This window comes from Flavobacterium ginsenosidimutans (assembly GCF_037478105.1).
GTDB lineage: Bacteria > Bacteroidota > Bacteroidia > Flavobacteriales > Flavobacteriaceae > Flavobacterium > Flavobacterium ginsenosidimutans.
Genome location: NZ_CP147988.1, coordinates 1,326,444 through 1,384,114, shown reverse-complemented (window position 1 = coordinate 1,384,114; position 57,671 = coordinate 1,326,444). Strand labels below are relative to the sequence as shown.

Here is a 57,671-nt window from a genome sequence, read left to right as displayed (position 1 = left end):
GAATAGAAGATAAAAACGAACCTATTCCGCTTTTAGATCTTAAATTGACTGAAAAAGAGATTGCAAACGGGAAGACTATTCTAGATAACATTATTGATCCGAATAAGAGAACCATTGCAATTTTCACCTATGCAACAGGCGAGAAATGTTATAATCCAGTTTGGTGGGAAGAATTTTATACTACTTTGAAAAAAGAATTCCCAAATGACAATATTTTTGAAGTTTTGCCAGTAGAGAACGTATCTCAAATCAATTTTGAAGCGCCAACTTTTTACAGTAAAGATGTTAGAGAAATTGGTTCTGTTTTAGCAAATGTTGATGTTTTTGTTGGTGCAGATAGCGGAATCATGCATTTATCGAGTGCTTCAAAAGCTCCAACTGCAGGTTTATTTTCGGTTTCTAATTTGAAAAAATATGAGCCTTATGGAAACGGAAGTGTAGGTTTAGATACCAATGTTTTGGGAATTCCAGATTTTATAAAAGCCATAAAAGAAATTCTAAAAAAGTAGAATTCAAAATAAAGTAAAAAAGAAAATCCTGTTCGAAAGAACAGGATTTTTTTATAAGTATTCTAAAGTAAAAAAACTTAGAATCTCAGTATTTTAGAACCTTAGAGTCTTAGGTTACGGATTCTTCTTCTTAAAAAGACCATTAATTAAATCACTTGCCTTTTTAGTTGCTTCTTGAGTTTTTTGCTCTTTTTCTGTTTTAGCAGCTTGAGTTGTATCTTTCGCTTTAGTATTTTTATTGATTAAATCTGTAAGCGCTGAAGTTCCTTTTTGAGTCAGTTTTTCTTTTTGCTGATTAACCAATTGTGTAGTCAAACTGCTTACAGCAGTTTTCATATCAGTACTGATTTTAGGATTTGAAAAGTTACCAGTCAAAGCGGCGTTAATTGGAATGTTTTCCAATTTTGCAGCATCAGCAGGAGATAATTTCGCTATTAAATTGTTTGCTTCAGTTCCTAAGTATTTTGCAGGAACATCAAACTTAATCGTGTAATTCATAGTTTGATCAAAACCATGAGTTCCGCCAACTGTAGCTTTAATATCCTGATATTTAATATCGAATGGTTTTACATTTACTTTTCCGTTGTCAAAAGTTAATGCCATTTTCAAATCGTTCAAATTCAATTTGTTTAAATCAAGAAACTTCACATTTGAAGTAAGAGAATTTAAAACGGTTGAGTTTTTAGCATTTACTGTAGTCGATAATAATTGACCTAATAAATCTCCTGAAATTGATTTTAAATCTGGAGTCAGTTCTTTAGCATCCAAATTACCATTCAATTTAATAGTCGAATTTAATTTTCCATTAATGATTCCAGCAATTGGAGCGATTTTTTTCATCATATCCAATTGAGTAAAAGTCTGTGCAATATCAACTTGATTGAAACCTAAATTCATATCAAAAGTTGGCACTTTTTCTTTCGTAGAAACAGCTCCGTTAAGACCAATTGATCCTCCAAAAATATTTGTTTTAAAGTTTTGAAGAGTTGCTTTCTCGTCTTTAATAATCAATGTTCCAGCAACATCTTGAAGTTTTAAATTATCGTATAAAACTGTTGTCGCTTTTGCGTTTAATGTGCAATTTAAGAAAGCTGGAATTTTCATCGCCTCAGATGGTTTTGCTTCTGTTTTAGTAGTTGCAGGTTCGCCAGAAGTCATAAAATCATCAACAGCCAATTGTTTTGAGCTCATGTTGAAATTTCCTTTTAGTTCTTGTTTCTTAAACATAAAACCATAGAAATTTTCTAAAACTCCATTAATGCTGATATCACTTTTTCCAGTTGTAGCATCAAATTGTTTTAAGTTGATTTTGCTCGGATTAAATTCTACCAATGCCGTGCTGATGTTCATTGATTTATTGTTTTCGTCAGTATATTTAAATCCAGACAAACTCATTGTACCAGCATTTTTGATATTTTGGTATTGACTTTTTTCTACAGAAGCCATATCAAAATTTGTTGTAACGTCAGCTTTTAAGATACCAGCCAAAGGTTTATCCATTTTAATAGGGTATGCTTTTGAAAGATTAGCCAAGTTGATAGTTCCTTTTAAAGCCGCATCGATTATCGGATTTACAGTTATGTTTTTGATATTCGCTTTAGCGCTAAAAATATCTTGATCAATTCTGAAAGATAACTTATCTAGATTTACATAAGTATCATTTAAGATTCCAGTTTCATTAATGATTTTTGTATCAATTACAATATTTTGAACCGATTTTGGAAGGTTCGGATATTGGAAAGAAGAATTGTTTGATGCAATTGCGATATTGAATTTAGGAACCGTTGTGTCTGTCAATTCACCTTTTGCAAAACCATTTACTGTAAAATCTCCAGTCGTTTTTACACCTTCTAAACTAGAAGCGTAAGCAGAAGGAATCAAACCTAAGAAATTGGTAAACGATGAAGTAGGGGTTTTAAACTTTAAATCGTAAATCTGAGCTTTTTCAGTCATTTGGATAAATCCGTCAAACTCTAAAGGTAGTTGATTGATTAAAGCTTTGTTTTCTTTGAAAGTATATTTGCTTTTTTCTAAATCGATTCCTAGAACTGCGTCTAAAGTTAGTTTTACATTTTTCATGTAATTCATTTTATCCATGTCTAATGAAACTTTCGCAGTAGATTTTGTAGTTAAATCTAATTTCGAATTGGTAAAATCTCCAGTTCCTTCGTGGTTTAAACTGTCAATTACCATTTTAATTTTGGAACCTTGATCGATATATCTAAAAGTAAAATTCTCAATTTTATAGTTTTGAATTTTCAAAGCAAGAGGTTTACTTGCTTCGTCTTTTGTTTCTTCTTTTTTGTCTTTTAAAGCAATATCAAAGTTTCCAACGCCATCTTTATTGAAAATAATGTTTATTAATCCGTTTGTAGAACTAATTCCTTGAATGCTTAAAGGTTCTTCTTTTCCTTTGAAAAGTTCTTTAACGCTCATTTTTAAATTTAATTCGCCTAAAGAAACCAAAGTGTCACCTTCAAAAGGAGCTTTATTGATGATAACTAATTTTTCAATTCCAACCGTTGCGTTCGGGAAATTTTTGAATAAACTTAAATCAGCATCCGCAAAACTTACCTTAGCATCAACACTTTCGTTGATAGCCTCGACAATCTTGGCTTTAATTTGATCTTTAAATAAAAACGGAATGGCAAATAATGCAGCAACAAATACCACTAGGACTATGGCACTTATTTTTAAAACTTTTTTTAGCATATAAATAGATTTGAGGGTTTAACTTATTAAAATCAACTCCTGCAAAAATAGTTTTTTTTACTAGAGTACAGCGATAAAATTTTCATAAAAATGTAAGAATTTATTTAAATATGTTAAATAAAAAAATCCGTTGAGAAATACTTTCAAAACGGATTTTTAACTGCATTTATTTTATTATTTCTGAATAAATGAAACTATTTTATCAATTAGAGCTTCTGAAATAGGAAGTGTTTCATTATTGTAGCTTGCTAAATTAGCATCGTTACCGCCTTCAATGATTTTCATTATATGATTCATCTTGTCAATAATCTGTATTTCAGCATTTGCATTTGCCTGTTTTAAATTCTCGGCATCTTTTACAGAAATCTGAATATCATTATTTCCTTGTAAGATTAAAACTGGAATAGTCAGTTTTTTTATTTCGGTCTGCGGATTGTATTTGAACCACGAAATCAAATAAGGCTGAACGCTTGGTCTGAAAAGAGAATTCAGCATTGGATCAACTTTTTTTACTTCAAATCCATTTTTTAAACTATCGATAATTGGGAAAGTCATATCATTAAGCTGTTTCATTGACTTTGCACCAATTTGGTTTTTTAGAATTTGATCTGCTGGTTCGCCCGCGCCTGCAATCGAAACAAATTTGTCTGCTTTTGCACTAGCAACCATTCCAATTAAAGAACCTTCGCTATGACCAATTATAATTACTTTCGAAAATCGTTTGTCTAGTTTTAAATAATTAATCCAGCTTTTTGCATCTTGAATATAATTTTCAAAAACCAAACTGCTTTCAGATCCGCCTGCTGTTTTACTTTCTCCGATGGCTCTTTTGTCATATCGTAAAGATGCAATTCCGTTTTTTGCCAAAGCTTCAGCCAGCATTTTTAACGAATTGTTTTTCATCATCGGATTATTTCCGTTTCGGTCAGTTGGACCAGATCCTGCAATGATTAAAGCGACAGGATATTTTTTGGTTAAATCTGGAGTCGTCAGCGTACCAAAAATCTGATCATTATTTATTTTTAAAATCGCTGGAGACTCCTTAAAAGTGATCTCTTTTTTGGTTTGGGCAGTTAAAAAGCTCCAAAACAAAACCGTTAAAAAAAGAATTGCTTTATTCATCTTTTAATTCAATTAGTATATATTGATTCCGTAAGGCAATATTGCTTGTACTCCTTTTTGTTTTTGAAATTTCTTTACCTGCTCGATAAGAAGGTAGTTTTCTTCTCCGATTTCTTCCTTAATGAAAGCTTCTTTAGATCTTGCAAAAGGCAGATTTGAAAGAAGATCGTTTAGTGTTTTTTCGTATTCAGGATAATTCTGAGTACTGTAATTTTTTACTTTAGCGATTTTTGCCGCTTCAGCAATTGCATCATTCAGTCCGCCGATTTTATCAACCAAACCAATTTTTAAAGCTTCAGTTCCAGACCAAACTCTACCTTGCGCAATAGAATCAACTTGTGCAAAAGTCATTTTTCGGCCTTCAGCAACGTGAGTTACAAAAGTGTTGTATATTTTTTCAACTCCTTCTAAAGTAAACGCTTTGAACTTTTCGTCAACTGGTAAAAACGGGCTGTAGTTTGCTGAGTTTTCGTGAGTTTTAACCTGCTCTGAATTGATTCCTAATTTATTAGCTAATGGACTAAAGTTTGGCAACATTCCGAAAACCCCAATAGATCCTGTAATGGTATTGTTTTCAGCAAAGATTTTATTAGCGTTACAAGCAATATAATAACCGCCAGAAGCTGCATAATTACCCATAGAAACCACAACTGGTTTAACTTTTTTTGTAATCTCGATTTCTCTCCAAATCAAATCAGAAGTTAGAGCGCTTCCGCCTGGACTGTCAATTCTAAGAACAATAGCTTTAACATCATCATTTTTTCTAGCTTCCTGAAGAGAACGTCTCATTGAACCTTCTCCAATTGTATTTACATCACCTTCGCCGCTTCCAATTTCGCCTTGAGCGTAAATAATAGCAATTTGGTCTGTTGCAGTATTGGCTAAAGCTGTTGTTACATTGTTTTGAGTATAATCTAGAATCGAAATTTTATTGTAATCTTCGTCTTTGTCTACTTTCAGCGCTTTTCTAATGGCATCATGATAAACATCTTCGTAAGCAATAATATCAACTAAATGCTGCTGTTTAGCCATTTCAGGAGTTCTTGCCAAAAGTCCGTTTGCAATTTCATTTAATTTAGGCAACGGGATATTTCTGCTTTTAGAAATATCAGCAGAAACGGTAGCCCAAATAGAATTTAAAAGTGCCGTTATCTGTTCTCTGTTAGCATCACTCATTTTATTTTCTAAGAAAGGTTCAACCGCGCTTTTGTATTTTCCGTGTCGAATAACTTCCATGTGAATTCCAGATTTATCTTGAAAATCTTTGAAAAACATAATTTCAGAAGAAAGGCCTTTAAAATCTAAATCTCCAGCTGGATTCAAATAAATAGTATTGGCAACAGAATTTAGATAATATTCTTTCTGCGAATAAGTATTGGCGTAAGCCCAAACAAATTTTCCTGATTTTTTAAAGCTTTCAAGAGCATTTCTTAAGTCTTTATATTGTGCTAAACCAAGAGAAGATTCATCATTTAGAATCGAAATTCCTTTGATGTTATCGTCTGTTTTTGCGGCTTCAATAGCATTAATTACATCCGTTAAGCCAATTCCTTTTTGCTCAGAAAAGCGAGTTACCCAAGGATCTTTATATTTCCCAGCGTAATCATTTTTAATTTCTTTTAAATTTAATTCAATGACCGAATCAGATTTAACAGAAACGCTATCGTCTCCGCCAAAAACAACTCCGATAAAGATTACTCCAAAAAAGAAGAGCATGATAAAAACAAAAATACCAATTACAGTGGCAATTACATTTCCTAAAAACTTCATATGTATATTTTTTTTATAAGTAGTAAAAAAGGGCAAAACGTTACAAACTAAACATCTAAATTAATGATTGTATTTGAGACGTCGTTTCACAAATATATTGGTTAATTCTAAAATAGTTTTAGTTAATTTGCAATAATTATGAAATTACAGCATCAAGTCGTTTTATCGATAGGCAGCAACCAAGGCAGCAGACTAGAAAACATTCAAAATTGTATCGATTTGATACATCAAAATGTTGGGACTGTTATTCAGGTTTCAAAACTTTACGAGACTCCTGCATGGGGTTTTGAAAGTGATGCTTTTTATAATTGTGCACTTCTTTTGCATACTGCTTCATCTGCACAAAAAGTATTAAATCAGGTTTTAAAAGTTGAAAAAGAATTAGGAAGAATTCGCTTAAATCAAGAAGGATATCAATCTAGGATTATCGATGTTGATTTGATTGCTTTTGATGATGAAATAATTGACTCAGAAAAACTTCAGATTCCGCACCCCTTAATGCAGAATAGAAATTTTGTTTTGTTGCCAATGCAAGACTTAAAGCTCAATTGGGAACATCCTATTTTAAAGAAAACAATTCCTGAGCTAATTGCAATTACTCCTGATGAAAGCGTATGTACAGTCGTTCAAGATTTAGAAAATCCGCTTGGTGAAATTCGGTTAAATCAGTTTAATTATATTTCTTTTGAAGGAAATATTGGTGCTGGAAAAACAACTTTGGTGCATAAAATTGCAGAAGATTTTAATGCAAAAACTGTTTTGGAAAGATTTGCTGATAATCCGTTTTTGCCAAAGTTTTATAAAGATCAAAACCGATATGCGTTTCCTTTGGAAATGTCTTTTTTAGCCGATCGTTATCAGCAATTAGCTGATGATTTGGCTCAATTTGACTTGTTTAAAGATTTTATAGTTGCCGATTATCATATTTTTAAATCATTGATTTTTGCAAAAATAACCCTCGCAGAAGATGAATATCGTTTGTATAGAAATCTATTTGACATCATTTATAAAGAAATGCCAAAACCTGATTTGTATATTTATTTGTATCAAAATACAGATCGTCTTCTTCAAAACATAAAAAAACGAGGACGTACGTACGAACAAAACATTGAAGCGGCTTATTTAGATAAAATCAATAATGGTTATTTAGAATATATAAAATCGCAAACCGATTTGAATGTGCTGATTATAGATGTTTCTAATCGTGATTTTGTAAAAAAACACGAAGACTATATTTTTATATTAAATGAGATTAAGAAGAAAACAAATTCTTAAAATTTATATTATCCCGAGTTGCTTTCTAAGTTTTACTGATAATTTTTCCTGAACAAGACGATAAGACTGCTGAATGTATTTTTCCCATTCTGATTTTTTCATTCTTGTAATATCATCAATTAAAACCCATTTGTATTTTGCGACATAAGGCGCTGGCTTAAATCCAGGTTTATTACTTATTTCTTCAAATTCTTCATCCAAAACTTTAAATGAAGCTGATGTAGGATTTTGATCAAGTCCTACAACGCAATACATTTTAGTGCCAACTGAAAATACAAGGTCATGTTCCCATTTAATATCTTCAGTTGTACCCGCTAATTTTTGACAAATTTCTCGAATGGGTTCTATATTCATTTTATCTTTTTAATGTAAAATGACCTCTTAAAACGGGCATTGAATCATCTACTTTTAAGGCATACCAATAATCGGAAGCAGGAAGAGCAACTTGGTTTAAAGTGCCATCCCAGGTCATTTTTGATCTGCTTAATTGTGCTACAAGTTTTCCGTAACGATCAAAAATGGTTACCACTGCCTGAGGATAATTTTCCATTCCAGTTACTTCCCAGACATCATTGAAAGTGTCATTGTTTGGTGTAAAGAATGGAGGGAAAACAAGTACAACAAACTGTTTAACGGTTCCACCGCAACCGCTTTTTTCTCGTGCATAAGCAGTTTGCAATCCGCCTGGAACATTATAAAAAACAGTAGAATCTTGAAAATTGACACCGTCTACAGAATATTCAAAATAATCTTCTGCTTTTACAGGATAAATAATGGCTCTCGTTCCTTCAACATCCACGCGTTCAATCTGAGGAACTTTGTGTTCTTCAACTATGATTGTTTTTGTACTCGTGCAATTTTCAGGAGACGGACTTGTAACATCGACAGTGTATTTGCCTCCTTTATTTACCGTAATGGTTTGAGTAGTCTCTCCATTATTTGACCATTTATAAAGCATTCCTGAAACACCTGCATCTAATGTAATGATTTGAAACTGGCACAAAGGCAAGGTTTCATCTGTAACAGCTGGAGGGGTATAAATTACAATGTTTACAGGAGTTCTAGTTGGATTTATACAACCATTATTTGAAGCTTCGGCATAATAAGTGGTGTTTGCTGTAATTGGAGGAGTTGTAAGACTTTCACCAGTTAGAACAGTTGTTCCTCCAGTTGCTGTAGTGTACCAATTAATTATTCCGATATTAGAACTCGCTTTAATAGTTAAATATCCAGGTCCGCAATTTGAATAAGTTTCTTGTTCTGCAATCGGTACTGAAGGTGTTGTGTTTACCGTTGCAATTACAGATTTTCGGTTCGATTCGCAGCCAGCGTCTACGTAATACGTTGTCGTGGTATTTATTGTTGGAGTGGTATAGGTAGTGCCTGTTCCTAATAAATTTCCTCCAGTTGCGGCGTCATACCAGCTAATTGTTCCTGTATTTGCTGTTGCGTTAAGAATAAAACTTCCAGAATCACAAACAGAAGCTGGTGTAACAGGTGTTACTACAGGAATTGTAATTTTAGTACTTGTTGCTATTTCTAAAGGAGATTCGCCAGGCATTCCACCATATTCAACAACGTATCCTTTTGGTTGGTAAGGATCGCCTGAAGTTAAAGACCCAGTATTTGATAAGTCATTCCAAGAACCTTTTATTCCAACTCCTGGCTGTGTAATGTGAGCATAATTTTCATCACCTAAATTATTAGGTTCTCCAGAGTTCCAAAACGCATAATTTGGAGTTGAACCGCTTTGGTTTCCATTCCAAAAAATAGTTCCAGCTTCAGGACCTGTAACCCATTTCCAAACTCCTTCAGTTTCAGCATCGCTTCCGCCAATCCATCCTGTTCCAGAAGCCTGTTCGCCAATTAATTTTGCTTCATCGGCTGATAAAACAGTAGCCAAATATCCTTGAAGTCCATAATAGGTACGTGCGGCTGCTAGATCTCGAGCTGCAGTCCATGTGATACCAATATTTGGAACGTATTCATAATAATGCTGTGTGGACGGTAAATAATTTGCCTTGCCCATTGTTATAGAAAATGTCTTTATTCCAGAAGCCGTAGCAGAGGAATTTGTAAAAACAACATCTTTAATAGCAGCAACAAAATCAGAATATAAAACATCAGCTCCTGTAGGATTTGATAATGTCAGTTTTCCTGCAACTGCATCCCAACTTGTAGTAATATTTGAGTGCGATGTAGGATTTGAAAGTTCAAGATTGTCAAAACCTTGTGAATATCCCGAAGAAATTTGAATGTAAATTGCTTCAGTTCCTGTTTCTAAGGGATCGTTTGTTATTGTAATATCTGTTACAATTTTTATAGTTGTTTGAGGGCAGTACACTTGATCTCCTGTAGCTTTAATCACTGGAGGATCAATAAAAGCATTTGTTCTTAAGTTTTGTTTTTTGCCAGATTTAAGAGTATCGTTTGGAATTATCGTGATACTCTTATTTATAATGTTTTTATTGCTTGCGTATGATTGGTTCAATCCTAATGCAAACAATAAAAAGGAGAATTTTATTAAGTAATTATTTTTCATATTATAAAAGTATCACTTTTATAATAATAAAAAAATATATTTACATTTCTAACATTTTAAGTTTAGAAAATATTTTAAAATCACATTTTTTTAGTAAAAAGACTGTTTAATTTTTATTTGGCCAATTTATCTTTTGAAATAAATCCCAAACAACAATTCCGGCGCTTACAGAAATATTAAGAGAATGCTTGGTTCCAAGTTGTGGAATTTCTATACATCCATCACAAATAGCAACAGCCTCTTGCGATACGCCAAAAACTTCATTTCCAAAAACTAAAGCATATTTCTGATCTTTTTCAATTTTGAAATCCTGAAGAAAAACCGAGCTTTCAACTTGTTCTATAGCCATTGTCAGAACATTTTCTTTCTTTAAGTTCTCAATAACTTCTAGAACATTTTCGTGATGTTCCCAAGCAACAGTTTCAGTTGCGCCAAGAGCGGTTTTATGAATTTCTTTATTTGGAGGTGTTGCGGTGATTCCGCACAAAATGATCTTTTCAATCAAAAACGCATCAGCAGTTCTAAAAACAGAACCAATATTGTGCAGACTTCGAATATCGTCTAAAACTAATATTAAAGGTGTTTTCTCCGATTTTTTAAAATCTTCAATCGATTTACGGTCTAGTTCGCTGTTTTCGAGTTTTCTCATTGTTTTTGAATTCAAGTCATAAAAAAAGCTTCCAAAGATAAGGAAGCTTTTTCATTATTTTAAATGTTTTTCAGATTAGCTTTTTACTGGATCTGGTAAAACTGTACCTTTAATAGTAAGGATTTTTGTTGGTTGTCCTTCTGCGTTAGAAGTAACAGTTACGGTTTTTGTAAAAGCACCAACTCTGTCAGTAGCATATTTTACACCAATAACACCTTTAGCTCCTGGAGCAATTGGTTCTTTTGGAGTAGTTGGAACAGTACATCCACAAGATCCTTGAGTGTTTGTAATGATTAATGGTTTTGTACCATTGTTAACAAAAACGAACTCACGTTTTCCATCAGCATTGTGAGCGATAGTTCCGTAATCAATAGTTTCTGTTTCAAAAAGCATTCCTGCTCCTTCAACTTTTGCAACTTTAGCAGCTTTAGCTTTTTTAGTTGTTTGCGCATTAGTAGCCGTAATACCAGCTACAGCTAACATAGCGAATAAAATTATTTTTTTCATCTTTAAGGGTCTTTTTTTAAATGATAAACAAAGCTATGTAAAATTCTTAAACCACAACCTAAAAATATCTTAAAATATTTTAATTTTTGAAGCTTTCGATATGCCACTAAAAAATCATAAATTCGCTGTCTTAATTTTTCATTTTAAAATATAATAATTTGGCAGCTAAAGAGAAAGTGGTGAAAGAAACACCTTTAATGAAACAGTACAACGAGATCAAGGCTAAATATCCTGATGCATGTCTGCTTTTCAGAGTAGGAGATTTTTATGAAACCTTTGGAGAAGACGCCATTAGAGCTTCTAAAATTTTAGGTATAACATTAACTAAAAGAGGAGCGGGGTCTGATACAGAAACAGCGTTAGCTGGGTTTCCACATCATTCTGTAAATACTTATCTGCCAAAGTTGGTAAAAGCCGGACTTCGTGTTGCGATCTGCGATCAGCTGGAAGATCCGAAAATGACGAAAACAATCGTAAAAAGAGGGGTAACGGAGCTTGTAACGCCTGGAGTTTCTTTGAATGATGAGGTTTTGCAGTCAAAATCTAATAACTTCTTGGCATCTGTTTATTTTGCTAATAAAAATATCGGAATTTCATTTTTAGATGTCTCTACAGGAGAGTTCTTAACGGCTCAAGGAAATGCAGAATACATTGATAAATTATTGCAGAACTTTAATCCAAGTGAGGTTTTAGTTCCAAAGAACAACAAAAGTGATTTCAAAACTGCTTTTGGAGAAGATTTTCATAGTTTTTACTTAGAAGATTGGATTTACAAAGAAGATTATGCTTTAGAAACTTTGACAAAGCATTTCCAGACAAATTCTTTAAAAGGATTTGGTATTGAAGAGTTGAGAGAAGGAATTATAGCTTCTGGAGCAATTTTGTACTATTTGTCAGAGACGCAGCATAATCGTGTTCAGCATATTACGGCAATTCAGCGTATCGCAGAAGATGCTTATGTTTGGATGGATCGTTTTACGATTCGAAACCTAGAATTGTATCACAGCTATAATCCGAATGCAGTAACACTTTTGGATGTTATTGATAAAACGCTTTCTCCAATGGGAGGGCGTTTGTTAAAGCGTTGGTTGGCATTGCCTTTAAAAGATGCGAATAAAATAAAAAGTCGCCATGAAGTTGTGGGGTATTTAAAATCGAATCCTGAAATTCTGCATAACATTCAATATCAAATTAAGCAGATTTCAGATTTAGAACGTTTGATTTCTAAAATTGCGGCAGGAAAAGTGTCGCCGAGAGAAATTGTTTATTTGAAAGAATCTCTGGATGCAATTATTCCAATAAAAACATTAGCTCTTGAAAGTCCGCAAGAAGCTGTAAAAGTAATTGGAGACAGCTTGCATGCTTGTGATCTGCTTCGTGAAAAAATTAAAACAACTTTAAATCAAGATGCTCCTGTTGCTATTTCGAAAGGAAATGCGATAGCATCAGGAATAAATGAAGAACTGGACGAACTACGTGCGATTTCAACTTCAGGAAAAGAATTTTTAGAAGGAATTGAAAAAAGAGAATCAGAAAGAACTGGGATTTCTTCGTTGAAAATTTCTTTTAATAACGTTTTTGGGTATTATATTGAAGTTAGAAATACGCATAAGGATAAAGTTCCAGAAGAATGGATTCGTAAACAAACTTTGGTAAATGCTGAACGCTATATTACCGAAGAATTAAAAGAATACGAAACCAAAATTTTAGGAGCAGAAGAAAAAATCTATAAAATAGAAAGTGAACTTTTCGAGCAATTAGTTGCATGGATTGGAACTTATATCAAACCAGTTCAAATGAATGCCTATTTAGTTGCGCAATTAGATTGTTTGTGTTCGTTTACGCAAATGGCCGTCGAAAATCAATATGTACAGCCTGAAATCGATGATACATTTGAATTAGATATTAAAAATGGAAGACATCCAGTAATTGAAAAACAATTGCCTGTTGGAACTCCATATATTGCAAATGATGTTTTCTTAGATAGAGAAGCACAGCAAATTATTATGATTACCGGACCTAATATGTCGGGTAAATCGGCGATTCTAAGGCAAACAGCTTTAATTGTACTTTTGGCTCAAATGGGAAGTTTTGTTCCTGCTGATAGCGTTAGAATGGGAATTGTCGATAAGATTTTTACCAGAGTTGGAGCTTCTGACAATATCTCGATGGGTGAATCTACTTTTATGGTCGAAATGAACGAAACAGCTTCTATCTTGAATAATATTTCAGACAGAAGTTTGGTGTTGTTAGATGAGATTGGAAGAGGAACGAGTACCTATGACGGAATCTCGATTGCTTGGGCAATTGCTGAATTCTTGCACGAACATCCAGGAAGAGCTAAAACGCTTTTCGCAACGCATTATCATGAGTTGAATGAAATGACGGAATCGATGCCAAGAATCCAAAATTTCAATGTTGCAGTAAAAGAATTAAAAGATACCGTTCTTTTTGTTAGAAAGCTGGTAAAAGGAGGAAGTGCACATAGTTTCGGAATTCATGTAGCAAAAATGGCTGGGATGCCACAATTGGTTATTTCGAAAGCGCAGAAACTTTTAAAGAAATTAGAAAAGAATCATTCAAGTGATGCTTTAAACGGAATAAAATCGGCAAATGATGAAATGCAAATGAGTTTCTTTAATTTGGATGATCCTTTGTTGGAAGAGATAAAAGAAGAGATTTTGAATCTCGATATTAATGCAATTACGCCAGTAGAAGCGTTGATGAAACTGAATGAGATCAAAAGAATGCTGGTTAAAAAATAAAATATAAAAATTTTCAATTTTAAAGTTTAGGTTATCAGAATGTTATAAAATAAGTGGATTTTTTTTTAGAAAAACGCTTGTGTAATTGAATAAATGTCCTAAATTTGCACTCGCAATACGAAACAAATCAAGTGTTGCAGTTCTTAAACAGAATTTGAAAATGCGAAAATAGCTCAGTTGGTAGAGCGCGACCTTGCCAAGGTCGAGGTCGCGGGTTCGAGCCCCGTTTTTCGCTCAAAAACCATACAATGCTCGGATGGTGAAATTGGTAGACACGCTGGACTTAAAATCCAGTGAACAGCAATGTTCGTGCGGGTTCAAGTCCCGCTCTGAGTACTAAAGCCTCTTCTTTTGAAGAGGCTTTTTTTATTTGCAGACTTGCAATAAATAAATTTACGCAGTAAATTTATTAGAATCTTAGAATCTTAGAATCTTAGAATCTTAGAATCTTAGAATCTTAGAATCTTAGAATCTCAGAATCTTAGAATCTCAGAATCTTAGAATCTTAGAATCTTAGAATCTCAGAATCTTAGAATCTTAGAATCTTAGAATCTCAGAATCTCAGAATCTCAGAATCTCAGAATCTAGAAAAATCAACAATCTAAAATCTAAAATTCAAATATGGGTGCTTTTGTAATTAGCAGGCGATTTAATGATGAATATAAATTTACGTTTACTTCGCGTAGAGGTAAAGTTATTTTTACGAGTTTGAGTTATGAATTGAGATTTGAGTGTGAAGAAGATATTGAGAAATTTAAAGCAAATATTGATCTTGCAAAGTTTTTGAAATTTAAAGGCTCTGGTGGGAAGTATTTTTTTAAATTAATGCTTGGAGAGGTTCATTTTGCTACAAGTCGTAAATACAGTACAGAATTGCTTTTGCAGAAAGGAATAAAAGAAATTGTCACTTATTCTTCTAGGTCGGAAATTTTGGATTTCTCTTCGAATGAATTGATTTTTGAAGATGAGGAATCTGAAGAAGAAGTAGAGGAGGAGGTTGAATAAAAAAAAGCGTTTACAATTGTAAACGCTTTTTTTTATTTGAAGTAGATCAATGATTTGAATTGATCAAAAAAAAAACCATCTTAAAAGATGGCTTTAAAATCGTTAGAACTTAGGTTCTAATTATTTTTTTACTTCTTCTACTTTAGCAGCAGCTGAATCAACTTTAGCAGCAGCAGAATCAACAGTTGTAGCAGCAGAATCAACTACAGCAGCAGCTGAATCAACAGCAACAGCAGCAGAATCTACAGCAGGAGCTTCAGCAGCAGCGTCAGCTTTTTTACAAGATACAACAGTTAAAACAGCAACAACAGCTAAACTTAAAAATACTTTTTTCATCTTACTTTATTATAAAAGGTTAATTATTAATTCGTGGCAAAGATATAAATTTTTTAATATGTAAAATATTTTTTCACTTTTTTTTTAAAATATTTTCCTTACTCACGATTATCTTAGTTATCAAATAATATGCCAAAATAACAAATATAAATCATATTATTGTATGTTTTGTGTAATTTATTTTTTGTTGAAAATTCTATCGTTGTTTTGAGTCTTTTAAATAGGTTTGTTATAGTTTATTTTGTTTTTTACAGAATATTCTATAGCGCTAAATGTCTTAAAAATATATTTTAATCAGTTTAATTGCCATAAAAATGTCTTTCAATGCTAGAAATTTGCTTTATAGGGCTTTATTAACGATTTTCATAATTGTTTCTGTAGCGCCTTTGTTGTTTTGAATGAAGGACTTACATATTTCGCTTTTTTCATTAAAGAAAGAGTTATCAGATAAAAGATGGTCAAAAGCGCCTTTTAATTCTTTAAAATTTGAAATGATCGTACATCCTTTTAATTCAACAAGTGAAACTGCTTCTGCAAAATTCGAATAGTTTGGTCCAATTACGATTGGAATTCCAAATGTTGCTGGTTCCAAAATATTGTGTATACCAGGATTTCCAAATCCGCCGCCTACATACGCAATAGTTCCGTAACTGTAAATTTTAGTTAGTAAACCAACTGTATCTATGATGAAAACATTATAAGATGCTAAATCTTTGTTTTCTTTTTCTGAAAATAAAACAGTTGATTTGGTTATTTTTGACTGAAGATCTGAAATCTGATCAGGTTTGATGTTGTGCGGAGCAATTATGAATTTTACATTTTCTGGAGCTTGATTAATGTATTCGCTTATTAAAGCTTCATCTTTTGGCCACGAACTTCCTATAACTATAACTGGCTGATTATTTTTGAAATTCTGTATAAAATCCAACGAATTATCACGTTCTAAAATTGCATTAACGCGATCAAATCTAGTATCGCCTGAGACAATTACATTATTAAATCCTAAACTTTCTACTTTTTGTTTCGATTTTTCGTTTTGAACAAAGAAATAGGTGAAGGCTTTTAGCGCTTTTCTATAAAATCCGCCGTACCATTTAAAAAACATTTGGTTGTCTCTAAAAATTCCTGATATCAAATAAGTTGGAATTTTGTTGGTTTCAAGTTCTTTTAAGTAATTCAGCCAAAATTCATATTTAATAAAAAATGCTAATTCAGGATGAACTAATTGCATGAATTTTTTAGCGTTCTTTTTGGTATCTAAAGGCAGATAAATTGTAACATCTGCAACTGTGTTATTTTTACGCACTTCGTATCCAGATGGTGAAAAAAAGGTTACAATAATCTTATGCGAAGGGTGTTTTTCTTTGATTTTTTCTATCACAGGAAGGCCTTGCTCATACTCTCCTAACGAGGCAGAATGAAACCATATTGTCTTGTCTGTTGGTTTTATTTTATCTTCTAAAGTTGAAAATACGTTTTTTCGGCCTTCAACAAAAAGCTTAATTTTCGGACTAAATAAGGCTACGATTCTTAAGAAAAATCCTGCGATGTATAGGGTTAAATTGTATAAAAAAAGCATGTAATAATTTTTGCAGCTAAATTACATTTCTTTCGACTATTTTCATTGGTTTGAAGCTATTAATAACTATTTTTGTTCCTCCTTTTAGAGATTTCTGTTTAAACAGTGTCTTTAAATTTTTAAATACATTCAAACAATGAAAAAAATTCAAATGGTTGACTTAAAAAGTCAATATGAAAAAATAAAATCTACTGTAGATGCTTCAATTCAAGAAGTTTTAGACACAAATACTTACATTAACGGACCTTTAGTTCATCAGTTTCAAAAGAATCTTGAGGATTATTTAGGTGCAAAACATGTTATTCCGTGTGCAAATGGTACAGATGCTTTGCAGATTGCCATGATGGGACTTGGTCTTCAGCCTGGAGACGAGGTTATCACTGCCGATTTTACTTTTGCTGCTACTGTTGAGGTTATTGCTTTGTTACAATTAACTCCAGTTTTAGTTGATGTTGATTTGCATAATATGAATATTGACATTGATGCAGTTAAAAAAGCAATCACTCCAAAAACAAAAGCAATTGTTCCTGTGCATTTATTTGGACGCGCTGCAAATATGGATGCGATTATGGAAATTGCAGCCGAGCATAATTTATATGTAATTGAAGATAATGCTCAGGCAATTGGGGCAGATTATATTTCAAAAGCTGGTTCTAAGACTAAAGTTGGAACAATTGGCCACGTTGCGGCGACTTCTTTCTTCCCGTCAAAAAACTTAGGATGTTATGGTGACGGAGGAGCAATTTTTACAAATGATGATAAATTGGCTCACATCATCCGCGGAATCGTAAATCACGGAATGTATGAGCGTTACCACCACGATGTTGTAGGTGTAAATTCACGTTTAGACAGTATTCAAGCAGGAGTTTTAAATGCAAAACTGCCTCTTTTAGATGAATATAATGCAGCTCGCCGTTTAGCAGCAACAAAATACAATGCGGCTTTCGCTGGAAATGCACATATCATAACTCCAGATTTTGATGCAAACGAAAATGATCACGTTTTTCATCAATATGTATTAAGAATCATTGATGCAGATCGTAATGCTTTAATGCAGCATTTATTGGATAAAGGAATTCCTTGTGCAATTTATTATCCAATTCCGCTTCACTCTCAAAAAGCATATTTAGATCCTCGTTATAAAGAAGAACAATTTCCTGTAACAAATCAGTTAGTTCAAGAAGTAATTGCTTTGCCAATGCACACAGAACTTGATGACGAGCAAATTAAATTTATTACCGACAGCGTAATTGAATTTTTAAAATAAGAAAGCTTAATTATTAGCCAAAATTTAACCACAAACAAACCACAAAATGAAAGTATTAGTAACAGGAGGGTTAGGGTTTATCGGATCTCACACCGTAGTCGAATTGCAAAATGAAGGCTTCGAAGTAGTGATTATAGATAATCTTTCAAACTCTTCAGAAGATGTTTTAAAAGGAATTACAGCGATTACAGGAAAAACACCTTTATTCGAAAAATTAGATTTAAGAGAAAAAGCTGCAGTGCAGGGTTTCTTTAAAAAACACAATGACGTTACAGGAGTTATTCATTTTGCGGCTTCAAAAGCGGTAGGAGAAAGTGTTGAACAGCCTTTGTTGTATTACGAAAACAATATTAGCAGTTTAATCTATCTATTGCAGGAATTACAGCAAAAACCAGAAGCAAGTTTTATTTTCAGTTCTTCTTGTACGGTTTACGGTCAAGCCGAAAAAATGCCAATTACAGAAGATGCACCAGTCCAAACGGCAATGTCTCCTTACGGAAATACAAAGCAGATTGGCGAAGAAATTATTACAGATACAGCTAAAGTGACTAATATCAGCGCTATTTTATTGCGTTATTTTAATCCAGTTGGAGCGCACGAATCGGTAGAAATTGGAGAATTGCCTTTAGGAGTTCCTCAAAATTTAGTGCCTTTTATTACACAAACAGGAGTAGGATTACGTCAAGAATTATCTGTTTTTGGTAATGATTACCCAACGCCAGACGGAACTGCAGTTCGCGATTATATTCACGTTGTTGATCTTGCAAAAGCGCACGTAATTGCTTTGCAGCGTTTATTAAATAAAAAGAATTTGGCAAAAGTTGAAACTTTTAATTTAGGAACTGGAAAAGGAAGTTCTGTTCTTGAAGTGATTCATAGTTTTGAAAAAGTCAGCGATAAAAAACTGCCTTATGTAATTAAGCCACGTCGTGAAGGCGATATTACTGAAGCTTACGCGAATACTGATAAGGCAAATAATGTCTTAGGATGGAAGGCTGAACTTAGTTTAGACGAAGCAATGGCTAGCGCCTGGAAATGGGAACAAAAAGTGAGGAATAAATAAATTCTTTATCAGTTAAAACTATAAAATTTTAAGATCCCAAATTATAGCAGTATAGTTTGGGATTTTTTTTAGCGTATTAATTATCATGAAACAAAGTTTAGATTATAAATTAATATTTGCCTTAGCGGCTGTTGGAATTATTTGGGGAACTACCTTTTTAGGGATTAGAGTTGCGGTTGAAACCATTCCGCCTTGGTTTGTAACTTCAATTCGTCAGGGATTGGCAGGAATAATTATGATGATTATTTTATTATTCAAAAAAGAACTGAAATGGATTGGGTGGGAAAATTTAAAACATCAGCTTGTTCCTTCTATTTTGATGATTGTAATTGCAAATGGTTTTACAACTGTTGCTGAGCAGACTGTACCAAGCGGACTGGCTTCGGTAATTAGTGCTATGTCTCCAATACTTATTTTTCTAGGCAGTATTTTATTTAAATTACAAAAACCAAGTTTAAGAGGATTTGTTGGCGTTATAATAGGATTTTCGGGGGTCGTTTTTATATTTAAAGACGGGCTACGATCTTTTTTAGATGCCGATTACAGAATCGGAATGATGTTTATGGGATTTGCGATTTCTGCCTGGGCTGCAGGAACAATTTATACCAAACTTCATGGGAATAAATCTAAAAACATAGTTCTTAATTTATTTTACCAGTTTACAATGGCTTCGTGCATTCAGATTGTTTTGGCATTTATTTTTTCGCCCAATATTGATGTGAATTTATGGAGTTCTAAAAGTATTTTAGCAGCATTGTATCTGTCTATTTTTGGATCTGTAATTGCTTTTTTTAGCTATAATTATGCTCTGAAACACGTTACGCCGGTTCAGGTTTCTATTTTAGCGTATATCAACACTATAATTGCGGTATTTTTTGGCTGGCTGATTTTGGATGAAAAAATTACCATTGATTTTATAATTGCAACAATCCTGATTATTTTGGGAGTTTTTATTATTAATTACAAAAAGAAAGAAAAGAAAGTTTTGTAAAATTTGATTCATTTTATTCTGTAAATTTGTAAGAATTAAAATGTAGGAATAATGGGTTCGGATAAAGAAAATAAAAAGAACAAGGTTGAAGAACCTGCGGTTGAATACGAAGTTCAAAAAAACAAATTTAAAGGTATAGATCGTGAAACTTTTGATTTTGATGCTGAGTTTGCAAAAGGATTAACGCCAGAGGAAGCAAAAGCAGAATCAATTAGGAGAATTAGGGAATGGTGGGGAAAATAGAAGTTATTTTTACGTCTTCAGTGATTCAGTATCTCGATGATTTAGTTTTGGTATTATATAGAAAAGAGTATTTTGGTTTTATTGAATCTGCAGAAGAATATGTTTCAAATATTTATAAAGAAGTTCCTGAAAGAATAAAAAAATCTCCTCATAAGAAAACTCCAAAACCTCTTCAATATTTAGGTTTAAATTATATCTTTTATAAATCTAATACGAGAACAACTTGGTATATATTTTTCGAAAAAAGCAATCAAAATTATTTGATTACCGGAATTCTAAATAATTACAGCGAAGAAGCAAAAGAGCTATAAAGCAAAAATCCTCATAAACAATCTGTTCATGAGGATTTTTTTATACAGTTAATAACTGAAAACTGAGACTGCGACTGAAAACTAATTACGCATTAGCAACAGCAGCTTCTTTATCAATTTTATTAATCAAACCAGCTAAAACTTTTCCAGGACCAACCTCAGTAAACAAAGTTGCACCGTCAGCGATCATTTGCTGAACAGACTGAGTCCATTTTACAGGAGCAGTTAATTGAATGATTAAGTTCTTTTTAATTTCGTTTGCATCAGAAACCGCATTTGCAGTAACGTTTTGATACACTGGACAAATTGGAGTAGAGAAAGTAGTCGCTTCAATTGCAGCTGCCAATTCTTCTCTTGCCGGCTCCATCATCGGCGAGTGAAAAGCTCCTCCAACAGGTAAAATTAAAGCACGTTTTGCTCCAGCAGCTTTCATAGCTTCACAAGCTTTTTCAACAGCAGTAGTTTCACCAGAAATTACCAATTGACCTGGGCAGTTATAGTTTGCAGCAACCACAACACCATCGATAGATGCACAAACTTCTTCTACAACATTATCAGCTAAACCTAAAACAGCAGCCATTGTAGATGGAGTGATTTCGCAAGCTTTTTGCATAGCCAAAGCACGTTGAGAAACCAATTTAAGTCCGTCTTCAAAAGATAAAGTTCCGTTAGCAACCAAAGCAGAGAATTCTCCTAAAGAGTGTCCTGCAACCATTTCCGGTTTGAAATCTTCTAAAGTTTTAGCTAAAATAACAGAATGTAAAAATACAGCTGGTTGTGTTACTTTAGTTTCTTTTAGTTCTTCGGCAGTGCCTTCAAACATGATATCTGTAATTCTAAAACCTAGAATTTCATTAGCTTTTTCGAATAATTCTTTGGCTAAAGCCGAATTTTCATAAAGGTCTTTACCCATTCCTGTGAACTGTGCTCCTTGACCCGGAAATACGTATGCTTTCATTTGTCTAATTTAATTTTTACTTTTTTTTAAAATTGAAAATTAGTTTCAATTGGAAGGCAAAAGTACTATTTTTTTAGCTCGTATAACCCTTAAACATATAAATCCACGCTAATCTTGAAAATCTAAGATTAAAAGGAGTCAGTAAAGTAATCACAACAGCAATGATAGGAAGGATTCTTAAATCGAAGTTGGTTTCGAAGAAATATTGTGCAATGCAATACGTTGCAATTCCCTGAGCGACTGTTAATCCGTAATTTACATACATAGCACCGAAAAAATAACCAGGTTCTTTTTGGAATTTATAATGACAGTGACTGCAGTATTCATTCATTTTTGGAAAACTGAAATTCAGAAAAATGTTCTTGTCTGTAAAAACTTTTCCTTTATGACAAACAGGACATTCGTTTTTTAAAATATGAGTTAATGCGCTTGACATGATAGTATTGATTTTTGTTTATACAAAGGTAATTCAGAGGTTTATAAAAGTCTTTTTTATATCTTCGCTTGTTATAGCACAATAAAGACATTTTTGATTAAATTTTCAAAAAACAAATTCCAAATTCTAAAATGGAAAACGGTGATTTTTATAATCAAGAAAATAAATAATACCTATTATGAAAAAATATCCCGTTTATAGTGTTCAGAATTTTAGCTGCAACGATATTCACCGTGATTTTTATGTCAACACTTTTACAGAGCATTTAAAAAATCACAGTTTTGTCGAAGAACCGCATCGTCATGATTCGTACTTAATGGTATTTTTTACAAAAGGTTCTGGATTACACGAAGTCGATTTTGACCAATTTGACATAAAAAGAGGAAGTCTTTTTGTACTGCAGCCAGGACAAATGCACCATTGGAATTTATCGGAAGATATTGAAGGTTTCGTAATTATCTTTTCTCAAGAATTGTACAATTTGTATTTTGGACAGAAAAAGATCAACGATTATAATTTTTACCATTCGATTCATAATCGACCAGAAATGGTTTTTGAAGAAAATGAAATCCCGAAAATCCAACCTTATTTTGACCTTCTGATTCAGGAAAATAGTCTGGATAATAAATATCAATTAGATAAACTACTGAATTTGTTAGACTGTATTCATATTGAAGTCGCACGAAAATATAGTGAAACCTATTCACATCAAACGCATTCGTACAATATCAAAATCAATACATTCGAGTCGCTTTTAGAAGAATATTTCAGAACAGAAAAACTGCCTTCATTTTATGCAGAAAAATTAAATATCACGCTGAAACATTTGAACAGAATCTGCAATGAAATTCTGCAAAAAACAGCGACAGAAGTAATAACAGATCGCGTTATTTTAGAGATTAAAAGAATGCTGATTGATAAACAATTAGCTGTAAACGAAGTTGCTTTTAAAGTCGGTTACGAAGATTACTCCTATTTTTCCCGATTCTTCAAAAAACAAACGGGAATGTCACCAACAGAATTTAGAAATATAAAATAAAAAAAGGCTTCGACTTCGCTCAGCCTGACATGCGATATATCTTGTAAATGATTGGTCAGGCTGAGCGAAGTCGAAGCCCGTTCCTAAAAGCAAAAAAGCCTGCACTCCCGAGAAAGGTGCAGGCTTTTAACCAACCAATTAAATCTAATCTAAAACCAAAGATTAAGCTTGTTTTGCTAATTGAATTTCGATGTTTAATTTAACTTCTTCTCCAACTAACACACCGCCAGTTTCAAGAGCTGAGTTCCAGTTTAGACCCCAGTCTTTACGGTTAATTTTTCCTTCAATATTTAAACCAACTTTAGTATTTCCCCAAGGATCAGTCATGATTCCGCTAAATTCTACTGGAAATTTTACAGTTTTAGAAACACCTTTAATGTCTAAGTCTCCAGTAACTTCATAATCACCATCATCGATTTTTTTGAAAGATGAAGATTTGAAAGTTAATTTTGGATGATTTTCTACGTCAAAGAAATCACCACTTCTTAAGTGACCATCTCTGTCTGCATTTGCAGTATCGATAGAAGCGATGTCAGCAGAAAACTGAATATCTGCATTTTCGAAGTTTTCTCCGTCAGTTGTTACTGTTGCATCGTAAGTTCCAAATTTTCCTGAAACATTAGTAAACATCATGTGTTTTACTTTAAAACCAATTTCTGAGTGAGTTGGGTCAATTGACCATTTTGTAGTTGCCATAATTTTATTTTTTTAAATAATTAATTTATTTCATTTTGATAGGACAAAGTTACGGTGACAGTTGTCCTGGAGCACTTAACCTAGATTAAGAAATAAAAAATGGGATAAGTTTTTGATTGTCAAATTTCTGATTGTCCTCCTGAGCGATCCCGAAGCTTCGGGAGAAGGACTATTTTTTGTTATTCATATAAAACGTCAAAGCTCCTGAGGGACATTTGCTAACAGTCGAGATTATTTTCTCAGTTGTAGATTGTTCTGGTGTAATCCACGGTTTTTCTTTTGGGCGAAAAACATCTGGATTGTTTTTGACGCAATTTGCAGAGTGAATGCATTTTCCAGATTGCCAAACAATAGTTACTTCTCCGTTTGTATATTCTTTAGTGAGGTTATTTGGATTCATGGTTTAAAATTTTAAAGGATTAGTTTTAATTTTAAAGTCAGACCAATTTTCTTATTCATAAAGTTAGCCTTTCTTGTTTTCTTTTTTTTTAATTAAAGGTTAAAAAAAAGAAACGATAACAGTCTGATTTCCAGATTTATTATCGTTTCTACGTTACAGGTATTAATTGTTTTTGTTTGAATTAATAATTCATCGGAACGTCCATTAATAAAAATTCAGCATCTGTGTTTGCTTTAATATTCAAAACATCAGTTCCTGAGATTCCCACTGCGTCACGAGAATTTAATTCCTGACCGTTGATGGTTACATTTCCTTTTAAAACGAAAGCATAAACTCCGTTTCCTTCTTTTTTGATTTTATATTCAGCCGTAACTCCAGAATCGAAATTACCCATATTGAACCAAGCGTCTTGGTGAATCCAAACTCCTTCATCATCTGCATTTGGAGATAAAACCTGAGACAATTTATTATGTCTGTCAGCAACATCCAAAGTAATCTGCTGATAACGTGGCGTAACATTTCTTTTGTTTGGAAACAACCAAATCTGCAATAATTTAGTCTGCTGATCTGCATTTGGATTAAACTCACTGTGCTGAATTCCAGTTCCGGCACTCATTACCTGGATATCTCCATTTTTAATTACTTCAGTATTTCCCATGCTGTCTTTGTGAGCCAAATCACCTTCTAACGGAATTGTAATAATTTCCATATTATCGTGAGGGTGAGTTCCAAATCCCATTCCAGCAGCAATCGTATCATCATTCAAAACACGAAGCGCTCCAAACTGAATTCTATCTGGATTGTACCAGCTCGCAAAACTAAAACTATGATAAGCGTTCAACCATCCGTGATTTGCGTTTCCTCTTGTCTCTGCTTTATGTAATACTATATTTTCCATGATTTTGTCTTTTATTGATTTTGATAGTACAAAGATACGGTCGATGCAGAGGAAAAGCACTTAATGTAGATTAAGAAAAGATTCTGAGGTTCTAAGTTGCTGATACACTAAGTTTTTTTTGGAGCGGAAATTTTGGTTTTCAAAAGACGTTTAGTCCCGCTATCCGTTACAATCTTTTGTGGTGAACCCCACCACAAAAGGATTTCCACTTCTATCGGGGCTAGATTAGAAGTTTTTGTTTTCAGAAGGAGTTATTGAGGCAAAAACTTAAAGATTACTGTTTGTCATCCTGAGGAACGAAGGATCACACAAGAAATTCCGCCTGCATAATCGCCAATCTTTGTCGAGTTCCGAGTGTGATCCTTCGCACCTCAGGATGACAAAATTGCGTTGAGTATGCGTTCAAAGAAATAAACTTTGCGACTTAGCTCCCGATAGCTATCGGGATTGCGAGATTATCTAATCCTAATCAATTTCCCTTTCCCAACCACTTTATCAAGATAATTCACAGAAGAACTTTTCTTATCATGCATAAAAAAAGGAATAGTATCTTTTTCGATTTGGTCTTTTGGAATGCTGATAATCAAATCCGTATTAATGAAATTATCCAGTAGTATTGCGTTGCCATAAGAAATCCTTCCTTTTGGCAGATATTTGTTATCAAAAGCAAAAATACTATCCTTAAAAGTAATTTTATCTTTTAGAATATATGAATCGTTATCTTCTATTAGGTAATTATAACGGCCATTAAGTTTTTCTGTTTTCTGACTTAAATTAATAGAAAACAGCATTATTAGTAAAGATAAATAGTGCATAAAATTCTAACTATATTGATTCATAAACTGCTGTACAACCGCATCTGTATTTTCGTGACGTTTCTTTTTCTCTAAAACAATTGGCGGAGCAGCTCTTTCTAAACAATCTTGTACGGCGCAAGTTTCGCAAGTTACACCTACAATTCGTTTTACCAAAGGTTTTCCATCAATGAATTTGAATTTCTTTTTCATTGTCGGATTAATTAGGATTCCAACTGAAATACTTCGAATATAATTTTCTGCAAAAGGATCTTTTGTAGCCGATGAAAAAACCAAATATTCGTTTCCGCTATTGGCATAACTCGAAATCTGAGCATCAAAAAAATGAGGTTTATTTTGTCTGATCGCTTCGTCGATAGTTTTTACCGAAACCCATCTTCTGCAATAATGTTCATTCGTTTCATTGGCGTGTGGTTCCTGCTGATGCGTAATATGCAATTCCTTGTTGATTTGATAAACATCAGAACCAATTCGGTGAGATAATCTTAAGAAGAAAAGGTTTTTTAGCTGAAAATCTTTTGGTAATAAATTGGTCAATCTCTGATAAAAAGATTCAGGTGAAACTTCAAAACTTTCAATTAATTGAACAAATTCTTCCGGTTTTGGATTTTCCTTTTCTAAAAAAAGATTGATTTTGTCTACAACTAATTTTCTAGGCAAAATTAAAGCACCAGCAAAATAAGAAGCATAAAAATTATTCAAAACCTGATCGAAATTTTCAAACTTAATCCAGGTAAAAGTCAGTAAGCGATCTGAAATTTTGAGATAATTATAGGCTATTTCTTTGGCTAAAATAAAAGCCTTTTGCGGATCGTCAAGTTCAGTTGAAAGTAATAAAGTCTTGCTTTTCGGAACATAAATCGAACGTAAATCTCCCAAAGCTTCCTGATCTGTAAAAGCAATTTCTTTTATCGCGTATTCGTATTCTTCTTTTAAAATCGCTTCTAGCTCTTCAATGCTGATTTTGGAGTCTAAATTAATCTGAAATGACTTCGAAAAAGCAATTACTTTTTCTTCTAAATCTTCAAAATAATTACTGTGCGCTTCCTGATAAGAACGCAAAGCAGCAAGGAAAAAACTTTCTCGGCTTAAATTATAATGTTGTGCAATCTCAAAAATAGTGCTGATAAAAGCATTGACTTTGGCTGGAGCATTAGCAATAATATCAATTAAATCAGCTTCTTGAATTCCAAAAAGTTCCAGAGGAATCTCTTTTAAAATTCCAGATTTTAAGATTTCGCCAATCGGAGCGAGGTTATTATCGAGTTTTAAAGACACCATTTGGTCGTAAGTCACGTCCAAATGTTCGCATAAAAGCAAAATTTTATCTGTTTTGGGATATTTTTTTCCCTTTTCAATCTCGTTCAAATACGATTTTGACAGATTAGTCAGTTTGGCCAAACCAAAAAGTGACAAGTTTTTTTGTGTGCGAACTTGCTTCAGTTTTAGCCCAAAAATCAGCTTTATATAGTCTTTTTCGATATCCATAATGTCAAATATAGACATTCTAAAAACAATCGCAAAATAAATATTTTTTAAATTTAGCGAACGTTCGCTTGTTTTGTAAAAAACTTTTTTATAACATTGTACTGTCAAAACGTATTAATTATGAATTAGTTATGATTTAATTGTTTTGGTGAAATGAAAAATGATTAGAGAGAAATTTTTTTAATCAAATAAAAATTAAAATCTGCAGCTATGAAAAACCAATTAGAGATTACTGAAATGGCTTTAGAAATTCTGGCCGACAAAAAGCTTGCTTATCCAAAAATCTGGACTGAAGAAGCGATTGCGTTTATTACCGAATTGCACAAAAAATTCGAATCGCAAAGAAAATTACTGCTTTTGCAGAGAGAGCAAAAACAAGTTGCTTTTGATCAGGGCGTCATGCCGGTTTTTACTCCAGAAACAAAAAGCGTCAGAGAAGGCAATTGGACAGCTAGAGAAATTCCGAAAGATTTATTAGACAGGAGGGTAGAAATTACTGGACCTGTTGATCGCAAAATGATTATCAATGCTTTGAATTCGGGTGCCAAAACTTTTATGGCTGATTTTGAAGATAGTACCTCGCCAACTTGGAAAAACTTGATGGACGGACAAGTGAATTTAATTGATGCGGTGAACAAAACCATTACGTATACTGATTTGGTGAAACAGAAATCGTATCATTTAAATCAAAAAATCGCAACACTTATTGTACGTCCAAGAGGTTTGCATCTTCCTGAAAAACATATTTTGATTGATGGAATTGAAGTTTCGGGTTCGCTGGTAGATTTTGGTTTATACGTTTTTCACAATCATAAAAGGCTTTTAGAGAATAATTCAGGACCGTATTTCTACATTCCGAAATTAGAACATTATCTAGAAGCAAGATGGTGGAACAGCGTAATTGATTTTACCGAAGATTATTTAAAACTGAAAAGAGGAACTATAAAAGTGACGGTTTTAATTGAAACAATTACAGCAAGTTTTCAGTTGGACGAAATCATTTACGAATTGAAAGAACATATCGTTGGATTAAACTGCGGGCGTTGGGATTATATTTTCTCATACATTAAAAAGTTTAGAAAAAATCCAAAATTCATTGTTCCAGATCGTGATCAGGTAAATATGACTTCGCCTTTTATGAATGCGTATTCAAATTTAGTAATTCAGAGATGTCATAAACGAGGTATTCATGCGATTGGCGGAATGGCAGCACAGATCCCGATTCGAAATAACGAAGAAGCAAATGCAGTCGCTTTCGCAAAAGTAAAAACCGATAAAGAACGTGAAGTTCGAAACGGTCATGACGGAACTTGGGTAGCACATCCAGATTTGGTTGCTGTAGCAAAAGAAATTTTTGATAAAGGAATGCCGACTCCAAATCAGATTCATATAAAAAGAGAAAATCGTAAAATAACAGAAGAAGATTTAATCGAACCGCCAATTGGATTGATTACAGAAAACGGCGTTCGAAAAAATATCAATGTTGCGGTTCTATATCTGGCTTCATGGTTGAACGGACAAGGTGCGGCCGCTTTACATAATTTAATGGAAGATGCAGCAACTGCTGAAATTTCAAGATCGCAATTGTGGCAATGGCTTCAAAACAAAGTGGTTTTGGATAATGGCCGAAAATTAGATCTGGCCTATTATCATGAATTGGCTTTGGATGAATTTCAGAAAATCAAAACAGAATTAGGAGAAGAAAAACACGAAGAACAGCAATTTCCATTAGCTGAAAAAGTATTGGAAAGATTAGTTGTAAATCCAGATTTCGTTGATTTCTTGACGATTCCGTGTTACAAATACCTATAAACAATTAAAAATTAAGAATTAAGAATTAAAAATCTGCAGTATCTGCCAAATCTGCGAGCGAATAATTTTTTCACGCAGATTTAGCAGATCAAGCAGATAAAATTCAGTCTTAAATTATTTAAACACATAGAAACATAGATTTAGATTTTAAATAAAAGATAAAAGAAAAAAACTAGTTTTTCACACATAGCTATGTGTATTGAAACTAGTGAAACGCCTTTAACCACAAAGGATAACTATGTTTCTATGTGTTAAAAAAAATAAGTCCAGTTAAAACTGAATACTAAAAACTGCAACTGAACACTAAAACACTAACCACTTTAACTTAAGCTATTTATGAAAACAACAGAAAACAGAATTCAGGAATTGATTAACGATTGGATCACGAATCCAAGATGGAAAGGAGTTGAACGTCCTTATACTGCAAGCGAAGTAGTGACGCTTCAAGGATCATATCAAATTGAGCATTCTATTGCAAAAATAGGAGCTGAGAAATTATGGAGAAAGTTAAAATCTCAGGATTATGTGGCGGGTTTGGGAGCTTTAACTGGAAATCAGGCGATTCAGGAAGTAGACGCTGGTTTAGAAGCGATTTATTTAAGCGGATGGCAAGTTGCTGCGGATGCGAATCTGGCGGGCGAAATGTACCCAGATCAATCACTGTATCCTGTAAACAGCGTTCCAATGGTGGTAAAAAAGATCAACAATGCTTTATTGCGTGCTGATCAGATTCAAACTGTAAATGAAATTGAAGATAAAAAAGATTATTTAGTACCAATTGTAGCCGATGCTGAAGCAGGTTTTGGTGGAAACTTAAATGCTTTCGAATTAATGAAATCAATGATTGAAGCTGGAGCTTCTGGGGTTCATTTTGAAGATCAATTGAGTTCTGCTAAAAAATGCGGACATCTGGGCGGAAAAGTTTTGGTGCCGACACAAGAAGCGATTAATAAATTAATTGCCGCTCGTTTGGCGTCAGATGTTATGGGAGTTCCAACTTTAATCGTTGCCCGAACCGATGCTGATGCGGCAAATCTATTAACTAGCGATGCAGATCCAAGAGATCGTAAATTCTTAACGGGAGAAAAAACTGCTGAAGGTTTCTTCTATGTAAACAATGGAATCGAGCAGGGAATTGCAAGAGGTTTAAGCTACGCACCTTATGCCGATTTGATTTGGATGGAAACCAGTAATCCGGATTTAGATTATGCTAGAAAATTTGCAAAAGCAATGAAAAAAGAATTCCCAGACAAAATGCTGGCTTACAATTGTTCTCCTTCTTTTAATTGGGCAGCAAAATTAACGGTTGCTGAAATGGAAACATTTAGAGAAGATTTAGCAGCAATGGGATATAGTTTCCAATTCATCACTTTGGCAGGATTCCATGCTTTGAATACGAGTATGTTCGAATTGTCTAAAGCCTACAAAGAACGCGGAATGGCAGGCTATTCTGAATTGCAGGAAAGAGAATTCTCTTTACAAAAAAACGGATTCAGAGCGGTAAAACATCAGGCTTTTGTTGGAACTTCATATTTCGATGCCGTTCAAAATACGGTGATGTTAGGAAAATCAGCAATAACCGCAATGAAACATTCTACGGAGGTTGAGCAATTTTAATTCTTGTTTTACCATTAAGATATTAAGAAAGTTAAGCTTTATATTCTTAAAAAATAAGAAAGATTAAGTCTAGCTTAATGAATCTTAATATCTTAATGGTTTAATTTTACTTTTTCAAAAGCCTGGCTTTCATTTTGCTGAAGAATTCGGGTGTTACACCAATGAAAGAAGCAATTTGTTTTTGAGGAACTTTGTGAACTAATGTTCCATATTTTTTAGTGAATTTTTCAAAGCGCTCTTCCGCAGGTAAACTCAAGTTATCCATTAATCTTTGTTGATTCGCAACTAATGAATTTTCAATTAAGATTCTGAAAAAACGTTCCAATTTTGGAATTTCAAGATACAATTGTTCTTGATTTTCTTTGGACAAAGAAACGACTTCAGCTTCTTCCAGAACTTCAATAAAAAGCTGTCCTGGTTTTTGAGAAAAAAAGCTGTACATATCGCTCATCCACCATCCTTCGCAGGCAAAAGAAAGAACATGTTCGACAATATTATCGTTGATATTGAAACTTCTTAAAATTCCTGAGTTTACAAAATAGGAATGTTTGCAGACTTCGCCAGCGTTTAATAAAAGCGTTTTGGCTTTGTAAGTGTTGGTTTCCAGTTTAGATAAAAAAAGCGCCTGTTCTTCTGGTGTAAGAGAAACGTGTTTGGCAATGTTTTCGAGAATTAATGCCATTATTTTTTATCGTCAATTAAGGTAAATGAAGTTGCTTTAAATCGGTCTCCTTTGATTTCTCCCGTAACTAAAGCTTTACTAATTGCGTTACAAAAGCCTTTTTCTGAGTGTGCATCACCGTGATCGTGAATAGTTGTTCCGTCAACAAAGTAGCTTTTTCCATCAATGCGAACAGCTAAATCACAGCTTTTGCCTTTCATACCAAATTGACATTCTCCGCATGAAGCTTCAACAACTGTTGGTTTATCAAATTTCTTTTTGCTTTGTGCTTGTACGGTGATTCCAATAAAAAGAAAAGTCGCTAAAAGTATATTTTTCATAGTTAAGAATTTACAGTTATTAATTTTGCCGTTTCTTTGGCGCGTTCTGTTACTTCATTAATTGGGGTTGAAAGCGTATCATGACTTAAAACGACACCCATTCTTCGGTAAGGTCTTGAAGTTGGTTTGCCGAAAATTCTGAAATCTGTTTTTGGTAAAGCGGCTACTTTTTCGATTCCGCTGAAAGTTGGATTTGTTGAATCTTCTGACGCTAAAATTACAGCGCTTGCTCCAGCTTTTTCTAAAGTGATTTCGAATATTGGAAGACTTAAAATCGCTCGTAAATGCAATTCAAATTCGTTGAAATTCTGTGTTCCTGCTAAAGTTACCATTCCGGTATCGTGTGGACGAGGAGAAAGTTCAGAGAAATAAACACCTTCATTAGTTAAGAAAAATTCAACACCAAAAAGTCCCGCGCCTCCAAGCGCTTCCGTAATTTTTTCAGCCATATCCTGAGCTTCATACAAATCTTTTTCTGAAACCAAAGCGGGCTGCCAGCTTTCCTGATAATCACCTCTTTCTTGTCTGTGACCAATTGGAGCACAGAATAAAGTTGGATTATTATTTTGAGTAATCGTTAAAAGTGTAATTTCAGAATGAAAATCTACAAAAGCTTCTACAATCACTTCGATAACATCGCCACGTGAACCAGCAACGGCATATTGCCAAGCTTTTTCGATATCACTTTCTGTTTTGATTGTTGATTGTCCTTTTCCAGACGAAGACATTAAAGGTTTTACTACACACGGAATTCCAACTTCTTGAACAGCTTTCTGAAGTTCCTCTGCCGATGTTGCATATTGGTATTTTGCCGTTTTTAATCCGAGTTCTTTTGCTGCTAAATCGCGAATGGCTTTACGATTCATAGTGAAGTTTGCCGCTTTCGCTGAAGGAACAACGGTAATTCCTTGTTTTTCGTAATCGTAAAAACGTTCGGTACGAATGGCTTCTATTTCAGGAACTATAAAATCGGGTTGGTGTTTGGCTACGATTCGGTCAAGTGCTTCACCGTCGAGCATATTAATGACTTCAAAACCGTGTGCAACTTGCATGGCTGGTGCATTTTCGTAACTGTCAACTGCGATTATGGTTTGTCCGATTCGTTGTGCGGCAATGACAAATTCTTTGCCTAATTCGCCTGAACCTAGGAGTAGTATTTTCATTTTGGAGTAGTGTATTGTTTGAGTAGTAAAAGTAGGGAAAAAGGTTTTTTTAACCGCGAAGTTCGCAAAGAATTACGCGAAGAACGCAAGTTTTTTGTTTTTAAGTTAAAAAAGAGCGCAAAGAATTTCTCACGTAGATTTTGCAGATCGAGCAGATTTAATTTTATACTAGATTTTAGTTTTAAGACAAAGTAACCACACAGTTTGTCATTTCGACGAAGGAGAAATCTCCACAAGTGGCTCTACAAAGATTGGCTTATTGGAGCGGAGTTACTCGTGGAGATTTCTCCTTCGTCGAAATGACAAGATTGGAGAAATAACAGGATAAAAAAATGTTCGCAAAGATTATTTAAAATCTTTGCGAACATTTGCGTAATTCTTTGCGCTCTTTGCGGTAAAAAAAACTTTGCGTTTAAACTTTAATGAAAATGATCTTCTTCAATTTCAAATTCTGCATCTTTTTCCCAGATTTCCATTTCGCAGGGTTTACAGTTGAATTTTAGTTTGTATTCAAGTTCACCTTGTTTCAATACTAATGGTTCTTTTACTTTAACACCTACAATATCTTTTTGGTGTATTGGGCATTTTTTCAATTCGTATTTAATGCAATATTTGGTTGTCATTACACGAGATTTTCCTGGATCCCATTGTAATTCGAATGCTTTTTCGATTTCGGTAACACCGTGACGTTCATAGAATTTACGAGCTGTTTTGTTAGAAACGTTGTACATGAAATCCAATTTCGTTTCTGGATATGGATGTGACGTTTTTACCAATTGGTGTTCTTCACGAACGTAATTTGCCAAACGAATTTCTGATAATTGTTCGAAAACATTTCTTCTCATTTCGTTGATTTTTGAAATAGGAAGGAACCAGTTTTCAGAGAACATTACATTGATTTCATCGGCGCTGTAAGGTGTGAAACCTGTTTTTGCCAATTGAACTTTAATATTTTCTTCGATCGATTCGCCTGTTTTCGTTTTTTCTTTCGGATGCTCTAATTTTACTGTACTTACGTTTCCATCTTCATCGGTTGCGATTAATTCAAAACCGTTTTCATTTTCGGTAAGCAATAAAGTAGTTCCGATTTTACGGATCGCACTGTCTTCTCTTTCAACAATTTTAATGAAAGCAGCGTCGTTGTTTCTATAGATGAAAGTTCCGTCTTTGATTTCTTTTAAAACGTTTGGATACACTTTTCCGTTTTCAGCTTTGTTTACGTAAATTCCGTCAGCTTCGTTATTTTCGTTAATGAAACAAAGTCCATCACCGTTGTTTAATAATTCACCGTTTTCGATTTCGTAAGCATCTCCAATAGTTCGAATTAATTTCCCAATATATTGCCCTTTAGATTTTGGGCTTTCCCAAGAACCAATAGAGCTGTGTCTTTCGTTTACGAAATAATCGGTATAACCACGATTGAACGTTCTGCTTAAAGTAGAGTCGAAAGTATATGTACATTTTCCAGAAGAAGCTTTTGTGTACTTATCGCTTCCTTCTAAATAACTGTCTAATTTTTGACGTAGATAAGATACGTTATTTTTAACGTAAGCTACATCTTTTAGTCTTCCTTCAATTTTGAAAGAAACGATACCTGCTTCAATTAAATTCGGAATCTGATCTGAAACGTCTAAATCTTTAATCGAAAGCAAGTGACTGTTTCTGATTAAAGTATCTCCGTTTCCGTCAATTAAGTTATAAGGTAAACGGCAGTTTTGAGCGCAAGAACCACGGTTTGCACTTCGTTCTCCGTTTGCCACACTCATATAACAGTTTCCGCTGAAGGATACACAAAGTGCTCCAGTCACGAAAAATTCTAATTCAACATCAGCTTCGTCGTAAATGGTTTTAATTTGATGTAAGTTCAATTCACGTGCTAAAACGACACGTTTGATTCCTGCATCTTTAAGGAATTTAATTTTGTCTGCATCACGGTTGTTGGCTTGTGTGCTGGCGTGAAGAACGATAGGAGGCAAGTCCATTTCCATAATCGCCATATCTTGAATGATCAAAGCATCGACACCAATATCGTATAATTCCCAAATCATTGCGCGACAGGTTTCTAATTCGTTGTCGTATAAAATGGTATTCATTACCACAAAAACCTGAGCATTAAATAAGTGTGCATATTTTACTAATGCAGCAACATCTTCAATAGAGTTGTTGGCATTTGAACGTGCTCCAAATTGTGGCGCACCAATATATACAGCATCTGCACCGCTGTTAATAGCTGCCATTCCGCCGATTAAATCTCTTGCTGGAGCTAATATTTCTATTTTCTTCTTCATTTCTAAAACTTTAGCCTTTTGTGGTATTCACGAAAAAAAGTGTGCAAAGGTCTAATAAATTATTTGAGTTTGCTAGTGCTAAAGCGATTTTTTTGAAATTGTTAACGCAATATGGAATGAATTGGTTTAATTTTTAATACTGAATTAATCTGTTTATTCAATGTCATGTATATTAAAAACAAAAAACCACCCGATCCGAAGACCGAGCAGTTCTCAAAAAAAAGCATGAATCGATTAGTTTGCTCTCATTTTTATTTGTGATAAAGTATTTTGAATACTGTTTAATTGTTTTGAAACGACGTAAATCTGATCGTGTTCCAGATGATTATCTTCGAGTGCTTTTTTATATTTTTCAATAGCAGCTTCTTCACCCGTAATACAAGCGTTTATAATTGCTTCTGTATCGCCTCCTGTAAAGGCAGATTTAATATCGATCCAAGCTCGGTGTAAAGCTCCAAGTGGTCCTCCGCCAGAAGTATCTGTGGATTTTCCCAATTTGTTGATTTGGTTTTGTAACTCTACAATAAACAATGCGCGTTCACGGGCATATTCAAGGAAATCGGTTTTCATGGCTGGATTTTCTACATGTTCTGCCGCATCTGTATATCCTAGTTTTCCATCTTCAAGAATTGAAATTAATCCTTCTAAGGTTTTAATTGTTTCTGTTGTGATTTCTTCTGCATGTATCATGACATATAATTTTTGAAATTAATATGTTACAAAGTTTGCAATTTATAAGAGGCTTTGCTTTACAGGATTACACTCTAGGTTTTATAATATTGTAGAATGGGAATTTTGAAACTTATATTTTATTTCAATTGCCTCCAGCTTTAGCTGGAGGAATTAAAAGGATCAAGTTAGTGGCTTTAGCCGAATGTATAGTTTGGCTAAAGCCTATATAGAAGTTTAATTATAACCTCCAGCTGAAGCTGGAGGCAATTGAACCAGATATTGTTTTCTTTTGAAAACGAATTTTTCTCGTTTACGGTTTGCGTGAGGGATAGAAGTGGAAAGCCCACAGCCTGACGAAGGAAGTGCGAGGACTTGTAGCGGATAGCCCGACCCGGAGGGACACGCCCAAAAGCATAAAAAAACAGCTTAAAGTATAAAAGTGATGAAACTTTTGAACCTTAAGCCGTTTTAGTAAAACTTAGTATATTATTATGCAGTCAAAGCTTCTTTGATTCTGCGTAATGCTTCTTTTAAGATATCGTTGCTTGTTGCATAAGAGAAACGAATACAGTTTGGATTTCCGAAAGCGTCTCCAGTTACTGTTGCAACATTTGCTTCTGCTAAAAGGTACATAGAAACGTCGTTTGCATCTTTAATTTCGTGACCTTTTAATGTTTTTCCGAAGAAAGAAGAAACGTCTGGGAATACGTAGAAAGCTCCTTCTGGAACGTTGATTTTTACTCCTGGAATTTCTTTTAATAATCCAACCACTAAATCTCTACGTCCGTGGAAAGCTTGAACCATTTCGTTTAATACGCTTGGATCTGCATCTACAGCTGTAATTGTAGCTCTTTGAGCAACAGAATTTGCACCAGATGTTACTTGTCCTTGAATTTTTGTACACGCTTTTGCGATGAATTCTGGAGCTCCGATGTAACCAATTCTGTATCCTGTCATTGCGAATGCTTTTGCAACTCCGTTTACAGTAATTGTTTTTTCTAACATTCCTGGGATAGAACCAATACTGCAGAAAGTTCCAGAGAAATTGATGTGCTCATAAATTTCATCTGCAACTACGTAAATATTTGGGTGTTTTTCTAAAACTTTAGCCAAAGCTGTTAATTCTTCTCTGCTGTAAACAGATCCAGATGGATTGCAAGGAGAAGAAAACCACATCATTTTTGTTTTTGGTGTGATTGCAGCTTCTAATTGTTCTGGTGTAATTTTGAAATCTGTTTCTACAGAAGTTGGAACTTCAACAGGAACTCCACCAGAAAGTTTTACGATTTCGAAATAAGAAACCCAGTAAGGTGCTGGTAAAATTACCTCGTCACCGTCGTTTAACATTACCTGAGCAATGTTGTATAGAGATTGTTTTGCTCCTGTAGAAACTACGATTTGAGATGGTTTGTACTCTAAATCATTGTCTCTTTTGAATTTTCTGCAGATAGCTTCTTTTAAATCTTGGTATCCATCAACAGGAGAATATGTACTATAGTTGTCGTCGATCGCTTTTTTTGCAGCTTCTTTAATGAAGTCTGGTGTATTGAAATCTGGCTCACCTAAACTTAAACTGATAATGTCTTTTCCTTGTGCTTTTAATTCGCGTGCTAATGCAGCCATTGCTAATGTCTGTGAAGTAGCAAGATTGTTGATTCTGTCCGAAAGAATATGATTCATTATAAAATTTTTGAATGTCCTTAATTTGCTGTTGATTAAGGAAGGTTAATTATTAATAGATTTTTTTTAGTTTTTAAACTGATAATTCTGGCTTCATACCCAAATCTCGTAAATGCTTAAAGTGAGCTACAATAGCACTTCCCATTGTTTTGTATTCGTAATATGGCAAATTGCATTCTTTTGCAGTTTCTTTTACAATTTTCGCAATTTTACCGTAATGAATATGACTGATATTAGGGAAAATATGATGTTCGATTTGATGATTTAATCCACCAGTGTACCAATTTACGATTGCATTTTTTGGCGCAAAATTAGTTGTAGTGTACAATTGGTGAACAGCCCAAGTATTGTCCATTTCTCCTAACTCATTTGGAGAAGGATTTGTAGTATGATCTACAACGTGTGCCAATTGAAATACGATACTTAAGATTAGTCCTGCAGTATAATGCATTACAAAAAATCCAAGAAGCACTTTCCACCAAGTAATTCCAATTAACATTGGTAAAACGATCCAAATAGAAATATAGATAACTTTAGTAATAATAAGAGTTGTCCAAAGAATTTTTGGACTTTTTGGTTCACCGTAAGATAATTTTCTTTTTAGATAATTTCTCATCTGCTTAAAATCAGTAGTAATGGCCCAATTGAAAGTCAATAAACCATACAAGAAAACAGAGTAGTAATGCTGAAAACGGTGAAAACTATGCCATTCTGCATGTTCTGTAAAACGAATAATACGACCAGCATCTAGATCTTCGTCGTGACCAGGAATATTAGTATAGGTGTGATGCAAAACATTATGCTGAACTTGCCAGTTGTATACATTTCCTGCCAAAACATAAATGGTTCCCCCCATGAATTTATTGATCCAGTTTTTAGTAGAATATGATCCATGGTTTCCGTCATGCATTACATTCATTCCCACACCAGCCATTCCAATTCCGATTACGATTGATAAAAGCAACATTACCCAAAAAGGCATGTCAAGCGTAAGGATTAAAAAGTAGGGCGTTAAAAAAACAGCAAATAGAATAACAGCTTTTAAATGTAACTGCCAATTCCCGGTCTTTTTAATATTATTTTCTTTGAAATAATTGTTTACGCGAGAGTTAAGCGTTCTGAAAAACTTCAGATTGTCTTGCCTTGCAAAAATAGGTGCGTCGTTATTCATAATTGATTTAAATAGTTTTCAAAGGTAATTATTATAAATTCTCAATTTGCAAAATTGAGTTAAATATTTCAATCGTAAAGTAGTACTTTTGTTAAAAATTTACAGCAATGGATGAGATATTGAAATATTTTCCCAATTTGACCGATCTTCAAATCGAACAATTTCAAAAATTAGACTTTTTATACCACGATTGGAATGAAAAAATCAATGTGATTTCTAGAAAAGACATTGATTCTTTGTATACAAAACACATTTTGCATTCGTTAGGAATTGCTAAAATCATGAAGTTCGAACCTGGAGCGACTGTTCTAGATGTTGGAACTGGAGGAGGCTTTCCAGGAATTCCGTTAGCGATTCTTTTTCCTGAAACTCGTTTTTACCTAATTGATGTTATTGCTAAAAAAATAAGAGTAGTGCAAGGTGTTGCAGATGCATTAGAATTGAAAAACGTAAAAGCAGAACAAAAACGTGCTGAATTGGTAAAAGGAGATTTCGATTTTATAGTAAGCCGTGCTGTAACCAATATGCCTGATTTCGTTTCTTGGATTAAAGATAAAATTAAGAAACAGCACAAACACACTTTAAAAAATGGAATTCTTTATTTAAAAGGTGGAGATTTAGCTGAAGAATTAAAAGATTTTCCAAATGCCACTTTATATGATTTGTCTGAAATATTTGAAGATGAATTTTTTGAAACTAAAAAAGTGGTTCATCTTCCTTTAAAATTCAAGCCATAATATTTTATATAAAAGCAAATAACCCGATTAGAGATTCTAAATCGGGTTATTTTTTGAATTAACATTAACGTTTTAAATTATGAAGCTTTCTTTGAAAAATTCAGGAATGAATTTGCTTTATGGTCTAAATTGTCGATAAAACTATGAATAGCATTTTCTGATGCTTCAGGAGAATATTCGAATGCTGTATCAAAGAAGTATTCTCTAGAAATTAAAGGTTCGTTTGAAGAATCATATATTTTTTCATCGCTTTCATCTAATTCATTATTTTGATATGGATTTGGATGTGTATGAATTAAATTGATAATTGTCTGACCCAACCAATTGTCAAATTTTTTCTTTTTTGGAGCAATATGACGTGCCAGCAATATTAATCCAACAAGATCATTTTGTAAAAAGTAAGAACCTCTTCTATATCTTGCATCAATCATGGTCACGTTCATTAATGCAATCCATAATGCACCATTGACAGAACCATTTGCGGGAACTTCAAAATCGGTATCAAATAATAATGGATTTGTTTGTTCACGGTTATTGACAGAACACCAAAGAGCTTCAATTCGTTTTTGCGTATCATTTGTTGCTTGACTGTAACCTGTAAAACGCCAGTAAACCCATTCTAATAATGCAGCAGTCAATCCAATTGAGCCTTTGTGGTTGATATGCATTAAAGTATTTTCAAGCTCTTCATTCCCTTCAATGGGATCTAGAAGTTTATTTATTTTCTTTTTTGTCCATTTATAATTAATGGGATGTCCAATGCTTTTTGATTCCATAATAACTTTAGGAACATTGTTTAAATTTCTCATACTTATGCTATTAATTTATTAAATCTTTTAATGTTGCTTAATGATGAAGCAAATTTATGCTGATGAGTTTTTTTTGATGGGAACAATAAGTTTTTAAAGTATTAAAATAAGACAATTAGAGTTTTTAAAGTGCTGATTTTTAAATAAATAAGAAAAATATTACAAAAAATATAATAGAAAATAACGCCTGTAAGTGTAGATATTTTTATACTTTAGTGTAAGTTTTTACTTCGATAAAATATTCTAAGGTTCTTATTTGTAATGGTTTATGTTTTAAGTGTTTTTTCATAACTTTAAAATTATCTCAAATGAAAAAAGTAATTTTTATGTTGCTGCCTTTATTGGTATTAGCAGTTTCCTGCGAAAAAAAATCAGATAAAAATGAATCTGAGAACAAATCTTTGGACAAGATTTCGAAATTAGTTCCTCTAAAAGAGAAAGTTTTAACTGCCGAACAGCAGAAAGCTTTGACTCCAGATTTGGTAATAAAAAGTTTGAAAGATGGAAACAAGCGGTATATGAATAATGATCTAACCTTAAGAGATCATTCGGCTTTAGTACGTGATGCTTCAGAAGGCCAATATCCAAAAGCTGTTATTCTTTCGTGCCTTGACAGTAGAATTCCAGTTGAAGATGTTTTTGATAAGGGAATCGGCGATCTTTTTGTTGGAAGAGTTGCAGGGAACTTTGTAAATGAGGATTTATTAGGCAGTATGGAATTTGGTTGTAAAGTTTCTGGAGCAAAACTAATTTTAGTTTTAGGACATGAATCATGCGGAGCCATTAAGTCTGCAATTGATGATGTGAAATTGGGAAATATAACAGCTATGCTTTCTAAAATAAAACCAGCTATTGCTAAATCTCAAGATTTTGCTGGTGATAAAACTGTCAAGAACGATGATTTTGTAGAATATGTTGCAAAAAATAATGTTTTACAGACAATTACAGATATAAAATCTAGAAGTCCTATTTTGAAAGAAATGGAAGATAAAGGCGAAATCAAAATAATAGGTGCTTATTATGATCTGCATTCTGGCGAAGTAATTTTTTTATAAAAAATAAATGCGTGTAATATAGAAATTACACGCATTTTTATAATCTAAAATCTGAACTCTAAAATCAGATTATCCTAAGAAAGGGTATCTGTAATCTTCTGGAGTTACAAAAGTTTCTTTGATAGTTCTTGGAGAAGCCCAACGTAATAAGTTTAATGCAGAACCTGCTTTATCGTTAGTTCCAGAAGCTCTTGCTCCACCAAATGGCTGCATTCCTACAACCGCTCCAGTTGGTTTATCATTGATGTAGAAGTTACCAGCAGAGTTTTGTAATTTAGTTGTAGCCACTTCAATAGCATAACGATCTTGGCTAAATACAGCTCCTGTTAAAGCGTACTCAGAAGTAGTATCTACTAATTCTAAAGTTTCTTCCCATTTAGCATCTTCATAAACATAAATCGTGATAACTGGTCCAAAAAGTTCAGTTTCCATTGTAGTATATTTTGGATTTGTAGTTACAATAACCGTTGGTTCAATAAAGTATCCAACAGATTTATCGTAATTTCCTCCAACGATGATTTCAGCATCAGCATCTTTTTTAGCTTGGTCAATATAACTAGCTAATTTATCAAAAGATCCTTCGTGGATAACTGCTGTAATGAAGTTTCCAAAATCTTCCGGAGAACCCATTTTCATAGATTTTACATCAGCAACTAATTGCTCTTTTACAGCAGGCCATAAACTTTGAGGAATATAAGCTCTAGATGCTGCAGAACATTTTTGTCCTTGGAATTCAAAAGCTCCACGAGTAATTCCTGTAACTACTTGTTTTACGTTTGCGCTTGGGTGAGCAATAATAAAATCTTTACCTCCAGTTTCACCAACGATTCTTGGATATGTTTTGTAATTGTGGATGTTTGCACCAATTTTAGCCCAAATATCTTTAAATACGTGAGTTGATCCTGTAAAATGAATACCAGCAAAATCACGGCTTGCCAAAACAGTATCAGTAATCATTAAAGCATCTCCAAAAACTACGTTTATAACTCCGTCAGGAACTCCAGCTTCTTTGAAAACATCTAAAATGATTTTTGTAGAAAATACTTGGCTATCACTTGGTTTCCAAACTACAACGTTACCCATCATAGCAGCACTTGCAGGAAGGTTTGCAGCGATTGCAGTAAAGTTGAATGGAGTAATAGCATAAACAAAACCTTCTAATGGTCTGTATTCTACACGATTCCAAACAGAAGAATCTGATTTTGGCTGATCGTTGTAGATTTGAGTCATAAACTCAACATTATAACGTAAGAAGTCAATTAATTCACAAGAAGCATCGATTTCTGCTTGGTGAATATTTTTAGATTGACCAATCATTGTTGCAGCGTTGATGCGAGCTCTGTATGGTCCTGCGATAAGTTCAGCAGCTTTTAAGAAAATAGCAGCACGTTGTTCCCATGCCATATTTGCCCATGCTTTTCTTGATTCAAGTGCATTAGCGATTGCTTTTTCAATATGTTGTTTTTCAGCTAAATGATATTTTCCAACAACGTGTTTGTGGTCGTGTGGAGCTGTAATGTTTCTTGTGTTTCCAGTTCTGATTTCTTCGCTTCCTATATGCAAAGGAACGTCAATTTGAGAATTCCACATTGTTGTGTAAGCCGCCTGAACAGCTGCTTTTTCTGGAGAGTTTGGTGCGTAGCTTTTTACAGGCTCGTTTACCGCTTTTGGTACATGGAAAAATCCTTTAAGCATGTTATTTAAAATTTGTGAATTAGACAATTTAAAGTTAGACGATTTGTTTTGTTACGAATAATCTAACGCTGCACAAAAGTACAAAGGATAAATTAATAAATTGACAATTTTATGATTAAGATAACGATAAAAGCAATCGCTGTAAATTATATCTTAATTTAAAGCAAAAGGAGCACACATTCTAAAAGTAGGAACGATAACTTTGAATGTTTTTGTTGTAGTAAAATTGATCATATTAAAATGACCTTTCATAGCGCCATAAGGAGACGATAATAGACAGCCAGAACTGTAAGTGTGATTTTCGCCAGGTTTTAAAACTGGTTTTTTACCAATTACACCTTCGCCATCTACAACTTCTAAGTCGTTTAAAGAATCAAAAATTTCCCAGTGACGTGAAGTTAATTGTACAGAATCTTTACTATGATTTTCGATGGTAACTACGTAGCTAAAAGCAAAATGAATCTTGTAGTTTTTGAAGTATGTACCTTCAAAACTAGTCAAAACAGATATTTTTATGCCTCGTGTAATTTGAGAAACCATACTAACGCCGTATATATGTGAGTGTTATAGTGGCAAAGTTACGAAAAAAAATTAGTTAAACTAGAACCTTAACATTTGTTTTAGTTGACTATATTGATAGAGTTTGCATTTCCTTTTCCAATTACACGCTGATAACGATCGGTTGCTTCTTTGTAATAGACCAAAATCGTGTACTCATTTTCAGTCTGATAAAAGTTTCCATCAATAGCATTTTCATTATCAATGACTCCTTTTTTATCAGCTACTGTATATTGAAAATTGGTAAAACCCTGCTTGATCATAATGGCTTTTTCGAAAACGCCTTTATCAGTGTTGTAATCCATTTTATATTCTGGCGTAAGACTGTAATTATTGAACATTCCAGTAATATAAATGTCTTTATTCAATCTAAAAGCAGGTGCCGAAAGTGTAAAATATACCCAAGCATAATCGGCTTCAATATCATTGTTAGAACCATTGATATTCTTCACAACAAAATTCCCATTTACATCTTCATAATTGGTGTAAATCTGATTTCCTCTTGCTGCATTAGTGTATAAATGAGCGTTATAAATATCGCCGTTAGAACCTACTTTAGCAACATTATTATTTGCCGCGCGAATGTCTTTATTTTCAAAATACAAATACTCATTTCCGCCCCAAAATTGGGTTTCTTTGTCATATTTATAAATAAGCTGATTGCCAATGGTGTATTGAGGAACAATATTTTTTATCTCGGTATGAAAGTTTCCATTTTGCAATAAAAGAACTTTCACATTCTGTAATGGCGTCTGAAAAACAATATCATTTGACAAAATTGCAATATCAAGATTTTGTTTATAGTCAATATTGCTGAGGTTGCGGCTTCTTTTTACTTGAGTTCCAACAGTACAATGATTTTCAAACAAAATGAATTTTCTTGAGAAAACGACTTCTTTATCATCGTTCAGAATTCGTAGCATATAATTTCCCGAAAGTTTCAATAGCTGTGTAAACTGATTAGGAAAAGAAAGTCTGTAATGCGTATAAACCTGAAGTGTATTAAACGAATTTGAAAAATCTGTAATTCTCTGATTATCCATGCCGAAAATATAATCTGTTTTAGGAATATCTGTTGGATACCAATTGTAATCGCAATGAATAACTTCAAAATAATAATTGGCTTCATTGCCAAACAAATCATCAAATTGAAATGTAAATGCAGAACCTAATTCGAAAATAGGTGGAACATTACTGCCATTCTGAATAAAAGAGACGGTTTTAATATTATAAGGAGGATCGATTTCTTTTTCCTGAGCTTTCGCCAAAGTGAAAATAAAAAGAAAAATCAAGCTTGTATAGAAAAATTTTGGCATCTTATTTCGTTGTAAGATTGTAAATATAACAATTTTATATAACGAAAAAGATGCCAATCTATTGGATTTAACTATTAATTACCCAAAATATATTCTAAGTTACCTTCAATTTCATCATTAATATAACTTTCTTCTAAAAGGGAATCAGATAATAGTTTTTTGTTTTCCTGCAATTTGATGATTTTTTCCTCAACTGTGTTTTTAGAAATAAAACGAATCACATTTACTTTATTCAATTGCCCAATTCTATGCGCTCGACCAACTCCTTGTTTTTCTGCAAAAGGATTCCACCACGGATCCAAGAATAATACATAAGAAGCTTTCGTAATATTCAAACCAACTCCACCAGCTTTTAGTGAAATAAAGAATAACAACGGATTTTCTTTTTCCTGAAATAATTTTACTTGCTGTTCTCTTTTTTCTGCAGGAGTTTCACCTGTAATTTCGCAGAATTCAATTTTATTCTCTTTACACCAATCGGTATAAAAACTTAAATTGGTAACAAACGAACTGAAAATAATCGCTTTCTGTTTTCCTTTTACTAAACTTTCTAAATAGTTCGTAACGGCAATATATTTTCCAGAATCAATTTCTGAATCTGCATCGACCATTTTTGGGTGATTACTTAACTGACGCAGTTTCATCAAAGTATTGATAATGCTGATTTTGTCAGGAGATCCATCGGTTTTAAGAAGGAAATTTCGAGCTTTAGATTTTTCTTTTTCGTATAATTTTTCCTGCTCAGGATCCATGTCACAGTAATAAATCTGCTCTGTTAATTCTGGTAAATCTTTTAAAACTTGTTCTTTGGTTCGTCGCAAAATATAAGGCTGAATAAGATTTTTTAATTCTGCTAAAACTTCTTCATTCTGTTTTTTCTCAATCGGATTTTTGAAATTTTCCATAAAGAAAGCATAACTGCCCAAAATCTCCGGATTGATAAACTGCATTTGTGACCATAAATCGTCAAGCGAATTTTCGATCGGCGTTCCACTCAATGCAATTTTATGTCCCGTACTAATTTTATTTATGGCTTTAAAAATCTTAGAATTTTTGTTTTTGATGTATTGGCTTTCGTCCAAAATCAAATAACGGAAATCGTATTTTTCTAAAATTGAAATATCGCGATGAATGATGCTGTAACTTGTAAAAATCAAATCGGTTGAATTGATTCTGCTTGCTAGTGATTTTCTGTCATTTCCAACATATTGCATTTTCGAAAAGTGAGGCGTAAACTTCCCCGCTTCATTAAACCAGTTAAAAACCAATGAAGAAGGCAGAACGATCAAAGCTTTAAGTGGTTCTCTTTCGATAGTGGTTTCGTTGGCGAACAAATCAAAATTAGTGGTTTTGGTTGTAAAGCCTAATTGTTCTTGCACCGAAACTAAAACAGACAAAGTTTGCAGCGTCTTTCCAAGTCCCATATCGTCAGCCAGACACGCGCCCATATTCGAATTAAAATGACCTAAAAGCCATTTTACACCGTCAATTTGATAGGGTCTTAAAGTCGCTTTTATTAAGTCTGAAGCTGTAAATTCAGCTTGATGAATCTGATCTAAATCATTATCAATTTCTGAAATTCCGTCTAAAGCGGTAAAATTGCTTTTTCGTAAAAGTAAAACGCCATTTTCTGTTTTGGCTAATTTTACCAAAGAACCGTATTTGCTAAACCATTCTAACGGAATCAAGAAATAGTTTCCGTCAGGCAACGCAAAAAGTCTTTCTTTGCTTTTTATGTTTGGAATAATTTCGCTGAAATTGATTTTATAATTTCCAACAGTAATAATTATTTTAATATCAAACCAATCTCCAGTTGTTTCTTTTGATGCAGAAATGGTATAACTTTCTGTAACAATCTCTCTACTTTCTAATTTCAGATTTTCGACAGTAAAACCTAAACTTTTAAGCTTTTCTTTATTGTCAATAATTAGTTGAATATTGACATACGGATCTTTATTTTCTGCTTCTGAATGTAATCCAAATAATTCGTTTTTGATTTTGGTTAAACCAATTTCATTTAATTTTTCGATAAAAAAACTTTCTTCAGAATTTCTTTTAAACTGAATTATTTTAGGTTCATTGGCAACACTGAAATCGACAAAAGAATGTGTTTTTTTAGTTTTGCTTGCATCAAATGAATATCCGTTATAATCAAAATATAGATTGAGATAATAACAGTTTTTAAAGAAATCATGAATTGGCTGAATCGTACAGGAAATGATTTTATCTCGAAGTTCAATTTCAAAACCAGTTGCTTCAATATCAATTTTTTTCGCTATTTGAGGAATAAAACTTTTAAAGTAATCATCAACTAATTTTGAAGGGATTTCAATTGATTTTTTCTTTAAAAAAGGCATCAGTTTTTTAGAGTTTAGCTCTTTTAACTGTCCTAATTTTTTATTGATAATCAGCCAGCCGGGTTCATCCAAAAGAATTTCAGCTTTGATATCCATTGGAGAAAAAGTGGTTTCATTTTCTTTTAAAGAAAGAGTGTAAGTGATTCCTTCGGCATGTTTGTCAAATTGAATCTGAGGTTCAAAATCAAGCGGATCAATATTGACTCTCGAACGATAAAAATCTTTTTCTGGTCCGAGATTTAGAGACAAAGGAAATTGCTCTTTTACAATCAAATCGTAAAATGAACTCAAGTTGAATTTTAAATGCTGACGAATGGCAAAATCAATTTTAGAATCTTTTTGAAGATCAGCAATTGTTTTAGCCGATTTGATTTTTGCGCTGAACTTTTTGAAAATGAATTCAGGTTTTAAAGAATCGCAGGCGGTTAAAATTCTTTTGGTGTTAGAATCTAAATTTTCAAAAACGATCCCGAAACTTTCAAGTACGTTGGGACTTGCTTTTTTATCTAAATATTTGATTTCGCTAGTATTCTCAACAATGTAGGCGGTTGGAATATAGACATTCAGATTTTTTTCCAAACTGATGTCAAAACAGAATTGAAATGGTTTTGTAGGTTCCAAGATTTAGGGATTTGATTAGGCTTGTAATTTGGGAATTGGGCAAAAAATAAAGAGTTTTCAAAATAATAATAATTTGAAAACTCTTTAAATGAACTTATTTATGGTGAAAAAGAATTAGTTTTCTTGTTTAAAGCAAAGCGGAATAATTTCGCCTTTTGCTAAACAATATTTTTCAACCAATTCTGGTGCAATTTTATTCGTATAATCTTCTTCGATAACAATAAAACCAATGCTTCTTAATTTGTCGAAATAATCGCGTCCGTAAACACGCACGTGATCGTATTGTCCGAAGATTTTAGCACGTTCTTTTTGATCTGTAATCGAATCATCAGCAAAGGTAACTTCACGAGATAAATCCTGAGGAATCTGAAGAATCGCCATTCCGCCTGGTTTCAAAACTCTGTATAATTCCTGCATCGCTTTAGTGTCATCTGGAATATGTTCTAAAACGTGATTACATAAAATAACGTCATATTCATTGTCTTTGAAAGGTAAATTACAGATATCTGCTTTTACATCGGCCAAAGGCGAAAGTAAATCGGTTGTCGTATAATCAAGGTTCTTCTGATTGCGGAATCTTTTATAAAAAGCTTGTTCCGGAGCAAAATGCAATACTTTTTTTGGCGCTGTAAAAAAATCAGTCTGATCGTTTAAATACAACCAAAGCAAACGGTGTCTTTCTAAAGAAAGCGTACTTGGCGAAAGTACATTATTGCGTTGTTTCCCGTATCCGTAAGGCAAAAACGATTTAAAGCTTCTTCCATCAATAGGATCTGTAAATTTATCTCCTCTCAAAGAGAATGCTAAAATTGGACGCGCAACGTAACTCAAACGAATTAATAAAGGGCGCGGAATTGTATTAAGTACAAGTTTAAATAATTTTTTCACAGGAATAGATTCGGGTTGTTTTTTGTTATAGAACTAAAGGCACTTGTCTGAATTCATCTTCTTCGTTGCTTTCGATTCCTAGAGCTTTATAGATGTATTGGAAAGTCGATAATAATTCTGGTTTTCCATCAATTAAAGCCACATCGTGCTCAAAGTGCGCGCTAGGTTTTCCGTCGGCAGTCAGAATTGTCCAACCGTCTTTTAGTTGTTTGATGTTTCTAGTTCCCATGTTGATCATTGGTTCAATTGCTACAACCATTCCTTCAACAAAAAGCTTTCCACGTCCACGTTTTCCGTAGTTTGGCATTTCTGGTTCTTCGTGCATTTTTTGTCCAACACCGTGTCCAACCAATTCACGAACTACGCCATAACCATGAGCTTCAGTATATTTTTGAATCGCGTTTCCAACATCTTCCACACGATTTCCTGCTTTAAATTCTCTAATTCCAACATAAAGAGATTCTTTAGTTACTTGTAGAAGTTTTTTAACTTCAGGAGCAACTTCTCCAATTTCGAAACTGTATGCGTGATCTCCGTGGAAACCATTTTTGAAAGCACCACAGTCAACCGAAATAACGTCACCATTTTTAAGAGGAACATTATTTGGAATACCGTGAACAACTTGAGCATTTGGGCTCATGCAAAGCGAATTCGGGAAATCGTACAATCCAAGGAAACTTGGAACTGCACCGTGATCACGAATAAATTCTTCGGCTAATTTGTCAAGATATAATGTAGTTACTCCTTCTTTGATTTCAGAAGCAATCATTCCTAATGTTTTTGATACGATTAAAGCACTTTCGCGCATTAATTCGATTTCCTCTCTAGTTTTTTGGATAATCATATTTTTTCCATTTTTCAGTTCGCAAAAGTACAATATTTTATCTAAATTTTTTAGCCACGAATTCTCGAATTATCTCAAAACAAAAATTTAAAAAAAGTTATTACACAAATGAATTAATTAATTTTTAAAGAAAATTCGTGAATTAGCGACTATCAAAACAATCAATAGAGTTAAAGCGTTTCAGAAAAAAGGCATAAATTAGTAGTACAAATGATAATATTATGGAAACCAATATAGATCGAGATATTGCTAAAGTAAAGGCTCTTAAGAAAATGAAGAGAAATGCTTTAGGACTTTTGGGTATTGCAGTGCTATTGTTTTTAATTGCTATTTATTTTAAAATTCCGATGCTGCAGGCTTTTAGCGAAGCGGCAATGGTTGGTGGAATTGCCGATTGGTTTGCGGTTGTGGCACTTTTTCGTCATCCGATGGGAATCCCTATTTGGCACACAGCCATTATTCCGACCAAGAAAAATGAAATAGGAGAGAACCTTGGAAATTTTGTTTCTGAAGAATTTCTGGATCGAGAAAAATTAGAAATTAAACTGGATGAATTTAATTTTGCAACCAAAGCTTCAGAATGGCTTTCGCATGAAGAAAATGCTGATAAAATTGCCAGTGTTGTTGCTCTCAACATTGTTCCGGGTATTTTAAGAACTATAAAAGATGAAGATGTTAGAAAATTTATTCAGGTTCAATTTAAAGAAAAAATTGAAGGAATAAATTTTGGTGATTGGGTTGCATTGGCTTTAGAACCTTTACAAAAAGGAAATGTAAAAGATCAGTTATTGACAAATCTTTTGGAAGTGATGAGTGCCGAATTGACAAACAATAAAGATTTAATTCGAAAAAAAGTAAAAGCTTCAACTCCCTTTTTAAGTTTCGGATTAGCTGATAAAAGTATTACTGAAGGTGTTTTTAATGGATTGCAAGATTTTTTAAACGAAGCAAAAAATCCAGAAAGCACGGTAAGACTTAAAATTGACGAATACGTTTATAATTTTCTAGATAAAATAAAAAACTCAGAAGAGATGAGGGTTAAAATCAATGATATGATTTTGGGTTTTGTTGGAAAAAAAGAGGTTCAAGATTACATCAACGGAATTTGGGATGAGGTAAAATTATCTATTACAAACGATATTAATAAAGGTGATGATTCTTCGATAAAAAATAATATTGCCAATTTGATTCAAGGTTTTGGAAACGGAATCAAAGAAGATCCTTTAATGATTGACAAAATCAATAATTTCATTAAAAATGATTTGTTATCGGTTCTTTTAAATAACAAAAAAGTAATCGGAGATTTGATTTCTTCAACTGTAAAAAGTTGGGATGGAAAAGAAGTTTCTGAAAAACTGGAATTAGAAATAGGGAAAGATCTTCAATACATTAGAATAAACGGAACTTTAGTTGGTGGTTTTATTGGTCTTGTGATTTATGGAGTTGAGCAGTTGTATCATTATTTTATAATGTAATAACCACAATTTTGTCATTTCGACGAAGGAGAAATCGCACTAGAAATTCCGCAAACTATATCGCCAATTTTTGTCGAGTTTCTCGTGGAGATTTCTCCTTCGTCGAAATGACAAAAAATGCGTAAAAATAAAAGAGGCGAATTCTAAAGAATTCGCCTCTTTTTATATGAAGAAAAATATTTCTATAATAATGAATGACAAGTCATTGCATTTGGCTGTTGCACGCCCATTAATTCTAAAATTGTTGGAGCGATATCACCTAACACACCATCTTGAATACTTTTTAATTGTTTGTCAACTAAAATAATCGGCACTGGGTTTGTTGTGTGAGCCGTATTTGGAGAACCATCAGGATTAATCATTGTTTCGCAGTTTCCGTGATCAGCAATTACAATTGTAGTGTAATCGTTAGCAAGAGCAGCGTCGATAACTTTTTTCGCGCAAGCGTCAACAGCTTCACAAGCTTTAATTGCAGCTTCCATAATTCCAGTGTGTCCAACCATGTCTCCGTTTGCGAAGTTTAAACAAACGAAATCAACCTCACCTTTGTTCAATTCTGGAACAAGAGCATCTGCCAATTCGTAAGCACTCATTTCTGGCTGTAAATCGTAAGTAGCCACTTTTGGAGAGTTTCTTAAGATTCTTGATTCACCTTCAAAAGGAGTTTCTCTACCTCCAGAGAAGAAGAAAGTTACGTGCGGATATTTCTCAGTTTCAGCAATTCTGATTTGTTTTTTGCCTGCTTTTTCTAAAACCTCACCAAGCGTTTCAGTGATATTATCTTTATTGTAAACCACTTTTACGTTTTGGTACGTTTCGTCGTAGTTTGTCAATGTTACATAATATAGGTTTAGTTTGTGCATATTTTGCTCGTGGAAATCTTGCTGAGAAAGAGCTTCAGTAAGTTCACGTCCTCTGTCTGTTCTAAAGTTGAAGAAAATTACAACATCACCTTCAACAATTGTAGCAAGAGGTTTTGCATTTTCATCAACAATAACAACTGGTTCGATAAACTCATCTGTTACATCTTTTGCATAGCTGTCTAGAACACTTGCAACAGCATTTGTTGATGGAGTTCCAACACCGTTAACAACAAGATCGTAAGCTAATTTTACACGTTCCCAACGTTTGTCGCGGTCCATTGCATAATAGCGCCCGATAATAGAAGCAATTTTTACTGGAGTATCTTTAATATAATCCTCTAAATCGTGAATATATTTTCCTCCAGATTTTGGGTCAACGTCGCGTCCATCTGTAAAAGCGTGAATGTAAACCTGATCTAATCCGTATTCTTGAGAAGCATCAATTAATCCGCGAAGGTGTGAAGTATGTGAGTGAACACCACCATCTGAAACTAATCCTAAAAAGTGCACTTTTTTATTGTTGTCTTTAGCGTAAGTAAAAGCATCAATTAAAACTTGCTCTTTTGCTAAAGTTTTGTGCTCTACAGCTAAATTTATTTTGGCTAAATCTTGATATACAATTCTTCCTGCACCAAGATTCATGTGTCCAACTTCACTATTTCCCATTTGTCCTTCTGGCAAACCAACATTTAATCCGTCAGTTCTAAGTTGTGCGCTTGGGTAATTTTTGTATAGACTGTTTATAAAAGGAACATTTGCATTGTCTATTGCAGATACTTTAGGGTCAGGAGATTTTCCCCAACCATCTAAAATCATAAGGATAACTTTTTTGTTCATTACTTTTTGTTTTCTACAAAGATAAATCATTTCTAAAATAGGCAAGAAACGATTGTTACATTTATATTTAATAAAATGAAGAGAGATAAAAAATATTAATTTAATTGCAGAAGCCTTTATTTTTTAAAATTAATTCACGCTAAGCGCGCTTTCTGACTTTATTTTTGACAGCATTATAGTCAATAAAATATTTTACACTTATAGAAAATATGTGTTTTAAAGCATCATTATTTAAAAGTCCTGAAACATTGTGTCTGAAATCTTTATCAATAACTCTTTCAAAATTAGAAGCATTATTTCGATACAAAGCAGAAAGCTGACTTCCGGGCGCAAACCACCAAGAATAAGATAAATCGGCATTCCAAGAATAAAAACTTGAATTTTTATTATCGGTGTACTGCGGATAAGGGCTTAGATTTCCGTTTGGTTCTAATGATAAAATATCTTTATTATCGGCATAAGACCAATATTGACGAACTGCCAGATTTATAGTCATGGTGCTATTTATAGCATATTTGCCGCCTAAAGTATTGGAATAAGTAATAACGTTTCTATTAGCAAAAATGATTTCGTTTGGAGTCGATGAGTTGCTGTCGTCATCAATTTGGTCGATGTAGCCTTTGTTGTTGTTTTTTCTAATATAACTAAAGAAATAAGTCAATAAAAGTTTGTCGCTAAAACGGTATCTTGGTCCAATATCAAAACCGTACGTAATTCTTTCAGATTCATCAAAGACATTAAAAGTCCCGTTTAAATCAATCGCAAATTTATGGTTATAGTTGGTAGAAATACTTCCCCAAGTTTCTATTCTTCTCGGAATCGCAACATATCTATTTTCGGCACGCGGCTCATAATAATCGTAAGTTTCTAACGGATAAAAAGTAATTCCAGTTCCGTAATAATTGTTTTTTACCGTAGTTAAATTTAAATTCGCATTTATATTATTGTCTTGCAATTTTCCAGATTCTTTATTGAATTCCGTATACATATTATAGTTGATTCTAAAAGTGTTGAACTTTTTGGTAGGATTTAGAATTCTATAATTGGCATTTCCATAAAAATTATAATAATTGGTATAGAAATTAATTCCAAGATCATTTGGGTCAAAATCTTTCGTTACAAAATCAGAACCAATACTATATCTGTAATTTCCGCTGGTTTCGGCCAAACTTACTGTCGAATAAAAACCATTTTTATCTTGAAAATCATTAATATGGCTGTATTTTACATTTCCAAATAAACTATAAGTATTCGCTTTTGTGTTTAAATCCCATGCCAAACCAGTAACATTTGCATCTCTAGTATGGCCATTTCGAGTCACATTGGTATTTATAAAAGTAACCGACGAGTTTTTGCGAAAACGCTGATCTAAAACCAAAACATTGTAATTGGTAAGAGGCTCAACAATTACACGTCTCGTTTCTCCGTTTTCGTTATTTTTTATTGTAGCAAAAGTCTTTTCGGTTACGGCGTTTAAAACGCCAATTCCAAGACCATCTTTGGTTCTTCCTGATAATTTTAAGGCGTTAACTAAATTTACAGCGGCTGGCAATTCGGTAATTTCTTCATTTTCATTTAGTGAAGGATCGATTGATGGAGCGCCACCAATTCTTCGGGAATAAAACATATTTCCTTTACTGAACAAATCTGTTCCTTCGGTAAAGAAAGCCCTGTTTTCGTTAAACTGCTGTTCAAAAGGGCCAAGATTTAAAATCTGATCGTCATATTTTGTTTGTCCAAAGTCTGGAATTAAAATAGCATCAACTGTAAAAGCATCTGTTATACCGTATTTAATATCCATTCCGCCTTTCATTGTTCCGTATGTTTTTTGTCCTTCAGCGGCATTCAAATAATAAGAAGCATAAGGCATAAAAAACAATCGAGTAGGAGGTTTGATGTTTTCAATTCCTTCTAAAGTTCCCGTCTGTTGCGTAAAAGTTCCAATTTTTTTGTCGACAAAATTCCACGTATATTTAAAACGTTCACGCTTAATCTCCCTAAAGAAATTAATTCCCCAAGTTTGTTTGTTTTCAGCAGAAAAACGTAAAGCAGAATATGGAATTTTCATTTCTACAATCCATCCGTTTTCTGCTAGTGTGGCTTTACTGATCCAAACAGCATCCCAAGAATAATCTTCTCCGTTTGCGTCGGTCATAATACAATCTCCCTGAACATCGGCTGCAGAAACGTAAAACATAAAATCCTGCTGTCCGTCATTGAAACCGTTTATGAAAACACCAAAAAGATCTGCTGTTCCAAAATTATCACGCTGAGAAATTTCTTTTAAGATCTTAGAAGGTTCATCATCATACATCATCGCACCTATATATATAGCGTCATTATTATATAAGACTTTAATTTCAGTACGTTTTTCGTATGGAATTGCTTTTCCGTTATCTGGTTCAAGCATAACAAAATCGGTAGCAATTGGCACATTTTCCCAAGCAGGTTCGTCTAATTTTCCATCAATAGAAATAGATTGCGAAGTTAATTGTGCCTGAAGTGATTTTTTCTGGCCATAACTCCACAAAGCAGATAATAGAAGACTGAAGAAAATGAATCTTTTCATTGATTTTTTATGCGAAATAGGTTTTTTTATAGAAATAATAGACTAAAATTTATTCTACTTGTTACACTTTTAGTTTCAAGATTTCCATTTTGTTCTGCTTTTTTTAAGAAAAATGACTTAAATGTTATGAATTTAACTATAAGATAAAATCTTACAGAAAAAGCGTATTTATGTTAATAATGTTAAAGTTTAAGCAAAAAAAGCCTGAAAATCAGGGATGTATTTTGCAAGGTTTGATTTTTTTATAATTTTGCGATACCCAAATTTTTTGTTTAACCTAAAGAAATTCAATGATTTACAAAATTTATCCGTTATTTGTGTTTTTGCTATTGTCTTTTGGAAAAGATTCAAAAAACACTGCTGATCTTAAAAAAAACGCTACTGTAAAGACGATTGCCAAAGTCGAAAAAGTCGCAGTTGATTCCAAAATCGAGAGCGTTTATAATTCATTAAATTCGAACAACTTTAAAATGCCTGAACTTAAAACTTTTTCGGAAGCTTTAAAGGGATTTTATTTGTTGAAAGAAAGAGGAGTGATCAAGAAAAATATCTTAACATTAATTGATTTCAGTTTGTCATCAAACACTAAACGTTTGTGGGTGATTGATTTAACTAGCAATACAATTTTGTTTAATTCGCTTGTTGCTCACGGAAGAAATACTGGAGAAGAATTTGCTTCAGCATTTTCAAATCTTAATTCATCATTTAAAAGCAGTTTAGGTTTTTATGCGACTGGTGAAATTTATCAAGGCAAACATGGCGCTTCTTTGCGTTTAGATGGTTTAGAAAACGGCGTAAATGACAATGCTCGCGAAAGAGGCGTTGTAATGCACGGCGCAGACTATGTATCTGAATCTTTTATTAGAGATCATAAAAGATTAGGCAGAAGCCAAGGCTGTCCTGCAGTTCCGGTTGAATTGACAAACGACATTATTCAATTAATAAAAGACAAATCGTGTTTATATATCTATCATCCGTCAAGAAGTTTCTCGATGGAGGAAAGACTAATTTCGTAATTGGGCATATAAATCCGAATCTAAATTATAAATATCAGCTCTAAAAAGGAGCTGATTTTTTTTGCTCCATGCTGTCCAGTACCATTGATATAATGCATATTTTTTAGTGATTTTAAAACTCATGGTTTTCTTACTGGCAATAATAGTATCAATTCTATCCTGAGGCCAGTTTCCGTCAACATCCAAAATATGCTGTGCAAGTTCCAGTGGATTTTCAACACGAACGCATCCAGAACTCATAGAACGATTGTTTCGTCCAAAAATATTACGGTGATTGGTGTCGTGCAAATAAACGCTATGATGGTTTGGGAATAAAATTTTCATTAAACCCAAAGAATTATTATAGCCAGGGCTCTGCACATAACGATAATTGTTTGGTTTGTTTTCATTCCATTTAACTGGATCTACTTCGTTTCCAGATGTGTCATAAATGGTGATGTTCTTCTTAGCCAAATAACTTCGATTACGTTTCATTGCCGGTACCACATCTTCTTTTAAAATTGTCGGAGGAACAGTCCAAGTCGGATTAAAAACGACTGTTTTTAAGAAAGAGGTAATAATAGGTGTTCTTCTTTTAATCGTTCCTACAACAACGTTTCTAACCAAAGTAGTGTCTTGATTTTCAACTACATTTAAGCTGTAATCAGGAATGTTGATGATAAAATAATTTTCTGCCAATTCAGAAGGATACCATCTCCAGCGTTCCAAATTGGCAATAATTTGTTTTTTTCTGCTTTCTTTAGAATAGTTTAGAGCGCTTATTGTTCCTGCTCCAATAACTCCATCTGCAGCTAAACCGTGCCTTTCCTGAAATCTTTTAACCGACTCAAAGGTTTTTTGGTCATAAATCTTAGTAAGACTATCTTTTCCAGTCATATCATTCCAATACAAAAGCCTTTTTTTAATGTTTATTAAGGCAGGATTGGTATCTTTTAAAACAATTTTATCAGCAGATTCAATGGTTTTTATATCATCATCTGGAAATGTATTGATGATTTCCAGCGCTTTTAGCAACTCTTTGTAAGTTTGTGTTTTCGGCTGAATATTTTCGACAATACTATCTAACTTATCTCTGTTGAAAGCCTTAATTAAAACATTATTTACATCAAATGTCTTTTCATCCAAATCCCAATTAGAGTAAATTTTTTTAGGATCTAGTTTGCCTTTATATAAATGACTTAAATATTTTTCGAAATTATAAGTCAGCAAAATATCATAAGTTGCTAAATCTTTATCGTTAAGCTTGCCAA

General features: G+C 33.4%; 49 protein-coding genes and 2 tRNA genes (2 of these 51 cut by a window edge). 18 read left to right on the top strand and 33 right to left on the bottom strand.

Going from position 1 to position 57,671, the window contains the following annotated elements; genetic code table 11:
* On the top strand, window positions 1-509 hold the 3' portion of the coding sequence (locus tag V6624_RS06240) for a glycosyltransferase family 9 protein (RefSeq protein ID WP_111283877.1). Its footprint begins 538 nt before the window's first position; 509 of the gene's 1,047 nt are visible here — the last part of the coding sequence; its start codon lies beyond the left edge, outside the window; it ends in the stop codon at window positions 507-509.
* A 114-nt stretch (window positions 510-623) separates the two neighbouring features.
* Here V6624_RS06240 and V6624_RS06235 read toward each other — a convergent pair whose 3' ends face one another.
* From V6624_RS06235 to sppA, 3 genes are all read right to left on the bottom strand, one after another.
* Window positions 624-3,221: an AsmA-like C-terminal region-containing protein gene (locus V6624_RS06235; protein WP_111283879.1), complete on the bottom strand. Its 2,598-nt coding sequence runs from the start codon at window positions 3,219-3,221 to the stop codon at window positions 624-626.
* 174 nt (window positions 3,222-3,395) lie between these two features.
* Window positions 3,396-4,343 (bottom strand): alpha/beta hydrolase family protein, encoded by a 948-nt coding sequence (locus V6624_RS06230; RefSeq protein WP_338841307.1) that lies wholly within the window; start codon window positions 4,341-4,343, stop codon window positions 3,396-3,398.
* Between the two features lie 12 nt (window positions 4,344-4,355).
* A complete protein-coding gene (sppA, locus tag V6624_RS06225) occupies window positions 4,356-6,113 on the bottom strand; it encodes a signal peptide peptidase SppA (protein ID WP_338841305.1) in 1,758 nt (585 codons plus the stop codon).
* 138 nt (window positions 6,114-6,251) lie between these two features.
* On the opposite strand from sppA, the gene folK reads away from it, so the two are divergent.
* The gene (folK, locus tag V6624_RS06220; protein ID WP_338841303.1) at window positions 6,252-7,388 is read left to right on the top strand and encodes a 2-amino-4-hydroxy-6-hydroxymethyldihydropteridine diphosphokinase; all 1,137 of its coding nucleotides are present in this window, start codon (window positions 6,252-6,254) and stop codon (window positions 7,386-7,388) included.
* A 3-nt stretch (window positions 7,389-7,391) separates the two neighbouring features.
* On the opposite strand, the gene V6624_RS06215 is transcribed toward folK, so the two are convergent.
* The 4 genes from V6624_RS06215 to V6624_RS06200 form a co-directional block, all read right to left on the bottom strand.
* A complete protein-coding gene (locus V6624_RS06215; protein WP_338841302.1) occupies window positions 7,392-7,742 on the bottom strand; it encodes an MmcQ/YjbR family DNA-binding protein in 351 nt (116 codons plus the stop codon).
* Between the two features lies 1 nt (window position 7,743).
* Window positions 7,744-9,930, bottom strand: coding sequence for a T9SS type B sorting domain-containing protein (locus V6624_RS06210; protein WP_338841301.1), 2,187 nt, complete (start codon window positions 9,928-9,930; stop codon window positions 7,744-7,746).
* 106 nt (window positions 9,931-10,036) lie between these two features.
* On the bottom strand, window positions 10,037-10,579 hold the full coding sequence (locus tag V6624_RS06205; protein WP_338841300.1) for an RNA methyltransferase: 543 nt from the start codon (window positions 10,577-10,579) through the stop codon (window positions 10,037-10,039).
* A 75-nt stretch (window positions 10,580-10,654) separates the two neighbouring features.
* Window positions 10,655-11,086, bottom strand: coding sequence for a DUF1573 domain-containing protein (locus V6624_RS06200; protein WP_008467274.1), 432 nt, complete (start codon window positions 11,084-11,086; stop codon window positions 10,655-10,657).
* Window positions 11,087-11,244: 158 nt separating this feature from the next.
* Here V6624_RS06200 and mutS point away from each other — a divergent pair, with 158 nt between their 5' ends.
* The 4 genes from mutS to V6624_RS06180 all read left to right on the top strand — a co-directional run bounded on the left by mutS (window position 11,245) and on the right by V6624_RS06180 (window position 14,856).
* Window positions 11,245-13,851 carry a DNA mismatch repair protein MutS gene (gene mutS, locus V6624_RS06195; protein WP_338841299.1) on the top strand — a complete coding sequence of 869 codons (2,607 nt, stop codon included), beginning with the start codon at window positions 11,245-11,247 and terminating at the stop codon, window positions 13,849-13,851.
* Window positions 13,852-14,013: 162 nt separating this feature from the next.
* Window positions 14,014-14,086, top strand: a tRNA-Gly gene (locus V6624_RS06190).
* A gap of 15 nt (window positions 14,087-14,101) precedes the next feature.
* A tRNA-Leu gene (locus V6624_RS06185) sits at window positions 14,102-14,187 on the top strand.
* Window positions 14,188-14,472: 285 nt separating this feature from the next.
* Window positions 14,473-14,856 carry a DUF1508 domain-containing protein gene (locus V6624_RS06180; protein WP_263524311.1) on the top strand — a complete coding sequence of 128 codons (384 nt, stop codon included), beginning with the start codon at window positions 14,473-14,475 and terminating at the stop codon, window positions 14,854-14,856.
* 120 nt (window positions 14,857-14,976) lie between these two features.
* Here the strand turns inward: V6624_RS06180 and V6624_RS06175 are convergent, their stop codons facing one another.
* A complete protein-coding gene (locus V6624_RS06175) occupies window positions 14,977-15,192 on the bottom strand; it encodes a hypothetical protein (protein ID WP_111284537.1) in 216 nt (71 codons plus the stop codon).
* A 340-nt stretch (window positions 15,193-15,532) separates the two neighbouring features.
* A complete protein-coding gene (locus V6624_RS06170) occupies window positions 15,533-16,771 on the bottom strand; it encodes a 3-deoxy-D-manno-octulosonic acid transferase (RefSeq protein ID WP_338841298.1) in 1,239 nt (412 codons plus the stop codon).
* A gap of 136 nt (window positions 16,772-16,907) precedes the next feature.
* Here V6624_RS06170 and V6624_RS06165 point away from each other — a divergent pair, with 136 nt between their 5' ends.
* The 5 genes from V6624_RS06165 to V6624_RS06145 all read left to right on the top strand — a co-directional run bounded on the left by V6624_RS06165 (window position 16,908) and on the right by V6624_RS06145 (window position 20,646).
* Window positions 16,908-18,038, top strand: coding sequence for a DegT/DnrJ/EryC1/StrS family aminotransferase (locus V6624_RS06165; RefSeq protein ID WP_338841297.1), 1,131 nt, complete (start codon window positions 16,908-16,910; stop codon window positions 18,036-18,038).
* Window positions 18,039-18,084: 46 nt separating this feature from the next.
* On the top strand, window positions 18,085-19,101 hold the full coding sequence (gene galE, locus V6624_RS06160) for a UDP-glucose 4-epimerase GalE (protein WP_338841296.1): 1,017 nt from the start codon (window positions 18,085-18,087) through the stop codon (window positions 19,099-19,101).
* Between the two features lie 85 nt (window positions 19,102-19,186).
* Window positions 19,187-20,092, top strand: a complete 906-nt coding sequence (locus V6624_RS06155; protein WP_338841295.1) for a DMT family transporter — start codon at window positions 19,187-19,189, stop codon at window positions 20,090-20,092.
* A gap of 51 nt (window positions 20,093-20,143) precedes the next feature.
* Window positions 20,144-20,335 (top strand): hypothetical protein, encoded by a 192-nt coding sequence (locus tag V6624_RS06150; RefSeq protein WP_338841294.1) that lies wholly within the window; start codon window positions 20,144-20,146, stop codon window positions 20,333-20,335.
* Window positions 20,320-20,646 (top strand): hypothetical protein, encoded by a 327-nt coding sequence (locus tag V6624_RS06145; RefSeq protein WP_162614919.1) that lies wholly within the window; start codon window positions 20,320-20,322, stop codon window positions 20,644-20,646. The genes V6624_RS06150 and V6624_RS06145 overlap by 16 nt, the downstream gene beginning before the upstream one ends.
* An 85-nt stretch (window positions 20,647-20,731) precedes the next feature.
* Here V6624_RS06145 and fabD read toward each other — a convergent pair whose 3' ends face one another.
* Both fabD and V6624_RS06135 read right to left on the bottom strand, forming a co-directional pair.
* The gene (gene fabD, locus V6624_RS06140; protein WP_338841292.1) at window positions 20,732-21,604 is read right to left on the bottom strand and encodes an ACP S-malonyltransferase; all 873 of its coding nucleotides are present in this window, start codon (window positions 21,602-21,604) and stop codon (window positions 20,732-20,734) included.
* 73 nt (window positions 21,605-21,677) lie between these two features.
* Window positions 21,678-22,040, bottom strand: coding sequence for a DUF983 domain-containing protein (locus V6624_RS06135; protein ID WP_091492477.1), 363 nt, complete (start codon window positions 22,038-22,040; stop codon window positions 21,678-21,680).
* A gap of 178 nt (window positions 22,041-22,218) precedes the next feature.
* Between V6624_RS06135 and V6624_RS06130 the strand changes: the two genes are divergently transcribed.
* A complete protein-coding gene (locus V6624_RS06130; protein WP_338841290.1) occupies window positions 22,219-23,079 on the top strand; it encodes a helix-turn-helix domain-containing protein in 861 nt (286 codons plus the stop codon).
* A 162-nt stretch (window positions 23,080-23,241) separates the two neighbouring features.
* Here the strand turns inward: V6624_RS06130 and V6624_RS06125 are convergent, their stop codons facing one another.
* From V6624_RS06125 to V6624_RS06105, 5 genes are all read right to left on the bottom strand, one after another.
* Window positions 23,242-23,775 carry a YceI family protein gene (locus tag V6624_RS06125; RefSeq protein WP_111284557.1) on the bottom strand — a complete coding sequence of 178 codons (534 nt, stop codon included), beginning with the start codon at window positions 23,773-23,775 and terminating at the stop codon, window positions 23,242-23,244.
* A gap of 169 nt (window positions 23,776-23,944) precedes the next feature.
* On the bottom strand, window positions 23,945-24,175 hold the full coding sequence (locus tag V6624_RS06120) for a (4Fe-4S)-binding protein (RefSeq protein ID WP_338841288.1): 231 nt from the start codon (window positions 24,173-24,175) through the stop codon (window positions 23,945-23,947).
* A gap of 181 nt (window positions 24,176-24,356) precedes the next feature.
* Window positions 24,357-25,073, bottom strand: a complete 717-nt coding sequence (locus V6624_RS06115; protein ID WP_338841287.1) for a pirin family protein — start codon at window positions 25,071-25,073, stop codon at window positions 24,357-24,359.
* Window positions 25,074-25,528: 455 nt separating this feature from the next.
* Window positions 25,529-25,888: a hypothetical protein gene (locus tag V6624_RS06110; RefSeq protein ID WP_111284564.1), complete on the bottom strand. Its 360-nt coding sequence runs from the start codon at window positions 25,886-25,888 to the stop codon at window positions 25,529-25,531.
* 6 nt (window positions 25,889-25,894) lie between these two features.
* Entirely contained in the window at window positions 25,895-27,376 is a 1,482-nt protein-coding gene (locus tag V6624_RS06105; RefSeq protein WP_111284566.1) for a helix-turn-helix domain-containing protein, read from the bottom strand.
* Between the two features lie 210 nt (window positions 27,377-27,586).
* On the opposite strand from V6624_RS06105, the gene aceB reads away from it, so the two are divergent.
* Entirely contained in the window at window positions 27,587-29,188 is a 1,602-nt protein-coding gene (gene aceB, locus V6624_RS06100; protein WP_111284568.1) for a malate synthase A, read from the top strand.
* A gap of 336 nt (window positions 29,189-29,524) precedes the next feature.
* Entirely contained in the window at window positions 29,525-30,805 is a 1,281-nt protein-coding gene (aceA, locus tag V6624_RS06095) for an isocitrate lyase (RefSeq protein WP_111284569.1), read from the top strand.
* 106 nt (window positions 30,806-30,911) lie between these two features.
* Here aceA and V6624_RS06090 read toward each other — a convergent pair whose 3' ends face one another.
* The 7 genes from V6624_RS06090 to V6624_RS06060 all read right to left on the bottom strand — a co-directional run bounded on the left by V6624_RS06090 (window position 30,912) and on the right by V6624_RS06060 (window position 38,781).
* Window positions 30,912-31,487 carry a Crp/Fnr family transcriptional regulator gene (locus V6624_RS06090; RefSeq protein ID WP_073407828.1) on the bottom strand — a complete coding sequence of 192 codons (576 nt, stop codon included), beginning with the start codon at window positions 31,485-31,487 and terminating at the stop codon, window positions 30,912-30,914.
* Complete coding sequence (locus V6624_RS06085) at window positions 31,487-31,807, bottom strand: DUF6370 family protein (protein ID WP_111284571.1); 321 nt, start codon at window positions 31,805-31,807, stop codon at window positions 31,487-31,489. Before V6624_RS06085 ends, V6624_RS06090 begins: the two co-directional genes overlap by 1 nt.
* 2 nt (window positions 31,808-31,809) lie before the next feature.
* Window positions 31,810-32,970: a formate-dependent phosphoribosylglycinamide formyltransferase gene (gene purT / locus V6624_RS06080; protein WP_111284573.1), complete on the bottom strand. Its 1,161-nt coding sequence runs from the start codon at window positions 32,968-32,970 to the stop codon at window positions 31,810-31,812.
* Window positions 32,971-33,389: 419 nt separating this feature from the next.
* Window positions 33,390-35,258, bottom strand: coding sequence for a peptidase U32 family protein (locus V6624_RS06075; RefSeq protein ID WP_111284575.1), 1,869 nt, complete (start codon window positions 35,256-35,258; stop codon window positions 33,390-33,392).
* 234 nt (window positions 35,259-35,492) lie between these two features.
* Window positions 35,493-35,948, bottom strand: a complete 456-nt coding sequence (locus tag V6624_RS06070) for a ferritin-like domain-containing protein (protein WP_111284577.1) — start codon at window positions 35,946-35,948, stop codon at window positions 35,493-35,495.
* A 471-nt stretch (window positions 35,949-36,419) separates the two neighbouring features.
* Window positions 36,420-37,610, bottom strand: a complete 1,191-nt coding sequence (locus V6624_RS06065) for a pyridoxal phosphate-dependent aminotransferase (RefSeq protein ID WP_012023823.1) — start codon at window positions 37,608-37,610, stop codon at window positions 36,420-36,422.
* A 73-nt stretch (window positions 37,611-37,683) separates the two neighbouring features.
* Window positions 37,684-38,781, bottom strand: a complete 1,098-nt coding sequence (locus V6624_RS06060) for a fatty acid desaturase family protein (protein WP_111284578.1) — start codon at window positions 38,779-38,781, stop codon at window positions 37,684-37,686.
* 107 nt (window positions 38,782-38,888) lie between these two features.
* Here V6624_RS06060 and rsmG point away from each other — a divergent pair, with 107 nt between their 5' ends.
* Window positions 38,889-39,518 (top strand): 16S rRNA (guanine(527)-N(7))-methyltransferase RsmG, encoded by a 630-nt coding sequence (gene rsmG / locus V6624_RS06055; protein ID WP_338841284.1) that lies wholly within the window; start codon window positions 38,889-38,891, stop codon window positions 39,516-39,518.
* A 77-nt stretch (window positions 39,519-39,595) separates the two neighbouring features.
* On the opposite strand, the gene V6624_RS06050 is transcribed toward rsmG, so the two are convergent.
* The gene (locus V6624_RS06050; RefSeq protein WP_338841283.1) at window positions 39,596-40,327 is read right to left on the bottom strand and encodes a hypothetical protein; all 732 of its coding nucleotides are present in this window, start codon (window positions 40,325-40,327) and stop codon (window positions 39,596-39,598) included.
* 308 nt (window positions 40,328-40,635) lie between these two features.
* On the opposite strand from V6624_RS06050, the gene V6624_RS06045 reads away from it, so the two are divergent.
* The gene (locus V6624_RS06045) at window positions 40,636-41,382 is read left to right on the top strand and encodes a carbonic anhydrase family protein (protein ID WP_111284584.1); all 747 of its coding nucleotides are present in this window, start codon (window positions 40,636-40,638) and stop codon (window positions 41,380-41,382) included.
* A 69-nt stretch (window positions 41,383-41,451) separates the two neighbouring features.
* Here V6624_RS06045 and pruA read toward each other — a convergent pair whose 3' ends face one another.
* The 6 genes from pruA to map all read right to left on the bottom strand — a co-directional run bounded on the left by pruA (window position 41,452) and on the right by map (window position 49,661).
* Window positions 41,452-43,077 carry an L-glutamate gamma-semialdehyde dehydrogenase gene (gene pruA / locus V6624_RS06040; RefSeq protein ID WP_338841282.1) on the bottom strand — a complete coding sequence of 542 codons (1,626 nt, stop codon included), beginning with the start codon at window positions 43,075-43,077 and terminating at the stop codon, window positions 41,452-41,454.
* A 153-nt stretch (window positions 43,078-43,230) separates the two neighbouring features.
* Window positions 43,231-43,617 carry a Co2+/Mg2+ efflux protein ApaG gene (gene apaG, locus V6624_RS06035; RefSeq protein WP_008467225.1) on the bottom strand — a complete coding sequence of 129 codons (387 nt, stop codon included), beginning with the start codon at window positions 43,615-43,617 and terminating at the stop codon, window positions 43,231-43,233.
* An 80-nt stretch (window positions 43,618-43,697) separates the two neighbouring features.
* Window positions 43,698-44,951, bottom strand: a complete 1,254-nt coding sequence (locus V6624_RS06030) for a DUF5103 domain-containing protein (protein ID WP_111284588.1) — start codon at window positions 44,949-44,951, stop codon at window positions 43,698-43,700.
* 74 nt (window positions 44,952-45,025) lie between these two features.
* On the bottom strand, window positions 45,026-47,929 hold the full coding sequence (locus V6624_RS06025; RefSeq protein ID WP_111284590.1) for a DEAD/DEAH box helicase: 2,904 nt from the start codon (window positions 47,927-47,929) through the stop codon (window positions 45,026-45,028).
* 114 nt (window positions 47,930-48,043) lie between these two features.
* On the bottom strand, window positions 48,044-48,817 hold the full coding sequence (locus V6624_RS06020) for a class I SAM-dependent methyltransferase (protein WP_111284592.1): 774 nt from the start codon (window positions 48,815-48,817) through the stop codon (window positions 48,044-48,046).
* A gap of 25 nt (window positions 48,818-48,842) precedes the next feature.
* Window positions 48,843-49,661, bottom strand: a complete 819-nt coding sequence (gene map, locus V6624_RS06015; RefSeq protein WP_338841280.1) for a type I methionyl aminopeptidase — start codon at window positions 49,659-49,661, stop codon at window positions 48,843-48,845.
* Window positions 49,662-49,882: 221 nt separating this feature from the next.
* On the opposite strand from map, the gene V6624_RS06010 reads away from it, so the two are divergent.
* Window positions 49,883-51,136 carry a DUF445 domain-containing protein gene (locus tag V6624_RS06010; RefSeq protein WP_338841279.1) on the top strand — a complete coding sequence of 418 codons (1,254 nt, stop codon included), beginning with the start codon at window positions 49,883-49,885 and terminating at the stop codon, window positions 51,134-51,136.
* Window positions 51,137-51,318: 182 nt separating this feature from the next.
* On the opposite strand, the gene gpmI is transcribed toward V6624_RS06010, so the two are convergent.
* Both gpmI and V6624_RS06000 read right to left on the bottom strand, forming a co-directional pair.
* Window positions 51,319-52,836, bottom strand: coding sequence for a 2,3-bisphosphoglycerate-independent phosphoglycerate mutase (gpmI, locus tag V6624_RS06005; RefSeq protein ID WP_338841278.1), 1,518 nt, complete (start codon window positions 52,834-52,836; stop codon window positions 51,319-51,321).
* Between the two features lie 139 nt (window positions 52,837-52,975).
* Window positions 52,976-55,405 (bottom strand): DUF5916 domain-containing protein, encoded by a 2,430-nt coding sequence (locus V6624_RS06000; protein ID WP_338841277.1) that lies wholly within the window; start codon window positions 55,403-55,405, stop codon window positions 52,976-52,978.
* A gap of 290 nt (window positions 55,406-55,695) precedes the next feature.
* On the opposite strand from V6624_RS06000, the gene V6624_RS05995 reads away from it, so the two are divergent.
* Window positions 55,696-56,421: a murein L,D-transpeptidase catalytic domain family protein gene (locus tag V6624_RS05995; protein WP_111284602.1), complete on the top strand. Its 726-nt coding sequence runs from the start codon at window positions 55,696-55,698 to the stop codon at window positions 56,419-56,421.
* Here the strand turns inward: V6624_RS05995 and V6624_RS05990 are convergent.
* Window positions 56,410-57,671 carry the 3' portion of a L,D-transpeptidase family protein gene (locus V6624_RS05990; RefSeq protein ID WP_338841276.1) on the bottom strand. Its footprint extends 322 nt past the window's final position, so only the last 1,262 of its 1,584 coding nucleotides appear in the window; the start codon falls outside the window, past its right edge; it ends in the stop codon at window positions 56,410-56,412. The genes V6624_RS05995 and V6624_RS05990 overlap by 12 nt on opposite strands.

Excerpts from the sequence above, each read along its gene's own strand:
- apaG (WP_008467225.1), bottom strand. The coding sequence starts at position 43,617 with ATGGTTTCTCAAATTACACGAGGCATAAAAATATCTGTTTTGACTAGT.
- V6624_RS06200 (WP_008467274.1), bottom strand. The coding sequence starts at position 11,086 with ATGAAAAAAATAATTTTATTCGCTATGTTAGCTGTAGCTGGTATTACG.
- V6624_RS06070 (WP_111284577.1), bottom strand. The coding sequence starts at position 35,948 with ATGATACATGCAGAAGAAATCACAACAGAAACAATTAAAACCTTAGAA.
- V6624_RS06165 (WP_338841297.1), top strand. The coding sequence starts at position 16,908 with ATGAAAAAAATTCAAATGGTTGACTTAAAAAGTCAATATGAAAAAATA.
- V6624_RS06230 (WP_338841307.1), bottom strand. The coding sequence starts at position 4,343 with ATGAATAAAGCAATTCTTTTTTTAACGGTTTTGTTTTGGAGCTTTTTA.
- V6624_RS06175 (WP_111284537.1), bottom strand. The coding sequence starts at position 15,192 with ATGAAAAAAGTATTTTTAAGTTTAGCTGTTGTTGCTGTTTTAACTGTT.
- rsmG (WP_338841284.1), top strand. The coding sequence starts at position 38,889 with ATGGATGAGATATTGAAATATTTTCCCAATTTGACCGATCTTCAAATC.
- V6624_RS06030 (WP_111284588.1), bottom strand. The coding sequence starts at position 44,951 with ATGCCAAAATTTTTCTATACAAGCTTGATTTTTCTTTTTATTTTCACT.
- V6624_RS06120 (WP_338841288.1), bottom strand. The coding sequence starts at position 24,175 with ATGAATCCAAATAACCTCACTAAAGAATATACAAACGGAGAAGTAACT.
- pruA (WP_338841282.1), bottom strand. The coding sequence starts at position 43,077 with ATGCTTAAAGGATTTTTCCATGTACCAAAAGCGGTAAACGAGCCTGTA.
- V6624_RS06090 (WP_073407828.1), bottom strand. The coding sequence starts at position 31,487 with ATGGCATTAATTCTCGAAAACATTGCCAAACACGTTTCTCTTACACCA.
- V6624_RS06065 (WP_012023823.1), bottom strand. The coding sequence starts at position 37,610 with ATGAATCATATTCTTTCGGACAGAATCAACAATCTTGCTACTTCACAG.
- V6624_RS05995 (WP_111284602.1), top strand. The coding sequence starts at position 55,696 with ATGATTTACAAAATTTATCCGTTATTTGTGTTTTTGCTATTGTCTTTT.
- fabD (WP_338841292.1), bottom strand. The coding sequence starts at position 21,604 with ATGAAAGCATACGTATTTCCGGGTCAAGGAGCACAGTTCACAGGAATG.
- V6624_RS06000 (WP_338841277.1), bottom strand. The coding sequence starts at position 55,405 with ATGAAAAGATTCATTTTCTTCAGTCTTCTATTATCTGCTTTGTGGAGT.
- V6624_RS06180 (WP_263524311.1), top strand. The coding sequence starts at position 14,473 with ATGGGTGCTTTTGTAATTAGCAGGCGATTTAATGATGAATATAAATTT.
- purT (WP_111284573.1), bottom strand. The coding sequence starts at position 32,970 with ATGAAAATACTACTCCTAGGTTCAGGCGAATTAGGCAAAGAATTTGTC.
- V6624_RS06130 (WP_338841290.1), top strand. The coding sequence starts at position 22,219 with ATGAAAAAATATCCCGTTTATAGTGTTCAGAATTTTAGCTGCAACGAT.
- V6624_RS06110 (WP_111284564.1), bottom strand. The coding sequence starts at position 25,888 with ATGCACTATTTATCTTTACTAATAATGCTGTTTTCTATTAATTTAAGT.
- V6624_RS06145 (WP_162614919.1), top strand. The coding sequence starts at position 20,320 with ATGGTGGGGAAAATAGAAGTTATTTTTACGTCTTCAGTGATTCAGTAT.
- map (WP_338841280.1), bottom strand. The coding sequence starts at position 49,661 with ATGATTATCCAAAAAACTAGAGAGGAAATCGAATTAATGCGCGAAAGT.
- V6624_RS06125 (WP_111284557.1), bottom strand. The coding sequence starts at position 23,775 with ATGGCAACTACAAAATGGTCAATTGACCCAACTCACTCAGAAATTGGT.
- V6624_RS06075 (WP_111284575.1), bottom strand. The coding sequence starts at position 35,258 with ATGAAGAAGAAAATAGAAATATTAGCTCCAGCAAGAGATTTAATCGGC.
- V6624_RS06115 (WP_338841287.1), bottom strand. The coding sequence starts at position 25,073 with ATGGAAAATATAGTATTACATAAAGCAGAGACAAGAGGAAACGCAAAT.
- V6624_RS06215 (WP_338841302.1), bottom strand. The coding sequence starts at position 7,742 with ATGAATATAGAACCCATTCGAGAAATTTGTCAAAAATTAGCGGGTACA.
- V6624_RS06150 (WP_338841294.1), top strand. The coding sequence starts at position 20,144 with ATGGGTTCGGATAAAGAAAATAAAAAGAACAAGGTTGAAGAACCTGCG.
- aceB (WP_111284568.1), top strand. The coding sequence starts at position 27,587 with ATGAAAAACCAATTAGAGATTACTGAAATGGCTTTAGAAATTCTGGCC.
- gpmI (WP_338841278.1), bottom strand. The coding sequence starts at position 52,836 with ATGAACAAAAAAGTTATCCTTATGATTTTAGATGGTTGGGGAAAATCT.
- folK (WP_338841303.1), top strand. The coding sequence starts at position 6,252 with ATGAAATTACAGCATCAAGTCGTTTTATCGATAGGCAGCAACCAAGGC.
- V6624_RS06135 (WP_091492477.1), bottom strand. The coding sequence starts at position 22,040 with ATGTCAAGCGCATTAACTCATATTTTAAAAAACGAATGTCCTGTTTGT.
- V6624_RS06010 (WP_338841279.1), top strand. The coding sequence starts at position 49,883 with ATGGAAACCAATATAGATCGAGATATTGCTAAAGTAAAGGCTCTTAAG.
- V6624_RS06105 (WP_111284566.1), bottom strand. The coding sequence starts at position 27,376 with ATGGATATCGAAAAAGACTATATAAAGCTGATTTTTGGGCTAAAACTG.
- V6624_RS06155 (WP_338841295.1), top strand. The coding sequence starts at position 19,187 with ATGAAACAAAGTTTAGATTATAAATTAATATTTGCCTTAGCGGCTGTT.
- V6624_RS06045 (WP_111284584.1), top strand. The coding sequence starts at position 40,636 with ATGAAAAAAGTAATTTTTATGTTGCTGCCTTTATTGGTATTAGCAGTT.
- V6624_RS06060 (WP_111284578.1), bottom strand. The coding sequence starts at position 38,781 with ATGAATAACGACGCACCTATTTTTGCAAGGCAAGACAATCTGAAGTTT.
- V6624_RS06170 (WP_338841298.1), bottom strand. The coding sequence starts at position 16,771 with ATGCTTTTTTTATACAATTTAACCCTATACATCGCAGGATTTTTCTTA.
- V6624_RS06050 (WP_338841283.1), bottom strand. The coding sequence starts at position 40,327 with ATGAGAAATTTAAACAATGTTCCTAAAGTTATTATGGAATCAAAAAGC.
- V6624_RS06235 (WP_111283879.1), bottom strand. The coding sequence starts at position 3,221 with ATGCTAAAAAAAGTTTTAAAAATAAGTGCCATAGTCCTAGTGGTATTT.
- V6624_RS06085 (WP_111284571.1), bottom strand. The coding sequence starts at position 31,807 with ATGAAAAATATACTTTTAGCGACTTTTCTTTTTATTGGAATCACCGTA.
- V6624_RS06210 (WP_338841301.1), bottom strand. The coding sequence starts at position 9,930 with ATGAAAAATAATTACTTAATAAAATTCTCCTTTTTATTGTTTGCATTA.
- galE (WP_338841296.1), top strand. The coding sequence starts at position 18,085 with ATGAAAGTATTAGTAACAGGAGGGTTAGGGTTTATCGGATCTCACACC.
- sppA (WP_338841305.1), bottom strand. The coding sequence starts at position 6,113 with ATGAAGTTTTTAGGAAATGTAATTGCCACTGTAATTGGTATTTTTGTT.
- aceA (WP_111284569.1), top strand. The coding sequence starts at position 29,525 with ATGAAAACAACAGAAAACAGAATTCAGGAATTGATTAACGATTGGATC.
- V6624_RS06205 (WP_338841300.1), bottom strand. The coding sequence starts at position 10,579 with ATGAGAAAACTCGAAAACAGCGAACTAGACCGTAAATCGATTGAAGAT.